Origin of the sequence: Allomuricauda sp. ARW1Y1, assembly GCF_013407935.1 — a bacterium.
GTDB lineage: Bacteria > Bacteroidota > Bacteroidia > Flavobacteriales > Flavobacteriaceae > Flagellimonas.
Window position 1 is genome coordinate 57,672 of sequence record NZ_JACBZU010000007.1, and the last position, 52,746, is coordinate 110,417.

General features: G+C 43.7%; 49 protein-coding genes and 1 tRNA gene (1 of these 50 cut by a window edge). 29 read left to right on the forward strand and 21 right to left on the reverse strand.

Annotated elements, in window-relative coordinates:
- Positions 1-643, reverse strand: partial view of a hypothetical protein gene (locus GGE08_RS14980; protein ID WP_179385695.1) — the 5' portion only. Its footprint begins 86 nt before the window's first position; only the first 643 of its 729 coding nucleotides appear in the window; its start codon is at positions 641-643; its stop codon lies off the left edge, out of view.
- 148 nt (positions 644-791) lie between these two features.
- On the opposite strand from GGE08_RS14980, the gene miaB reads away from it, so the two are divergent.
- From miaB to groL, 7 genes are all read left to right on the forward strand, one after another.
- On the forward strand, positions 792-2,237 hold the full coding sequence (miaB, locus tag GGE08_RS14985; RefSeq protein WP_179385742.1) for a tRNA (N6-isopentenyl adenosine(37)-C2)-methylthiotransferase MiaB: 1,446 nt from the start codon (positions 792-794) through the stop codon (positions 2,235-2,237).
- 110 nt (positions 2,238-2,347) lie between these two features.
- Positions 2,348-3,628, forward strand: a complete 1,281-nt coding sequence (locus GGE08_RS14990) for a sigma-54 interaction domain-containing protein (RefSeq protein WP_179385696.1) — start codon at positions 2,348-2,350, stop codon at positions 3,626-3,628.
- Positions 3,629-3,647: 19 nt separating this feature from the next.
- On the forward strand, positions 3,648-4,175 hold the full coding sequence (locus GGE08_RS14995) for an LptE family protein (protein ID WP_179385697.1): 528 nt from the start codon (positions 3,648-3,650) through the stop codon (positions 4,173-4,175).
- Positions 4,176-4,181: 6 nt separating this feature from the next.
- The gene (locus GGE08_RS15000; RefSeq protein ID WP_179385698.1) at positions 4,182-5,069 is read left to right on the forward strand and encodes a hypothetical protein; all 888 of its coding nucleotides are present in this window, start codon (positions 4,182-4,184) and stop codon (positions 5,067-5,069) included.
- Positions 5,066-5,428, forward strand: a complete 363-nt coding sequence (gene secG, locus GGE08_RS15005) for a preprotein translocase subunit SecG (RefSeq protein ID WP_179385699.1) — start codon at positions 5,066-5,068, stop codon at positions 5,426-5,428. The genes GGE08_RS15000 and secG overlap by 4 nt, the downstream gene beginning before the upstream one ends.
- Before the next feature lie 147 nt (positions 5,429-5,575).
- Positions 5,576-5,854: a co-chaperone GroES gene (gene groES, locus GGE08_RS15010; RefSeq protein ID WP_014032184.1), complete on the forward strand. Its 279-nt coding sequence runs from the start codon at positions 5,576-5,578 to the stop codon at positions 5,852-5,854.
- Between the two features lie 22 nt (positions 5,855-5,876).
- Positions 5,877-7,508: a chaperonin GroEL gene (gene groL, locus GGE08_RS15015; protein ID WP_179385700.1), complete on the forward strand. Its 1,632-nt coding sequence runs from the start codon at positions 5,877-5,879 to the stop codon at positions 7,506-7,508.
- 285 nt (positions 7,509-7,793) lie between these two features.
- On the opposite strand, the gene GGE08_RS15020 is transcribed toward groL, so the two are convergent.
- From GGE08_RS15020 to GGE08_RS15035, 4 genes are all read right to left on the reverse strand, one after another.
- Positions 7,794-8,510, reverse strand: a complete 717-nt coding sequence (locus GGE08_RS15020) for a heavy-metal-associated domain-containing protein (protein WP_179385701.1) — start codon at positions 8,508-8,510, stop codon at positions 7,794-7,796.
- On the reverse strand, positions 8,510-8,881 hold the full coding sequence (locus tag GGE08_RS15025) for a heavy-metal-associated domain-containing protein (RefSeq protein ID WP_179385702.1): 372 nt from the start codon (positions 8,879-8,881) through the stop codon (positions 8,510-8,512). Before GGE08_RS15025 ends, GGE08_RS15020 begins: the two co-directional genes overlap by 1 nt.
- Positions 8,882-8,899: 18 nt before the next feature.
- On the reverse strand, positions 8,900-11,134 hold the full coding sequence (locus tag GGE08_RS15030) for a TonB-dependent receptor (RefSeq protein WP_179385703.1): 2,235 nt from the start codon (positions 11,132-11,134) through the stop codon (positions 8,900-8,902).
- Positions 11,135-11,223: 89 nt separating this feature from the next.
- On the reverse strand, positions 11,224-11,634 hold the full coding sequence (locus GGE08_RS15035) for an HYC_CC_PP family protein (RefSeq protein ID WP_257024047.1): 411 nt from the start codon (positions 11,632-11,634) through the stop codon (positions 11,224-11,226).
- Positions 11,635-11,765: 131 nt separating this feature from the next.
- Between GGE08_RS15035 and GGE08_RS15040 the strand changes: the two genes are divergently transcribed.
- The 7 genes from GGE08_RS15040 (at position 11,766) to rodA (ending at position 19,503) form a co-directional block, all read left to right on the forward strand.
- Positions 11,766-12,218 carry a GAF domain-containing protein gene (locus GGE08_RS15040; protein WP_179385704.1) on the forward strand — a complete coding sequence of 151 codons (453 nt, stop codon included), beginning with the start codon at positions 11,766-11,768 and terminating at the stop codon, positions 12,216-12,218.
- Positions 12,219-12,309: 91 nt separating this feature from the next.
- Positions 12,310-13,842, forward strand: a complete 1,533-nt coding sequence (gene purH, locus GGE08_RS15045) for a bifunctional phosphoribosylaminoimidazolecarboxamide formyltransferase/IMP cyclohydrolase (protein WP_179385705.1) — start codon at positions 12,310-12,312, stop codon at positions 13,840-13,842.
- 55 nt (positions 13,843-13,897) lie between these two features.
- Positions 13,898-14,926 (forward strand): rod shape-determining protein, encoded by a 1,029-nt coding sequence (locus GGE08_RS15050; protein ID WP_127138234.1) that lies wholly within the window; start codon positions 13,898-13,900, stop codon positions 14,924-14,926.
- A 65-nt stretch (positions 14,927-14,991) separates the two neighbouring features.
- Positions 14,992-15,804 carry a rod shape-determining protein MreC gene (mreC, locus tag GGE08_RS15055; RefSeq protein WP_179385706.1) on the forward strand — a complete coding sequence of 271 codons (813 nt, stop codon included), beginning with the start codon at positions 14,992-14,994 and terminating at the stop codon, positions 15,802-15,804.
- Positions 15,801-16,307 (forward strand): rod shape-determining protein MreD, encoded by a 507-nt coding sequence (locus GGE08_RS15060; RefSeq protein ID WP_179385707.1) that lies wholly within the window; start codon positions 15,801-15,803, stop codon positions 16,305-16,307. The genes mreC and GGE08_RS15060 overlap by 4 nt, the downstream gene beginning before the upstream one ends.
- Positions 16,308-16,361: 54 nt before the next feature.
- On the forward strand, positions 16,362-18,230 hold the full coding sequence (locus GGE08_RS15065) for a penicillin-binding protein 2 (RefSeq protein ID WP_179385708.1): 1,869 nt from the start codon (positions 16,362-16,364) through the stop codon (positions 18,228-18,230).
- The gene (rodA, locus tag GGE08_RS15070; RefSeq protein WP_179385709.1) at positions 18,220-19,503 is read left to right on the forward strand and encodes a rod shape-determining protein RodA; all 1,284 of its coding nucleotides are present in this window, start codon (positions 18,220-18,222) and stop codon (positions 19,501-19,503) included. Before GGE08_RS15065 ends, rodA begins: the two co-directional genes overlap by 11 nt.
- Here rodA and GGE08_RS15075 read toward each other — a convergent pair.
- Complete coding sequence (locus GGE08_RS15075; RefSeq protein WP_179385710.1) at positions 19,500-20,297, reverse strand: DNA/RNA non-specific endonuclease; 798 nt, start codon at positions 20,295-20,297, stop codon at positions 19,500-19,502. The genes rodA and GGE08_RS15075 overlap by 4 nt on opposite strands.
- An 89-nt stretch (positions 20,298-20,386) precedes the next feature.
- Positions 20,387-22,561 carry a carboxy terminal-processing peptidase gene (locus GGE08_RS15080; RefSeq protein WP_179385711.1) on the reverse strand — a complete coding sequence of 725 codons (2,175 nt, stop codon included), beginning with the start codon at positions 22,559-22,561 and terminating at the stop codon, positions 20,387-20,389.
- 201 nt (positions 22,562-22,762) lie between these two features.
- On the opposite strand from GGE08_RS15080, the gene surE reads away from it, so the two are divergent.
- Genes surE through GGE08_RS15105 form a run of 5 tightly spaced genes read left to right on the forward strand, consistent with a single transcriptional unit; the run spans position 22,763 to position 27,578 of the window.
- Positions 22,763-23,542, forward strand: coding sequence for a 5'/3'-nucleotidase SurE (gene surE, locus GGE08_RS15085; RefSeq protein ID WP_179385712.1), 780 nt, complete (start codon positions 22,763-22,765; stop codon positions 23,540-23,542).
- Positions 23,532-23,819: a hypothetical protein gene (locus GGE08_RS15090; RefSeq protein WP_179385713.1), complete on the forward strand. Its 288-nt coding sequence runs from the start codon at positions 23,532-23,534 to the stop codon at positions 23,817-23,819. Before surE ends, GGE08_RS15090 begins: the two co-directional genes overlap by 11 nt.
- A 50-nt stretch (positions 23,820-23,869) precedes the next feature.
- Positions 23,870-24,982, forward strand: coding sequence for a lipid-A-disaccharide synthase (lpxB, locus tag GGE08_RS15095; protein WP_179385714.1), 1,113 nt, complete (start codon positions 23,870-23,872; stop codon positions 24,980-24,982).
- Positions 24,983-25,015: 33 nt separating this feature from the next.
- Positions 25,016-25,561 carry a C40 family peptidase gene (locus GGE08_RS15100; protein ID WP_179385715.1) on the forward strand — a complete coding sequence of 182 codons (546 nt, stop codon included), beginning with the start codon at positions 25,016-25,018 and terminating at the stop codon, positions 25,559-25,561.
- A gap of 19 nt (positions 25,562-25,580) precedes the next feature.
- Positions 25,581-27,578, forward strand: coding sequence for a ComEC/Rec2 family competence protein (locus tag GGE08_RS15105; RefSeq protein WP_179385716.1), 1,998 nt, complete (start codon positions 25,581-25,583; stop codon positions 27,576-27,578).
- Between the two features lie 5 nt (positions 27,579-27,583).
- Here GGE08_RS15105 and GGE08_RS15110 read toward each other — a convergent pair whose 3' ends face one another.
- Positions 27,584-29,119, reverse strand: coding sequence for a peptide MFS transporter (locus GGE08_RS15110; RefSeq protein WP_179385717.1), 1,536 nt, complete (start codon positions 29,117-29,119; stop codon positions 27,584-27,586).
- A 24-nt stretch (positions 29,120-29,143) separates the two neighbouring features.
- Positions 29,144-31,303: a S9 family peptidase gene (locus tag GGE08_RS15115; protein WP_179385718.1), complete on the reverse strand. Its 2,160-nt coding sequence runs from the start codon at positions 31,301-31,303 to the stop codon at positions 29,144-29,146.
- A gap of 263 nt (positions 31,304-31,566) precedes the next feature.
- Between GGE08_RS15115 and GGE08_RS15120 the strand changes: the two genes are divergently transcribed.
- From GGE08_RS15120 to GGE08_RS15160, 9 genes are all read left to right on the forward strand, one after another.
- Entirely contained in the window at positions 31,567-32,880 is a 1,314-nt protein-coding gene (locus GGE08_RS15120) for a hydroxymethylglutaryl-CoA reductase, degradative (protein WP_179385719.1), read from the forward strand.
- Between the two features lie 47 nt (positions 32,881-32,927).
- Positions 32,928-33,152, forward strand: coding sequence for a DUF433 domain-containing protein (locus GGE08_RS15125; protein ID WP_179385720.1), 225 nt, complete (start codon positions 32,928-32,930; stop codon positions 33,150-33,152).
- Positions 33,149-33,496, forward strand: coding sequence for a DUF5615 family PIN-like protein (locus GGE08_RS15130; RefSeq protein WP_179385721.1), 348 nt, complete (start codon positions 33,149-33,151; stop codon positions 33,494-33,496). Before GGE08_RS15125 ends, GGE08_RS15130 begins: the two co-directional genes overlap by 4 nt.
- The gene (locus GGE08_RS15135; RefSeq protein WP_179385722.1) at positions 33,493-34,401 is read left to right on the forward strand and encodes a GYDIA family GHMP kinase; all 909 of its coding nucleotides are present in this window, start codon (positions 33,493-33,495) and stop codon (positions 34,399-34,401) included. Before GGE08_RS15130 ends, GGE08_RS15135 begins: the two co-directional genes overlap by 4 nt.
- A 128-nt stretch (positions 34,402-34,529) precedes the next feature.
- Positions 34,530-35,162, forward strand: coding sequence for a helix-turn-helix domain-containing protein (locus GGE08_RS15140; RefSeq protein WP_179385723.1), 633 nt, complete (start codon positions 34,530-34,532; stop codon positions 35,160-35,162).
- 254 nt (positions 35,163-35,416) lie between these two features.
- A complete protein-coding gene (locus GGE08_RS15145) occupies positions 35,417-38,653 on the forward strand; it encodes a SusC/RagA family TonB-linked outer membrane protein (RefSeq protein ID WP_179385724.1) in 3,237 nt (1,078 codons plus the stop codon).
- 26 nt (positions 38,654-38,679) lie between these two features.
- Positions 38,680-40,383: a SusD/RagB family nutrient-binding outer membrane lipoprotein gene (locus GGE08_RS15150; protein WP_179385725.1), complete on the forward strand. Its 1,704-nt coding sequence runs from the start codon at positions 38,680-38,682 to the stop codon at positions 40,381-40,383.
- Between the two features lie 17 nt (positions 40,384-40,400).
- Entirely contained in the window at positions 40,401-41,363 is a 963-nt protein-coding gene (locus GGE08_RS15155) for a hypothetical protein (RefSeq protein WP_179385726.1), read from the forward strand.
- Between the two features lie 298 nt (positions 41,364-41,661).
- Entirely contained in the window at positions 41,662-42,219 is a 558-nt protein-coding gene (locus tag GGE08_RS15160) for a hypothetical protein (RefSeq protein ID WP_179385727.1), read from the forward strand.
- Between the two features lie 47 nt (positions 42,220-42,266).
- Here GGE08_RS15160 and GGE08_RS15165 read toward each other — a convergent pair whose 3' ends face one another.
- The 7 genes from GGE08_RS15165 to GGE08_RS15195 form a co-directional block, all read right to left on the reverse strand.
- A complete protein-coding gene (locus tag GGE08_RS15165; RefSeq protein ID WP_179385728.1) occupies positions 42,267-44,387 on the reverse strand; it encodes a peptidylprolyl isomerase in 2,121 nt (706 codons plus the stop codon).
- Positions 44,388-44,471: 84 nt separating this feature from the next.
- Positions 44,472-45,761, reverse strand: coding sequence for a hemolysin family protein (locus GGE08_RS15170; RefSeq protein ID WP_179385729.1), 1,290 nt, complete (start codon positions 45,759-45,761; stop codon positions 44,472-44,474).
- Between the two features lie 2 nt (positions 45,762-45,763).
- Entirely contained in the window at positions 45,764-45,967 is a 204-nt protein-coding gene (locus tag GGE08_RS15175) for a hypothetical protein (protein ID WP_127139598.1), read from the reverse strand.
- Entirely contained in the window at positions 45,960-46,571 is a 612-nt protein-coding gene (gene lptC / locus GGE08_RS15180) for an LPS export ABC transporter periplasmic protein LptC (protein WP_179385730.1), read from the reverse strand. The genes GGE08_RS15175 and lptC overlap by 8 nt, the downstream gene beginning before the upstream one ends.
- Complete coding sequence (locus GGE08_RS15185) at positions 46,571-47,941, reverse strand: hypothetical protein (RefSeq protein ID WP_179385731.1); 1,371 nt, start codon at positions 47,939-47,941, stop codon at positions 46,571-46,573. The genes lptC and GGE08_RS15185 overlap by 1 nt, the downstream gene beginning before the upstream one ends.
- Positions 47,942-48,044: 103 nt before the next feature.
- Positions 48,045-49,310: a hypothetical protein gene (locus GGE08_RS15190; protein WP_179385732.1), complete on the reverse strand. Its 1,266-nt coding sequence runs from the start codon at positions 49,308-49,310 to the stop codon at positions 48,045-48,047.
- On the reverse strand, positions 49,311-50,039 hold the full coding sequence (locus tag GGE08_RS15195) for a type III pantothenate kinase (protein WP_179385733.1): 729 nt from the start codon (positions 50,037-50,039) through the stop codon (positions 49,311-49,313).
- Between the two features lie 102 nt (positions 50,040-50,141).
- Between GGE08_RS15195 and GGE08_RS15200 the strand changes: the two genes are divergently transcribed.
- A tRNA-Phe gene (locus GGE08_RS15200) sits at positions 50,142-50,214 on the forward strand.
- A 178-nt stretch (positions 50,215-50,392) separates the two neighbouring features.
- Here GGE08_RS15200 and GGE08_RS15205 read toward each other — a convergent pair.
- The 5 genes from GGE08_RS15205 to GGE08_RS15225 all read right to left on the reverse strand — a co-directional run bounded on the left by GGE08_RS15205 (position 50,393) and on the right by GGE08_RS15225 (position 52,378).
- Complete coding sequence (locus GGE08_RS15205; RefSeq protein ID WP_179385734.1) at positions 50,393-50,701, reverse strand: helix-turn-helix domain-containing protein; 309 nt, start codon at positions 50,699-50,701, stop codon at positions 50,393-50,395.
- The gene (locus tag GGE08_RS15210) at positions 50,685-51,029 is read right to left on the reverse strand and encodes a type II toxin-antitoxin system RelE/ParE family toxin (RefSeq protein WP_409553498.1); all 345 of its coding nucleotides are present in this window, start codon (positions 51,027-51,029) and stop codon (positions 50,685-50,687) included. Before GGE08_RS15210 ends, GGE08_RS15205 begins: the two co-directional genes overlap by 17 nt.
- A gap of 192 nt (positions 51,030-51,221) precedes the next feature.
- A complete protein-coding gene (locus GGE08_RS15215) occupies positions 51,222-51,590 on the reverse strand; it encodes a hypothetical protein (protein ID WP_179385735.1) in 369 nt (122 codons plus the stop codon).
- A gap of 151 nt (positions 51,591-51,741) precedes the next feature.
- Positions 51,742-52,032 (reverse strand): helix-turn-helix domain-containing protein, encoded by a 291-nt coding sequence (locus tag GGE08_RS15220; RefSeq protein ID WP_179385736.1) that lies wholly within the window; start codon positions 52,030-52,032, stop codon positions 51,742-51,744.
- A 1-nt stretch (position 52,033) separates the two neighbouring features.
- Positions 52,034-52,378, reverse strand: a complete 345-nt coding sequence (locus tag GGE08_RS15225) for a type II toxin-antitoxin system RelE/ParE family toxin (protein ID WP_179385737.1) — start codon at positions 52,376-52,378, stop codon at positions 52,034-52,036.
- Positions 52,379-52,746: the final 368 nt, after the last annotated feature.

Consider the following 52,746-nt stretch of genomic DNA (forward strand, 5'->3'; position numbering starts at 1 on the left):
CGAAACATAAAATGACTCCAAGCTGGGAAACTAGTCCTGCCACTGTTACCAACAGGAATATCATGAGCCAATTTTTATTGCCAAGGGCAAATGAAGCCTTCACGACCTCCATGGCAGAAAGCTCCCTGTCGAACGCAAAAAAGGCAGGAAACAGGGACATGGGAACCACTAAATAAATAATGCCCAAACCACAGGCAAGGACACCCAGAAAGGATAAACCGAGCATAACCAAGGATACCATAAATGCCTTTTTCAGATACTCCTTTTTGAAATAGAAAAAATAATCGTCCTTTCCAATTTCCCTGAGGTCGTACTTGCGACACATACGCAAAAAAGCCGCATTCAAACACAGTGAAATAGTCATTACGGCCAACATGAAAATGGGCATAAAAACAATCATAAAAAGGGAAAATACTGGAGGCATTTGGTTATGTCGAAGGGTTCCGGGATCGGTAATCCCAAAGGCAATCATTGGGGCATAAATGACCAAATAAAAGGGAAGAATGCTCACAAAGGTCAACACTAAGGTAACGAACCCTTGCAACCAAACTTTCTGGAACAGTGTAACGGAATTATTAAAAACAGCACCAAAATCCACCGGTGGACTTTGCTTGATTCTTTCGGAAAGATTGGTGAAATTCATTGTAGTATTGGTTATGATTTACGCCTGAAGGTAAGACTAACAGCGGATTCTACAATATAATCTTAAAAATTACTGCCAAATTGTCACTAAACTGTAATAACCATTATCTTTGCACCCCATTGCACTATTTATGATTGAGGAAAATAACGTGGAAAAAATAATAGACGAAAGCCAACAAGGAACTGCCCTATCGCTGGATAGCAATCAAAGTAACGGCCGAAAGCTCTACATAGAAAGCTACGGCTGCCAAATGAACTTTTCCGATAGCGAAATCGTAGCGTCCATTTTGGCAAAGGAAGGTTTCAATACCACCCAAAACTTGGACGATGCCGATTTGGTTTTGGTGAATACCTGTTCCATTCGCGAAAAAGCGGAACAAACGGTACGCAAACGCCTGGAGAAGTTCAACGCCGTAAAACGCACCAAACCCCATATGAAAGTTGGGGTATTGGGATGTATGGCCGAGCGTTTGAAGAGCAAGTTTTTGGAAGAGGAAAAAATTGTGGATATGGTCGTGGGGCCCGATGCCTACAAAGACCTGCCCAACCTGATCCAAGAAATCGACGAAGGCAGAAATGCGGTAAACGTCATTCTTTCCAAAGAAGAAACCTATGGAGACGTAGCTCCAGTGCGACTGAACACCAATGGGGTATCCGCCTTTGTATCCATAACCCGTGGATGCGATAATATGTGCACCTTCTGTGTGGTTCCCTTTACCCGCGGCAGGGAGCGTAGCCGGGACCCTCAGTCCATTTTGGAAGAGGTAAACGATCTTTGGGAAAAAGGATTCAAGGAAATTACACTTTTGGGGCAAAATGTGGACAGTTACCTTTGGTATGGGGGCGGATTGAAAAAGGATTTTGACAAAGCTTCCGAAATACAAAAGGCCACTTCGGTGAACTTTGCAGGGCTTTTGGAGCTTGTAGCCCAGGCCCAACCCAAAATGCGTATTCGCTTTTCCACCTCCAATCCTCAAGACATGACCTTGGACGTCATCGAGGCCATGGCGAAATACGAAAATATCTGTAAGTACATCCATCTTCCCGTACAAAGTGGAAGCAATCGCATCCTAAAAGCGATGAACCGTTTGCACACCCGTGAAGAGTATTTTGAATTGATCGATAACATCAAAAGAATTATTCCGGATTGTGCCATCAGTCAGGATATGATCACCGGCTTCCCCACCGAAACGGAGGAGGACCATCAAGACACGTTGAGTTTGATGGAGTACGTGAAATATGATTTTGGATTTATGTTTGCCTATTCCGAGCGTCCGGGAACCCTTGCCGAACGGAAAATGGAGGACGATGTACCTGAAGCCACAAAGAAAAGAAGGTTGACGGAAATCATCGAACTGCAGCAAAAGCACAGCCATTATCGCACCCAGCAGCATGTTGGAAAAATAGAGGAAATCCTGATTGAGGGAACTTCCAAAAAATCGGATGCCCACTGGATGGGACGAAATTCCCAGAACACCGTCGCAGTGTTTCCAAAGGAACATTACAAGGTTGGGGATTTTGTAAACGTCAAAATCAACGATTGCACCTCTGCCACCCTTATCGGGGAAGCGGTGGGATATTCAAAAAACAATTGATAACCATTTGCATTGTGCACGGATGACCAACTCTTGCCCCACGGGCGGGTATGTGGCCGAATCACAATGCTGAACTAAAAAAGATTCCTGCCACGTAGGAACAAAAATATATGGAAAGTGTACAATCCATAAAACAACGGTTCGAGCTCATCGGTAACGATGTGAAGCTCAATCGCGCCATTGAAAAGGCCATACAGGTTGCCCCTACCGACATCTCGGTATTGGTAACCGGTGAAAGTGGTGTGGGAAAGGAATCCATTCCCAAGATCATCCATTCCTTAAGCCACCGCAAACATGCCAAGTATATTGCGGTAAACTGCGGCGCCATTCCCGAGGGAACCATTGACAGTGAACTCTTTGGGCACGAAAAAGGTGCGTTTACCGGGGCCACACAAACCCGTAGCGGTTATTTTGAAGTGGCCGATGGGGGAACCATCTTTTTGGACGAGGTGGGAGAATTGCCACTGACCACCCAAGTGCGATTGTTACGGGTATTGGAAAATGGCGAATTTTTGAAAGTGGGTTCCTCCCAGGTTCAAAAAACCAATGTGCGCATTGTGGCCGCCACCAACATCAATATGTTCGAGGCAATTGAAAAAGAAAAGTTCCGGGAAGATTTGTATTATCGATTGAGCACAGTGGAAATCAATCTACCGCCGCTACGTGATCGTCGTGATGATATCCATTTGCTGTTCCGAAAATTCGCCTCCGATTTTGGTCAAAAGTATAAAATGCCCACCATCCGATTGGAAGATGATGCCGTGGAACTATTACTTAAATATCGCTGGCCCGGTAACATTCGTCAGCTGAGGAACATTGCCGAGCAAATCTCTGTACTAGAAGAAAACCGTAACATTACAGCAGCCACATTGAACAGTTATCTGCCCAATTCCAGCGGTTCCAATTTACCAGCAGTGATTGGCCAGGCCAAAAAAGAAAGTGATTTCAGCAACGAACGCGAGATTTTGTACAAGGTGCTTTTTGATATGAAAAGTGACCTTAACGACCTTAAAAAGCTGACCCTGGAACTTTTGAAGGACAATGATTCCAATAAGGTGCAACGGGAAAACGAAGGTTTGATCAGAAAAATTTACGGCAACCAAGAAGAGGAAGACATTGATCACGAAGAAAGTACGGCTGCCGAACTGCTACACCTTCCCGAGCCTGTTGTGGAGGCGGCACCCACCCACTCCACGCAGCAGCCACCGGAGGACAGATACCATTTTGCCGAAGAAATTGAAGAAGAAGAAACCCTATCTTTACAGGAAAAAGAAATCGAATTGATCAAAAAATCGTTGGAGCGCAACAAAGGAAAACGAAAAGCAGCCGCAGCAGAACTGGGCATCTCGGAAAGAACGCTCTATCGAAAAATAAAACAGTACGACCTTTAATTTGAAGTCAAGATTACAAATGAATACAATCAAGAAAAATATACTAAAATCGGTACTGTTCGGATTTGTTTTCTTCCTGCAGAGCTGTGGGGCTTACAATTTTTCCGGGGCTGATATCGGGACTGCACAAAGCTTTCAGGTCAACTTTTTTCAAAATTATGCCGACCAGACCCCAGGATCCATTATTGTACCCGGACTGGACCGCGACTTTACCCTGGCGCTTCAGGATTTGATCAACGACCTTACCAGTTTGTCACTTACCGGAAGCAATGGCGACCTCCTTTATGAAGGCGAAATCGTGGAATACAAAGTGGTTCCCATGACGGCCACAGCCGACCAGCGGACAGCACAGAACCGCCTCACCATGAGCGTGAATGTTCGGTTTTTTAATACAACCAAGGAAGATGCGGATTTTGAAAAGCGGTTTTCTTTCTTTTATGATTTTGATGCCGCCGCCCCACTACCTTCCGTGCAGGCAGCCGCACACGAAGAAATTTTTGAACGACTTACCCAGGATATTTTCAATGCGTCCTTGGGCAATTGGTAATTAGTTATGAACGTTGCAGATTTTATACATATCCTTCAGAATGCGAACACCATACTCTCGCCAAGTCAGACGAGGGAACTGGAGGATATTATTGAGGAATACCCTTATTTTCAGGCAGCGCGTGCACTGCATTTGAAGGGACTCAAAAATCTGGACAGTTACAAATACAACAACGCCTTAAAGGTTACCGCCGCACACACTGCGGACAGGGATGTACTTTTTGATTACATCACATCCAAGGAATTCATACAGAACAATATTGCCGATACCATTGCTGGTAGAGGCGCCAAACTGGAAGACCAAGAGGCCGTTTCGGAGGAGATTCAGCCCAATCCCAATGCCGCGAGTATGCTTACCGAGGCCGAAGAAGCAGCTTTGCCTCAAAACTTGGGTGATGCCGAACAAATCCTGAATCCTGAGCTGTTCGAATCCAGAAAGCCAGAGGTATCCCCAGAAAAAGCGGATGAAGAAACAAAAGAAACCGACCTGCAGCTGGGCAAGCCTCTGCCCTTCACCAAAAAGGAAAAACACTCCTTTACCGAATGGCTTCAATTGACTTCAAAGGGCGAAGAGCCTGAAAATAGTCAGGAAGACGTGATGGAAGAATTGGAGCGCAAAAAGAAATTTGAGCTCCTGGATAAGTTCATTGCCAACAATCCTAAGATAGTTCCAAAGGAAAACAACCCAAAAGTCAATATTAAGGAGTCCACAAAAATCAACCAAAACGAGTTGATGACAGAGACCTTGGCCAAGGTGTACTTGGAGCAAAAAAAGTATAAAAAAGCCATTCAAGCGTTCAAAATATTGAGTTTGAAATATCCAGAAAAAAGTGGTTTCTTTGCAGATCAAATTCAGGCGGTGAAGAAGCTGCAGCAAGAAAAAGATAAGAAATGAGCACGTTTACAATTTTTTTGGTATTGATCATTATCGTGTGCCTTTTGTTGGTCTTGGTCATTATGGTCCAGAACCCTAAAGGAGGTGGTTTGTCCTCATCTTTTGGAGGAGGCGGCAACCAAGTTGTTGGTGGTGTTAAAAAGACAGGGGACTTTTTGGACAAGAGTACTTGGACTTTGGCCACCTTATTGATTGTTTTGATACTGCTTTCCAATGTATCCCTAAAAGGAAACTACAGCCAAGCAGACTCCAAACTACTTCAAGGCGACGATACCGAAATACCAGAAACGGTTCCAGAGGAAGTTCCTGAACAACTTCCACCGGCCAACACGACTAGTCCAGTGGACACCATTGGATAGTTTCCAGTGACAAAGCATAGAAAAATGCCAGCTTGAAATGACAAGCTGGCATTTTTGTTTTCCAGAATGTCAGTTTTCGGGCATTGGCACAATTTCTGTCATTTTGATTCAAGAAATTTTAAAATAAACATCTAAATCATTTAAAATATGGCTAAAGTAAATATCAAACCATTGGCAGATAGGGTTTTGATCGAGCCTCTACAGGCCGAGACCAAAACTGCCTCCGGTATCATTATCCCGGACAACGCTAAAGAGAAACCTCAAAAAGGAACCGTTGTGGCCGTTGGACCTGGAACCAAGGACGAAAAAGTGACCGTTAAGGTAGGTGATACCGTTCTATATGGAAAATATGCCGGTACCGAACTGAAGTTCGATGGAACCGACTATTTGATGATGCGCGAAAGCGATATTTTGGCAATTGTATAACTAAAAAATCAACTAGATAGAGATGGCAAAAGATATTAAGTTTGACATTGATGCACGTGACGGACTGAAACGAGGCGTTGACAAGTTGGCCGAGGCCGTAAAAGTGACCTTGGGACCAAAAGGTAGAAACGTAATCATCAGCAAGTCCTTTGGAGCACCACAAGTAACCAAAGATGGTGTTTCCGTTGCAAAAGAAATTGAATTGGAAGACGCCCTGGAAGATATGGGTGCACAAATGGTGAAGGAAGTTGCTTCCAAAACCAACGACCAAGCCGGTGACGGTACCACTACCGCTACTGTTTTGGCACAAGCTATCGTAAAAGAAGGGCTTAAAAACGTGGCTGCAGGTGCCAACCCAATGGACCTAAAACGCGGAATTGACAAGGCTGTTGAAGCTTTGGTGGCCGATTTGGAAAAACAAGCCAAAAAAGTTGGTAACGACTCTGATAAAATCAAGCAGGTTGCCTCCATTTCAGCCAACAACGACGATGCCATCGGTGACTTGATCGCCAAAGCATTCGCAAAAGTTGGAAAAGAAGGGGTAATCACTGTGGAAGAAGCCAAAGGTACCGACACTTATGTTGACGTTGTTGAAGGTATGCAATTTGACAGAGGATACCTATCTCCTTACTTTGTAACCGACACCGACAAGATGATTGCAGATTTGGAGAACCCATACATTCTTCTTTTCGACAAGAAAATCTCCAATTTACAGGAAATCCTTCCTATCCTTGAGCCCGTAGCACAATCCGGAAGACCCCTTTTGATCATTGCCGAAGACGTAGAAGGCCAAGCCCTTGCAACTTTGGTGGTAAACAAATTGAGAGGTGGACTTAAGATTGCCGCAGTTAAAGCACCTGGTTTTGGTGACAGAAGAAAGGCCATGTTGGAAGACATCGCCATCTTGACAGGTGGTACCGTAATTTCCGAAGAAAGAGGTTTCTCTTTGGAAAATGCTTCTTTGGATATGTTGGGTACTGCTGAGACCGTGACCATTGACAAGGACAATACTACAATCGTAAACGGTAGCGGGAATGCCTCTGACATCAAAGCTAGGGTAAACCAAATCAAAGCTCAGATTGAGACCACTACCTCTGATTACGACAAGGAAAAACTTCAGGAGCGTTTGGCCAAATTGGCCGGTGGTGTTGCCGTACTTTATGTAGGCGCAGCCTCCGAAGTGGAAATGAAAGAGAAGAAAGACCGTGTGGACGATGCCTTGCACGCTACCCGTGCTGCCGTAGAGGAAGGTATTGTTGCCGGTGGTGGTGTTGCCTTGGTACGAGCCAAAAAGGTACTTGAAAAATTGGCAACCGAATCATTGGATGAGACCACAGGTGTACAAATCGTGGCCAAAGCCATCGAATCTCCATTGCGTACCATCGTAGAGAATGCTGGTGGTGAAGGCTCTGTGGTTATCGCCAAGGTTTTGGAAGGCAAAAAAGACTTCGGTTACGATGCCAAATCCGATCAATATGTGGACATGCTTAAAACAGGAATCATCGATCCCAAGAAAGTAACCCGTATTGCTTTGGAAAATGCAGCATCCGTAGCTGGAATGATCTTGACCACAGAGTGTGCATTGACCGATATTAAGGAAGATGCACCAGCCATGCCTCCAATGGGCGGCGGTGGAATGCCAGGTATGATGTAAAAACATCATTATCCGAATAAAAACAGGAACGCCCCGATTTGCATCGGGGCGTTTTCTTTTTTGTTCTGTTATAAGGTCCTTTGTGAGAACCAAAACCAAGTTACTTCTTTTTTCCAGTAGCTTGGGCGGTCTTCTTCAATACAGGCTTTACAGCTTTGGCAGGAGAAGACTTTCCGTTTGACTTTGCTTGTTTCATCAGTCAATAAATTAAAAACCGATGTAAATGTATTTCAGAATTGAATCCGCACAATGGATTTGGCTAAAAATTAACCAAAACAACCAACACTACCCCATCTGAAACAGCATGATGAGTGCCATCACCAACATGATGACATTCTCAATAAAGGTAGCCTCTGTCATGGGGAGGTTCAAAGCGGTTCCCAAACAGGCGCATCGGATGCTTTTTTTGTCCAACAACGATTTGGTCACCCCATAGGTGGTTATCCCCAAAATGAGCAAGGTCACTATCAATGCCAACTGAATCTGGAAGCGCATCAAAAAAAGTAATCCCAAAACCAGTTCTAAAAATGGGTAAACCTTGTCATAGAACGGCACTGCCCGAGCCAAGGGGTCATACATTCTAAAACTTTCGGGAAAACCCTTAAGGTCCAACAACTTAAAAAAGCTGAAAACGATATAAAAAAGACCCATAAAATCCAGCATGGCATTGGTGGTGCTCCAGTTTTTGTAATTGAGCAAGAATGCAGCAACAAACAAATAACCAAATATCAGGAACAGTGGCTTCAATTGTTCCCATTTGGATTTATCAACAGCTTCACTGTTAGCAGCCAAATGGTCCTCCTTAAAAGAAATCCCATATTTTTGGGACAATGCATCTTTTAATTGTTGCAAAGGCACATGTTGCTCCATGACAATGGTAGCTTCGGCCTTGTCCAAATCCACATCCACCTTCTCCACGCCCAAAACCTTGGAAAGTTGTTCCTTTACGGATGCAGCACAACCACTGCAGGTCATTCCAGTTATGGCATAGGTATGTTGCATTAATGGTTATCCTTTTTGTGGGAACCGCTGTCATCCGTATTGTCTTCCCTATACTTGCAACAAGGGTGTACGGCGTCGTATGCCTCTTGGGTCGCCTTTAACTCCTTGGTATCGTGTCCTACGGCGGCGATAGCGGATTTAATTTGCATGGAGTTTGTTTTTCTCTCATCCATCACCAAGGATAACTGATGTGTTGGGATGTCCCAAGAAGCATACTTCACTCCAGTAACTCCCAAAGCAGCCTTTTCTATGCGCATTTTGCACATTTCACATTTGCCATCGACTTCAAAAGTCATTTTCTTGTTTTTGTCCTGTGCCATTCCCACAACGGAAACCAGCATGATTGCGATAACTGTTATTCTTTTTATCATGATATACATTTTATAAGGTTAAATTTTAAATCTAAAGCCCATATAGAGCATTCTTCCAAAAATCGGTGCGTACACAATGGTCGTATCAAAAAATTCGCCAAAAGGGTCATCTGCACCTAGCACGGCATTATATTGTCTAAAATTAGTCAAATTCTCACCGCCAATATACACTTCGAATTTATCCGAAAATACCTTGGTCACTTGGGCGTTCATCAAACTATATCCGTCAGCAAATTCCCCCAATTGATATTCCACGGGATTGGCAGCAGTGCTGGGCAATCGTTGTTCACCCAACAAATTAAAGGTATAATCGAAACGCCATTGTGCCCCGTTGTCCTTGGGTTGGGTATTATAGCCGATATTGGTAAAAAATCGATGTCGCGCTTGTATCGGTTTTTGCAATAGTCCCGTCTGATAATCGGTTTTAACATCGTAAAATTTATAGGCCGTGCGTACTTCTACATTACGCAAAACAGCATGGTTCAGTTCCACCTGAAGGCTATTGGCATAGCTTTCACCATCTAGATTGGAAAAAGTGACCTCTCTGGGGTTTTCCCAGTCCACTACGATCTGGTTTTCAAAGTCGGTGCGGTAAAAATCGATGCTGAAATCCCCTGGCCTATCGAACAAACGGAATTTTTGAATAAAACTCAATCCGTAATTCACTGCTTTTTCGGGATCAAACCCATACACAGAACCGCCGTTCCCATTTAACTGAATGGTCCTGGATGAAGCGAACATGCGCTGGTTCTCTGCAAAAATATTGGCAGCTCTCCTGCCAAGGCCAAAGGAGCCTCGAAAACTCCCATTTTCCCAAGGCGTATAGCGCAAATGTATTCTAGGGGTGAAAAAGTTGCCCAAGCGATTATGGGTATCAAAACGGGCCCCTGCGGTAAGGCTCAATTTTTCCAGATTGGTATAACTGTACTCAAAAAACGCTCCTGCCGATCTATCCGACCGCGCAAAGGTAGTTCCGTTTACCAATTCATCGTAACCATCGTAGGCAAACGAAATTCCTGTTTTAAACTTATGCTTTGTATTCCCAATGATCGAATTGAACATCAGATTGGAATAGATGCTCTCATGATCAATATCATACGTATTAAAGCCATAGTATGAATTCTGCGCATGATGGCTATAGGATGCCTGAAAGCCAAAACTCTGAAAGGGCAAATTTGGAAACACGTAGCCCAACTTTACGGAACCATCAAAACGCTCGGTGTCTATTTCACTTCCCCAAGCATTCGTGGTAAACCGATCCGTTTCTGGATTGAAACCCGACTCCCCTACCTGCTTTTCATCATTAAGGTAGCGAACGTTCAAAAAACTAACCCAACCCTTTTCCAGGTTTTGGTATTGCCATCGGTTCATAATATTCACCTGATTGGATAAAGGCATATCCAAAAAGTTGTCGTCGTTGTTGTCGACCTCAACATCCCTGCGGTTTCCGTGGATGTACAAACCAGTGCTCCATTTGTCGGACACCTTAGTGTTGAGATGTGTATTCAGTTCCAAACGCCCGTTGAGATTCGCATATCCGTTCACAAAAACGGGAACGTCCGTTAATGGTTTTTGGAGTTCGGTATTGATTTGCCCCGAGATACTTTCGTAGCCATTGATCACGCTTCCAGCGCCTTTGGTAATCTGGATGCTTTCGACCCAGGTCCCCGGGGTAAATGTGAGCCCAAAAGATTGCGATGCACCGCGGACCATTGGAATATTTTCTTGCGTGATCAACAAATAAGGACTGGTCAGTCCCAACATTTCAATTTGTTTGGTTCCTGTAAGCGCATCGTTAAAATTGACGTCGATGGCCGGATTGGTCTCAAAACTTTCGGAAAGGTTGCAACAGGCAGCCTTTAAAAGTTCCGCACTGTTCACCGTAACCACGTTTTGCGCCGAAAAGATGGTTTTTTGAACAGCCTCCTTTTTCTGTTCCACCACGACCTCATCCAAGGCATTTGAAGGCTGTAGCCAATGGTGGACCATTTTAGGTTCGTCAATTGTCAAGGTATCGGTTTTAAACCCCACAAAACTGATGATTAACTTATTGTACTTATCGGAATAGGGAATGGAAAATGTTCCATCGTCCTTGGTCATGGTTCCGATGGGTGAGTCCAACCAGTATACATTGGCTCCTGGCAGACCTATATGTTCGTTGTTTGTATTTCCTTCCATTACCATACCTTGGACGGTATCTTGGGCACTCGCCAAAAATGGAAGACAGCATATGATGATTAAAATTGTTCTCATTAAAATGATAAAATTGAATTAGAATTCTTTTAGCAAAAGATGGTGCCCGAATCAAAAAAGAGACGGGTGTTCGGTTCTAATTCAAATAATCAAATTAAAAAGACCTGGTCCAATACTTGAATGTCCTTGACCAGTTTCGGTGGCGGGTATTGTTCATTGGGAAGCGGACGTTCCTTGAGTGAAACGAAAAGCTCCGTATAGGAATGGGCAAAAGTTACCAAAAATACTTGGTGGTCCCAATCAAGGTCGTTCCAAGAAAGTTTGAGATTCTCCTGTCCAGTTATGGTAAACGATTCATCTTCACAGCAGGGATTTTGAACGTTATCATCCTTCATGGCAGTCATTGCAGATTCCATCCCGCAGTCATCGGCATGCAAAAACAAGGAAATATCCATTACCCGGCCCATACACAAATGCTTGTCCACCGTCCAAGAAACTGTGGAGGCCAAAACCAAAAGGGCCATCAAAGAGGATAGTATTTGATTAAAAACTTGCTTCATTCGTTGCAAAAATACAAATTCTAGGACTGAACTGTTTCCATTAACAAAAGTTTATTGCTTTGGCAGGGTAAGTTTCATTTAATTTGCCGGACAAATCCACGATTCAATACATTTGCAAAAAAGAATAGTTCATGCTAAAATCATTGGAACCCAAAATACTTGATATCGTTAAAGACGAAAGCAAATCTGTGGACACCCGTTTGGGCGACATCTGTGAACTTTTGCGCAACAACGTTGACCATTACGATTGGGTAGGGTTTTATTTTAAAAATGGTGACAAGGAAGAGTTGAAGCTAGGGCCCTACGCTGGAGCCCCTACCGACCATACCATTATCCCCTTTGGAAAAGGTATTTGCGGTCAAGTGGCTGTGAGCAACCAGAACTTCGTGGTACCGGATGTGGCCGCCCAGGACAACTATATCGCTTGCAGCATAACCGTCAAAGCGGAGATTGTAGTCCCGCTATTTGTAAACGGGGAGAATGTGGGCCAAATCGACATCGATTCCAATACACCTGATCCGTTTACGGAGGAGGATGAACGTTTTTTGGAATTCATCAACCGACACGTGGCGGAGATCCTGTAAAACTTCTCCGAATTTGTTGATAACCCGTACTGCTTTTTAGGGCTAAAACAAGTACTTTTGTACGCTTAAGAAATTGATTTTTAAGATAGAAATGAGTACTGCCAAAAAAGCCTCCGCTGCATTGATTTCCGTTTTCCATAAAGACGGACTGGAACCTATTGTAAAAAAGCTGGACGAACTCGGTGTAACCCTTTACTCCACAGGGGGTACCGAAAAATTTATCCGCGACCTCGGTATCGATGTGGTGCCCGTAGAAGACGTGACCAGTTACCCTTCCATTTTGGGTGGGCGTGTAAAAACATTGCACCCCAAGGTTTTTGGAGGCATTTTGAATAGGCAGGACAATGAAAGTGACGTGTCCCAAATGAAGGAATTCGATATTCCGCAATTGGACATTGTCATCGTCGATTTGTACCCTTTTGAAAAAACGGTTGCCAGTGGTGCATCGGAACAGGACATTATCGAAAAAATCGATATCGGCGGTATTTCCCTCATCAGGGCTGCTGCCAAAAACTTCAAGGATGTACTCTGCGTATCGTCCATGGAAGATTATGAAGACTTTTTGAACGTAATTTCGGAAGGAAACGGTAGCACGACCTTGGAAGACCGCAAACGTTTTGCCACCAAGGCGTTCAATATTTCATCCCATTACGACACGGCCATCTTCAATTACTTCAACAAAGAGAAAGAAGAAACCGTGTTGAAAATTAGTGAGACCAAAGGTAAGGTGTTGCGCTACGGAGAAAACCCGCACCAAAAAGGGTTCTTCTTTGGCGATTTTGATGCCATGTTCACCAAACTGCACGGAAAGGAGTTATCCTACAACAACCTGTTGGATGTGGATGCCGCCGTAAATTTGATGGGCGAATTCAAGAACGACGACCCTACTTTTGCCATCCTCAAACACAACAATGCTTGCGGATTGGCCACTCGAAGCACCATAAAACAAGCCTATGTGGATGCTTTGGCCGGTGACCCGGTTTCTGCCTTTGGCGGTATTTTGATTTCCAATGTGGAAATCGACAAAGCAACTGCCGAAGAAATTCATAATCTGTTCTGCGAAGTGGTCATCGCTCCAAGTTATACTGATGAGGCCTTAGAGATCTTGAAAGGCAAGAAGAACAGGATTATTTTGATTCAAAATGATATTGAATTGCCCGAAACATTGGTAAGAACCTGTTTGAACGGTGTATTGGTTCAGGATAAAGATTCCAAAACCGACTCCAAAGAAGATTTGAATCCAGTTACGGACAAAAAACCGACCTCTAGGGAGATAGAAGATTTGATTTTTGCTTCCAAACTATGCAAGCATACCAAAAGCAACACCATTGTTTTGGCAAAAAACAAACAGCTTTGCGCCAGTGGAACCGGACAGACTTCACGTGTGGATGCCTTGAACCAGGCCATTCATAAAGCAAAGTCCTTCGATTTTGATTTGGAAGGGGCCGTAATGGCCAGTGATGCCTTCTTCCCGTTCCCCGATTGTGTGGAAATTGCGGACAAGGCAGGCATCAAAAGTGTAATTCAACCAGGAGGCTCCATCAAGGACCAATTGAGCATTGATTATTGCAATGAAAATGGATTATCCATGGTGATGACTGGTACTAGGCATTTTAAACATTAATTTTAGTACTTTAGCCGATAATTTTTACCGTTAATCCGAAAAACAGACGATTTGTATGGGATTCTTTGATTTCATGACCGAGGAAATAGCCATTGACCTTGGTACTGCAAATACCCTGATCATCCACTTGGACAAGGTGGTGGTTGACAGTCCTTCCATTGTAGCGAGGGACCGTGTATCGGGGAAAATAATCGCGGTAGGCCGCGAAGCTAATATGATGCAGGGGAAGACCCATGAAAACATCAAGACCATACGACCGTTGAAGGATGGGGTCATCGCTGACTTTGATGCCTCGGAAAAGATGATCAGCATGTTCATCAAAAACATTCCGGCACTCAAGAAAAAATGGTTCCCTCCCGCCCTGCGAATGGTCATTTGTATTCCTTCCGGCATTACGGAAGTAGAAATGCGAGCGGTACGTGAGTCTGCCGAACGTGTAAACGGTAAAGAGGTCTATTTGATCCACGAGCCCATGGCAGCGGCCATTGGTATCGGTCTGGACATTATGCAGCCCAAGGGGAACATGATCGTGGACATAGGTGGTGGTACTACCGAAATTGCGGTGATTGCGCTTGGGGGTATCGTTTGTGACAAATCCGTAAAAATTGCGGGTGACGTTTTCACCAACGACATCATATATTACATGCGTACACAGCATAACCTGTATGTGGGCGAAAGTACCGCCGAAGCCATCAAAATAGAAATTGGTTCGGCCACGGAAGATTTAAAATCCCCACCAGAGGACAAGTCCATTCAAGGTCGCGATCTTTTGACCGGAAAACCCAAACAGGTGCAGGTTTCGTATCGGGAAATTGCCAAGGCTTTGGATAAAAGTATTTTGCGCGTGGAAGACGCTGTTATGGAAACGCTTTCCCAAACTCCGCCCGAACTTGCGGCCGATATCTACAATACCGGGATCTATTTGGCAGGTGGTGGTTCTATGCTCCGCGGATTGGACAGAAGGCTTTCACAAAAAACCGACCTACCTGTTTACATTGCCGAAGATCCATTGAGAGCTGTTGTTCGCGGTACAGGGATTGCGCTCAAAAACTTGGAACGCTATAAAAGTATTTTGATAAAATAGTGCCGTATTACCTCCGGTTCTATTACCTTCAAGGAGTTGAAAAACCTTCTTAACGATACGATTGCATGCAACGCATCATCAATTTTGTTTTACGCTACCGAAATACATTCCTATATGTGTTTTTTGCGTTTATCGCCTTGGTGATGACCATCCGATCGCATTCCTACCATCAATCCAAGTTCTTTAATTCTTCACGATGGGTGTCCGGAAGTATTTATGGTGCTGGGGCCGATGTTTCTTCCTATTTCAATTTAAAAAAGGAAAACAAAAGATTGGTTGAGGAAAACCAACGGCTGCGAAAAATGCTGTTCAATGCCCAAGATGACAGCGTAGCCCCCTTGGATTCCACTTTGGCCGTATACCAAGTGCTCAACGCCAAGCTCATCAAGAACAGTTTTACATCCCCTCGTAATTATGTGACCATTGACAAAGGGGAAAAAGACGGCGTTCATCAGGATATGGGGGTAATCACCACAGATGGTATTTTAGGTATCGTGGAAAACGTTTCGACCAACTTTGCCACCGTGCAAAGCGTGCTCAACACCAAATCCAATATCAACGCAAAAATTAAGGGTACAGAATACTTCGGCTCCTTGATTTGGGATGCGAAAAATTACAGGGTGGTCCAGCTTATCGATATTCCCCGATTGGTTCCGGTAGTCGTAGGCGACACCATTGTTACAGGGGGAATGTCCAGCATTTTTCCGGAAAATGTACCTATTGGAACCATCAAAAAATACGACCTGAACGCTTCCCAAAGCTTTTATAATATCGATGTTGAACTGTTTTCAGATATGGCCAACATCAAAAATGTATATCTCATCGAGAACAAGGAAAGGGAAGAAATCGAAGAACTTGAATCAAGGACAATAGAATGAGCAGCACCCTAATCATAAATATCTTACGTTTTGTACTGCTGGTCATCACGCAGGTGCTCATTTTCAACAACCTGAACTTTTTAGGGTTCATCAATCCCTTTGTGTACGTAATCTTCTTTTATTGGTATCCCATCAAAGGAAATAGGGCCGTTTTTATACTGAGCGCCTTTTTGTTGGGGCTGGTCATCGATATTTTTTCGGACACCTTGGCGCTCAATGCACTGGCTTCCGTAACCATTGCCTATGCCCGACCGTCGATCATGCGCTTTTGTTTTGGAGTGAACTATGATTTCCAAAGTTTCAGTTTTAAAAATACGACCAAGGTACAACGGGTCACCTTTTTGGCCCTATTGGTGATACTACATCATTTGATATTCTTTTCGTTTGAAATTTTAAGTATCGCCCATATCCTATTAATTTTGAAAAAAGTTCTTGCTACGGGCATGGTAACTTTAATACTTTGTGTATTATTCAGTTCACTTTTTAGTCCAAAGAGCGAATAAAAACGTAGTTTTTATCGTTGGGTATATATTGACGCCCAAGAATTTAGATTGGTCATGAAAAAATTATTGCTATCCTCCATTATTGTGCTCATAGGATTTACCTTTATCGGTAGGCTTTCCTATTTGCAATTGTTCCGTTTTTCGCCGGACCAAATACTGGACGATCCGGCCATCAAAAAAGTATATGACTATCCCGAACGCGGCTACATTTACGATAGGAACGGCAAACTTTTGGTGGGCAATCAACCGGCTTATGATGTGATGGTCATCCCACGGGAGGTAAAACCATTGGACACAATTGAATTCTGTAGCCTGCTGGGCATTGACAAACCTGAGTTTCTTTCCAAAATGGAAAAAGCCCGAAGGTACTCCCCTCGGCTCCCATCGGTTTTGGTACCCCAACTTTCCAAGGAGGATTATGCCAAGCTTCAGGAAAAAATGCGCCATTTTACCGGTTTTTATATCCAAAAAAGGTCGTTGCGCTATTACAACACCAAAAGTGCCGCCAATGTTTTGGGGTATATCAGTGAGGTTAACGAGTGGGACCTTAAGAACAACCCTTACTATGTTGCAGGAGAGTTAAAGGGGCGAACTGGTATTGAACAGCAGTATGAGGAAATCCTTAGGGGACAAAAAGGTGTGAAACACATCCAAAAAGACCGCTTTAATCGGGATATTGGACCTTATAAAGATGGGAAATTGGATACACTGCCGCAACAAGGCAAGGAAATCCATATCACCTTGGACAAGACCTTGCAGGAATATGGGGAAAAATTGATGCACGGTAAACGCGGTGGTATTGTGGCCATTGAGCCCAAATCCGGGGAAATATTGGCGATGATATCGGGACCCACCTACGACCCCGCCCTATTGGTAGGTCGCGAACGTTCCAAAAACTACAGCAAGTTACATTACGATACCATAGCCAAACCCACTTGGGACCGTTCCATTTTGGCACAACCTTCACCAGGTTCGCCTTTTAAGACCCTAAATGCGCTGATCGGTCTTCAAGAAGGTGTGATTGATGAAGATACCAATTTTAGATGCTATCATGGGTTTTACGTTGGCAACACCTTGAGGGGCTGTCATTGCGGAGGTGGTGTCCGCGACTTGAATTCTGGCATCTACCAATCCTGTAATGCCTATTTTGCCGGGGTTTTTAGGAAGATTTTTGACAAATATAATACCACGGACGAAGGAATGTCCGTTTGGGAAAAGCATATGAAAAGCTTTGGCTTGGGCGATTTCTTGGGCACCGACCTTCCCACCGGAGCCCCTGGTAGAATTCCTGATGTGGCCTATTATGATAAATGGTATGGGAATGGCCGATGGGCTGCTTCCACCATTATTTCCAATTCCATTGGCCAAGGCGAAATCGCTGCCACACCCTTACAACTGGCCAATATGACGGCTGCTATTGCCAACCGTGGTTATTTTTACACACCGCACGTTATCAAAAGTATAGGTAATAAAGGTGACATTAACCCCGAATATACCGAGCCCCGCTACACAACCATCGACCGAAAACATTTTGACCCTGTAATCGAGGGCATGGCCAACGTTTACAATTACGGTACTGCCAGATGGCTCAAAATTCCAGGGATCGATATTGCCGGAAAGACGGGTACGGTTGAGAATTACATACGCGTGGATGGTGAACGTATGCAGCTAACGGACCACTCCGTTTTTGTAGCCTTTGCCCCGGTGGAGAACCCACAGATCGCCTTAGCGGTTTACATTGAAAATGGATATTATGGTGCCCGTTATGCTGGACATATCGCTTCCCTATTGATTGAAAAGTATATCAAAGGAGAAATCACCAGAAAAGATTTGGAAAAACGAATGCTGGAAAAAACGTTGGAGCACGAGTATGCCAAGCCGTACAGCGGTGAACCCTTTGAAATCAACGAATATGTCTGGTAGAGGACCTTTCGGAAGGTTGGATTGGGTTTCCGTCATCCTCTACGCCCTCTTGGTATTTATCGGGTGGCTCAATATCTACTCTACTTCCGTAGGGGAAGCAGACATCTCCCTTTTCAATTTTTCCACGCTCTATGGAAAACAGCTCTTTTTTATCGGACTGGCAGCCTTGGGTATTTTATTTGTCCTTTTTGTGGAGTCACAATTCTTTGAACGATTTGCATCCATCTTTTACATTGTGTCCATCGTGTTGTTGCTGGGACTCTTCGTCTTTGGTAAAACCATTGCAGGGGCAACTTCTTGGTATGATTTAGGTTTTTTTAACCTCCAACCCTCCGAGTTGGCCAAAGTTGGAACGTCGCTGGCACTGGCCAAATTTTTGAGCGATATCCAAACTGACATCCGCACCGGAAGACACCAGATATATGCTTTGGTCATTATTCTGTTGCCAGCTGTGCTGATACTTCCCCAGCCCGACCCGGGGAGTTCCCTCATCTATTTTTCCCTGTTTTTTGTCCTTTTTAGGGAAGGATTCCCCATATATTATTTGGGTATCCTCATTTTCGCTGTAGTCCTATTTGCAACCACCCTAATGTTTGGCACTGTTTGGGTCGCCATTGGACTGGTTATTTTGACACTGCTTGTCTACACCTTCAAAAAGGCTTCCGTAAAGATTCCCATATTGCCAGTCTTGGGAGTCATTGTAGTTGCTATCCTCTTTTCGCTATCTGTAAATTTCGTGTTCGAAAATGTGTTTGAACAGCGTCACCGCGACCGCTTTGCCCTTTGGTTGAGTTTGGAAAAGGATGAGGAAAAACTGGATGAAATCCGAAAAACAATCGGCTACAATACCTATCAATCCGAAAAAGCCATTGAATCTGGCGGCTTTACCGGAAAGGGATTTTTGGAAGGTACCCGAACCAAGGGCGATTTTGTACCCGAGCAGCACACCGACTATATTTTCAGCTCGGTAGGAGAAGAATGGGGCTTTCTGGGCACCTCAACCGTTATCCTATTGTTCTCGTTGTTCTTTTTACGATTGATTTATATTGCGGAGCGGCAAAAAAGTGATTTTAGCCGCATGTATGGCTATGGAGTGATTTCCATTTTGGTGTTCCACTATTTTATCAACATTGGAATGGTCATTGGATTATTGCCCACCATTGGCGTGCCCTTGCCATTTTTTAGCTATGGTGGTTCTGGACTCATTTTCTTTACGATGTTGTTGTTCATCTTCCTAAAACTGGACTCAAACCGATTGAAGGACGGTATCTAGAACTTCCAATCCCTACCCTTCACTTCGGACTCGATGTTGGACTGCCAGTCCTGCGCCTGCGTTTCAAAAAAATCGATGCCCGTTCTTTTTTCGATCTCATCGATAGGTACCAAAAACTGCTCCAAGGGTTGCTGACTTTCCTTGGCCGGTATCAAAAAACCCAAAGCTCTGGCATCTTTGGCTTTACCGCGCATCACAATTTTGTAATAGGATTTGGGCACATCCACATCTTCATCGCCTATCTCCAGAAGGTCATTTTCCAACACTCCCCCCGTAATCACCATCAAATCACCATATTTCTTGCACCAATAGCGGACCTTCTGTTCCAATCGGTTCCAAACACCTGCATTAAAATCCCTGTCCTGCGGGCTTATGTTACTGGTATAAAAAGTTTCATTGTAGGCCTGTTCCGAAAAGCGGCGATCACCTGCCGGGCACAAATGTCCACGATCATATCCAGACCCTCGATAATTGCGCCAGTCGGCCGACCTTGTACTTACTTTGGGGTCTTCTATAAAATAAGGACGTTCCCTATCGTCGTAGGTCAAATGTTCTTGTTTGAGGGTATAAGCCACCCATTCGGCTTGTTCGTGCGGTTCACTATAGGACAAGGTATAATACGAATGCTCTACGATTTCACCCGTTGTGGAACTCGGTAAAAACCCGGAAGCAGCCATATTCGCCTTGGATTTGCTTGGATCCGAATAAGTAGCCGGCGTATAAAAGTTTTCGAATAGCCAAAAACCCACAATACAAACCAACATGAGCAGGGTATAAATCGTTCTTTTTCTCATTTGATGCCTAAGTCGCTTGAATTGGGGCGAAAATAAATAAAAAAGCCAACTCATTTTGAGTTGGCTTGCATTCGTATGATGTGGTCAGTTTATCCTTTATTGACACTGGCCAGTTCGCTCTCCTTCTTTTTGATATTGTTTTGATGAAGATCTCTAAGCACATTCACGGCCTCTTCCACATAAATATCCCTAGCCAAATCTTGGTGCCATCTGTTCCTTTTCTCACGAAGCACGGAATCTTGTGTGAACAATTCCTTTTCGTACTGCAAGGAACTGAACGATAACTTGGAATCGTAATCCCTCAGGCTCTTAAACTTTTCTGCGCGTTTTTTCGCTTCTTGCTCCTTTGAGATGTAATCGTCATATCTCAAGGAAATCAGGTTTTCATCCTGTTGCTCCTTCACCCATCTGGCATTTTCTTCGATAAGCTTAATTTGTTCGTTGGTGGCCATACGGTCCTTGCTCTTTTTTACAGCATCGTCAAAATCAATGTAACCGTCCCAAACCTCATAGTCGGCTGGTGTGATTTTATCCCAACCCAATGGATTCTGCTGATCGCGCTCACCCAAATCGATATAGCTATATCTGTCTGGAACTACAATATCACTTTTTACACCTTCCAACTGTGTGGAGCCTCCATTGATTCGGTAAAACTTCTGGGTCGTTAGTTTGATGGCTCCCAAATCACCGTGTTCGTTTCCTCGAACAATGCCATCCAAAGGAATCACGTTTTGAACGGTTCCCTTACCAAAGGTTTGTTTGCTCCCTATGATGACCGCTCGTTTATAATCTTGCATGGCAGCTGCCAATATCTCGGAGGCAGAGGCAGACAATTCATTCACCAAGATGACCAAGGGACCATCCCACTGGATACGCTCATCCTTGTCTTCATGGACTTCTTTTCGCTGACCCGAAGAACGTACTTGAACGATAGGACCATCCTTAATGAACAATCCTGCCATTTCCACCACAGTCTTCAGAGATCCTCCTCCATTGTCACGGAGATCGAGAATGATTCCTTCGGCACCGGCCTCTTTGAGTCGTTCCAATTCCTTGGCAACATCGGTCGCTGCATTTCTTTCGGAATAATCCTCAAAATCAACATAGAATTTTGGGAGATTGATCAATCCAAATTTTTCGTTCCCAGCGTCAATGGTCGCAGATTTTGCATAAGATTCCTCCAATTCCACTACATCGCGGGTAATGGAAACGGTTTCAATCGTGCCGTCCACTTTCCTAACGGTAAGATCAACCACGGTACCTTCTGGGCCCTTGATCAATTTAATGGCATCTTCCAAACGCATTCCCACAATATTGATAGGCTCTTCGCCATCTTGTCCCACTTTTAGGATTTGATCTCCAACCTCCAAGGATTGGTCTCTCCAAACGGGACCCCCAGAAATAATTTCAACTATTTTGGCCCCTTCAGGTTTCTTTTGCAATCGTGCACCGATTCCTTCAAACTTTCCGGACATTCCAATATCGAAACGCTCCTTTTCCTCGGGAGCAAAATAAAAGGTATGCGGGTCAAATTCCTCTACAATGGTATTCAAATACTGTACGAACCAATCTTTGCGTTCCAAATCGTCCACAAAGTCGAAAAATTCATCCAAGGTATTTTTGGTGACCTCCCTAGCCTCCTCCTCAATTGCAGCCTTATCTATGGAACTGGGAATCTCGTTAAAAGCCATCACTGTGTCGGCGTTCAGACTGCCATCGGCGTTGGCATCGGCAATTCGGTTATCGATTTTATCATCAAATACGTTGAGGGTATTGTATTTCAATTGTTTCCTCCAACGTTCTTTGAGTTCTTTTTTGCTGGTTGCAAACTCTTGCTTATCGTAATCGATCTCGATGGTTTCATCGATACTGTAATCAAATGGTTGGGCGAGGACTTCTTTGTAGATTTCCTTGGCCTCATCCATACGGACCATCAACCTTTGATATACGGCATTGAAAAACTCGATATCCGTATTTCTGATCTCGTCATCGATCATGAAGCGGTATTTTTCAAACTCCCTGATGTCGCTTTCCAAGAAATAGCGCTTGGTGGGGTCGATGACCTCTATAAAGTCATCAAAAACATTGGAACTAAAGGTGTCGTTCACCTCTTTGGGCTCATAATGGCCCCTTTCCAATACGTAGGAAATCAATTCCAATAAAAATTTATCCTTGTCATCGTTATCAAAAGACTTGTTGGTAAAGCTGCAGGAGGCGACTGCGACAAGAATAACCAAAAGTGCCAAAATAAAGTTCTTTTTCATAATCTGATTTTTCCGGAACGAAACAATCTGACCTCATACTGTCAAATCTTCATTGTATCTTCCTTCGTTTCTACTTGTATGAATTCCCTAAGATACAGAAAAAACCGTGCCAGTCCTTTCAGGCGGATTTAATTTTTTGTTAAACGCCCAGGCCTTCATATCCTTATGAAAAACGTATTTTTATAGCTTAAATTATCCGAGATGGAAAAACCGCTTATTTTGGTCACCAATGATGATGGAATTACAGCTCCCGGCCTAAGGGCGCTCATACGCACCATGAAAGAGATCGGTGAAGTGGTGGTGGTGGCTCCGGACAGTCCACAAAGCGGCATGGGACACGCCATTACGGTGGACAGCACCCTCTTTTCCAAAAAGGTGGTCGTGGACCATAAAGAAGGTGCCCCAAGCGAATATAGTTGTAGCGGAACCCCGGCCGATTGTGTAAAATTGGCACTTCGCGTGATTTTGGACCGAAAGCCGGATATCTGCGTAAGCGGCATTAACCATGGTTCCAATTCATCCATTAACGTAATTTATTCGGGTACCATGAGTGCGGCCATCGAAGCTGGTATCGAAGGGATTCCCGCCATCGGCTTCTCCCTCTGCGATTATTCTTGGGACGCCAATTTTGAGCCTGCACTCGGCGCTATCAAAAAAATTGTGTTGGAGGCACTGACCCACGGTATTCCCAAAGGGACCGTATTGAACGTAAACATTCCAAAGACAGAAAACGAACCAAAGGGAATTCGTATCTGCAGACAGGCTAGAGGCAATTGGAAGGAGGAGTTCGACAAACGGACCAGTCCGTCCGGAAAGGATTACTACTGGCTCACGGGTGAATTTGAGCTTTTGGACAAGGGGGAGGACACCGACGAATGGGCCTTGGCCAACGGTTTTATTTCCGTAGTACCCACCCAATTCGACCTAACCGCGCATCACGCCATACCACAAATAAACAACTGGAACTTAAATGAACAATAGAAAAGAAATCATCATAGGATTTATTGTAGGAATCATAGCCAATACCTTTGGTACTTTGCTGTACATACTCCTTTTTTCCGATTTGGGGGTAACCACCACCTTTAATGCTGCCGTGGAGCAAGGTCATATTGGCAGTTTATTGGCGTTGGGCGCCATTTTGAATTTGGTAGCCTTCTTTGGTTTTTTGCGCATCAAACGGGACCAACGCGCCAAAGGCGTTATGCTGGCCACCCTGGTTACGGCACTGGTTATTTTGGCCTACAAAGTAATGGCTTAAACCTTTGGTTTTGAAATTGATGGTTGAATTTTGAACTTGGACACTTACCCATGAAATATTACATCATCGCTGGCGAAGCATCGGGCGACCTGCACGGGTCCAATTTGATCAAGGCACTCAAAAAAGAGGACAGTGCTGCAGAAATCCGTTGTTGGGGCGGTGATTTGATGCAACAGGCCGGGGGCCAATTGGCCAAGCATTACAAGGATATGGCCTTTATGGGATTCTTGGAGGTCATCCTTAACATCCCAACAATTTTTAAGAACATTGCCTATTGTAAGGAGGATATCCAAAAGTTCCATCCAGATGTAGTTATTTTTATCGACTTCTCGGGGTTCAACCTTAGGATTGCCAAATGGGCAAAAGCCAACGGGTTTAAGACCAATTACTACATCTCACCCCAAATTTGGGCGTCCCGAGAAGGACGGATTTCCAAAATCAAACGGGATATCGACCAGATGTACGTTATCCTTCCCTTTGAAAAGGATTTTTATGAAAAAAAACACGGCTACCCTGTTCAGTTTGTAGGCCATCCCCTTATTGATGCCATCGAGAACACTCCCTTGCAAGACAACGAAACCTTCAGAAAGGAGAACGGTTTAGACCCTAAAAAGCCCATTATTGCCCTATTGCCAGGAAGTAGAAAACAGGAGGTGCAAAAAATGTTAGAGATCATGCTATCCATAAAAAAGGACTTTCCGGAGTACCAGTTTGTGATTGCGGGCGCGCCAAGTCTCCCAGATGATTTTTACACGCCTTTTTTGAAAGGTGACAAAGTGGAATACGTTTCCAACAAAACCTACACCCTGCTCAAACACTCCCACGCCGCCATGGTCACAAGTGGAACGGCAACCTTGGAAACCGCCCTTTTTGGAGTGCCACAAGTGGTCTGCTACAAGGGCAACTGGATTTCGTACCAGATTGCGAAGCGCATTATTACCTTGGATTATATTTCGCTGGTCAACCTGATCATGAAACGAGAAGTGGTGAAGGAACTCATTCAAAATGATTTGACCACCAAACAGCTCAAAGCAGAGCTTACCAAGATTGTGGATGGTCCAGAGCGCGAGCGAATACTATCCGACTACGTCGAACTCAAGGAAAAACTGGGCGGAAAAGGGGCCAGTGAACTAGCTGCTCGATTAATTGTGAAAAATGTGTAGTTTTATCATCCAAGAAAGTAAATCTATTCTTGGATGTTACGTAAAACCATAATCTTACTATTGTTTTTTGCCCTTATGGCCTGTGGCCCCGGCAAAAAACGACGCACCTACAGCAAGACCCGAACCGTAACGGTAGAGGGGTCCACACGAGACACTTCCCCTGAACGCACACGCAAAAAAGAGGGGCGAAAAAATGCAAAGGCAGAAGCCATTATTTCTACGGCGATGTCCTATTCTGGAACCCGGTACAAGTATGGGGGAACCACCAAACGAGGCATGGATTGCTCTGGTTTGGTCTATGTTTCCTTAAAGGAAAACGACATTATGTTCCCACGCACCTCCTACCAGATGGCCCTGGAGGGACAAAAAATCGGGGTCGGCAATGTTGAAAAGGGCGATTTGCTCTTTTTCAAGACGAGCAAAACCGGAAAACGCATCAACCATGTTGGATTGGTGGTTGATGTTGATGGAAGGGACATTAAATTTATTCACGCCACAACCTCACGAGGCGTGCTGGTATCCTCATTACGGGAAGGATACTGGAACAGCGCTTTTGTAAAGGCCATGCGCATCTTGTAAAGTGCGTCAGCTTAATTTTGTGTCCATCAAGCTCACCGTGTGGGTTATTTTGGGGATCAGTATCGGCTTTTATGCGGAAGTGACTCCACTTTTGGCTTTGATTGCAACGGTTGTATTGCTGCCTCTGCTATACTGGACCAGCAAAAAACAATCCAGCTCAGGCTTCCCGTATGTTGAGTCACTTGTCGCCATCATTGCAGTTGCGTTGGGCACTTTTGTTGTGGGTATGTCCACCAACAAGGGTATGCCCAATTATTATGGCCAGTTAGATGTGGAACACCCAAAGGTTTGGCACTTTAAAGTGGAAGAAGCTTTAAAACCCAATGCCTATTCCCATCGCTATGTAGCCAAAGTTATTTCTGCAGACAAGAAAAGGGCCTCTGGAAAATTACTATTGAGTCTAACACCAGATTCCCTTTTGCATCCGCTAGAAATTGATGATGAATTGCTGGTTCATGCATCGCTTGAAAACATTCGACCACCGTTGAACCCTTACCAGTTTGATTACCGAAGTTATCTACAAAAGCAGGGCATCCAGCATCAAATCAGGACCAACTATCCGTCCATCCTTAAAACGGAAAAAAACTCGAATACCTTGTTTGGACACGCCTCCCGTTTTAGGGAACACATCATCTCCAAGCTCAAAAAGAAAGCCTTTGGGACGGATGAAATGGCAGTCATTCAAGCCTTATTATTGGGCAAACGCGATGATATTTCTGAGGATACCTACAATAATTATAAGAATGCAGGCGCGGTACATATATTGGCCGTGAGCGGACTTCATGTGGGGATTATCCTTTTCATTTTGGAATTTTTATTGGTTCCATTGGAGCGTTTACCTAAAGGTAAAACCTTGAAGTTGGTATTGGTGGTGCTATTGCTTTGGGCGTATGCTTTTGTGGCAGGACTTTCTCCTTCCATCTTCCGGGCCGTAACCATGTTTTCGTTCGTAGCTTATGCCCTCTATCTCAACCGTCCTACGAGTTCCTTCAATATTATTGCGCTCTCCATGCTCTTCATTTTGTTGATAAAGCCCTTGTTCTTGTTTCAAGTGGGGTTTCAGATGAGTTATGCTGCGGTATTTGCCATCGTTTGGATCTATCCGAAACTGCAACGCTTCTGGTTTCCCGAAAACCTTATTGTCCGGAAAACGTGGCAATTGCTATCGGTGAGCATTGCGGCCCAATTGGGCGTTCTACCCATTAGTTTGTTCTACTTTCATCAATTTCCGGCCTTATTTTTTATTTCCAACCTGCTCATTATTCCTTTTTTGGGGTTGATTTTGGGCTTTGGCATTCTAGTTATTGCTTTGGCACTCTTGAACGCATTGCCCCAATTTTTGGTCAATGCTTTTAACTGGGTAATCCACATCATGAACGCCATTGTAGGATGGGTAGCGCAGCAAGAAGGTTTTATTATTAAGGACATTCCTTTTGATTCGGTGCAGCTGCTTTTGGGATATGTCATCATAATTTCGGCAGTGGTATTTCTGTCCAAACCCATCAGAAAAACAGCTTTAATTCTGTTTGGTGGAGTTGTCCTGTTTCAAAGTTGGGGTATCTGGAACAACCTTCAAACACTGCGAAAGGAGGCGGTCATACTCGCCCATCGCTCGCGAAATTCGGTGGTGTTGCATCAGTTGGGAGATTCGCTTTCCATCCTCACTTCAAACCCTACAAACATGGGAAACATTGCCAACGATTATGCTGTGGCGGAACGCATCCGAACCTCGGACACTTCCAAACTCAAAAACAGCTACATTTTGGGTGAAAAAAGATTGGTAATTGTGGATAGCACAGCGTTGTTTCCTTTGGAAAAGCATCCCGATTACCTCTTGTTGACGCTATCACCAAAACTCCATTTGGAGCGATTGCTGGATTCCCTACAACCCAAAACTGTGCTAGCGGATGGCAGCAACTACCCTAGTTTGATCGCAAAGTGGAAATCCACTTGTGCCCAAAAAGAAATCCCCTTTCACTACACGGGTGAAAAGGGATTTTATGTGTTTAAATTTTAAAGAGTTTAATGGACGTTGCCCATCAACTTTTTGATCAATGGCGAAGCCAAAATGACCAAAAGTCCTGCTCCTAGAGAATATTCAGCGATGAGCATAAATCCATCGGTGTAAATGTTTAGGGTACTAAACCCACTGATATCGGCATCCGTACTTTCTATGGCCAATTGCTTTCCAATAAAGCCCACCACCTGAAAGGCAAATGCGGAGGACAGGAACCAAACTCCCATCATAAAGGCAACGATACGTTTGGGAGACAAATCGGTGATTTTCGACAATCCTACGGGAGACATGAACAATTCCCCAACGGATAACAAGAAGTACATCAACAGTAGATACGTGAACGGAACGAAACCATTTTCGTTCGCACTGGCGCCACTTATCGCCAAAGCATAGAAACTGATACCAGCAAACAAAAGTCCCATTCCAAACTTATAGGGAGTTCGTGGGTTGAGTTTCTTTTTGGACAACCATTGCCACATCAGGGAAATGGGGATAGCCAAAATGATGATCCACATGGAGTTCAACGAATTGGTCTGGGAGGCCGACATGATGCCTTCCAAATCCACATTTCGCGCTGCAAAGAGAGTAATCACGCTACCGGATAGTTCATGAAAACCCCAGAAAATGGTCATAAAAAAGGTAATCAAAACCGCTACAAAGAGTTTTTTACGTTCTTCCAAAGTAGCCTTGTACATGATGTAACCCAAGTACACCAAAATAGAAAATCCAATCAATTTAAAGATAACATTGACGATGTTTTGGTCGTCAAAAAAAGTTCCTTCAGCGCCCAGAGCTTTATAAGCGGACAATAAATAGGCAATTACCGGCACAGATGCAAAGGCCAATACAGGAACAAGTACGCCTTGTTTGAGTCCAAACACCTTTTTATCGATGTTTCCGTTCTCCGGAGGGAGACCTTTATCGCCGAACACATTGTTTTTGATTCCGCTCCAAAAGACAATCAGACCTGTAAGCATTCCAATTCCTGCCAGGCCAAATCCGTAATGCCAACCATATTTGGCAGCCAAATATCCGCAAAGCAAAGGTGCCACCCATCCCCCGATATTGATTCCCATATAAAAAATGGTAAAACCGGAGTCTTTTTTGGGGTCACCATCTTTGTAGAGAGAACCTACGAAAGTCGATATATTGGGTTTGAAGAATCCATTCCCGGCAATGATCAGGGAAAGGGCAAGGAAAAAGGTGATGTTATTTTCAATGGCCAAGACAAAGTGCCCCAAGGACATCAATATTCCTCCTAAAAATATGGAACGGCGCATGCCCAATATGCTATCGGAAATGCGTCCGCCGATTACCGTGGAAGCATACACCAAGGAGCCGTAGGAAGAGTACACCGCCGCGGTGGCATAATCGCGTTCCATCAAGGCCGCAAATATGACCTCTACCATATAAAGCGTAAGCAACGCCCGCATTCCATAAAAACTGAAACGTTCCCATAGCTCGGCAAAAAAGAGGTAGAACAACCCTTTGGGATGTCCAAACATTTGTTGTTCTTCTGCTGGTTTGGATACTTCTGACATATTGAATTGGTATTGGTTAGATTTTTAAAGTTTTTCCTTAACGAAGTTGGTCATTTTGGTGTAGAGGTGCAGTCGCGTGTTGCCCCCATAAATACCGTGGTTTTTATCGGGATAAATAGCCCAATCGAATTGTTTGTTGGCCTGAACCAACGCCTCGATCATGCGCATGGTGTTCTGCACATGGACATTATCGTCCCCAGAACCGTGAACCAATAAATAATCCCCTTTCAACAACTCTGGATAATTGAATGGCGAGTTATCGTCATAACCTGTTGGGTTTTCTTGGGGCGTTTGCATGTAGCGCTCCGTGTAAATGGTATCGTAAAAACGCCATGAGGTAACCGGTGCCACGGCAATGGCCATTTCAAAGATATCGTTGCCCTTGAGCAAGCAGTTGGTGGACATAAATCCGCCATAGCTCCATCCCCAAATTCCAGTTCTGTCCTCATCAATATAAGATAGGCCACTTAATTGTTGGGCTGCCGCAATCTGGTCTTCCACCTCATATTTGCCCAACTCCTTTTGGGTCACTTTTTTAAAGTCGCGTCCTTTTAACCCGGTCCCACGACCATCCACACAGGCCACGATATAGCCTTCGGAAGCCAAGAGCTGGTGCCAGTAATCGTTGCTGCCCATCCACGAATTGGATACTTGCTGTGAACCTGGACCACTGTATTGGAACATGAAAAGTGGATATTTTTTATTCGGATCAAAGTTAGCCGGTTTGATCATATACATATTCAGGTCGTACCCATTCACATTGATGGTGGAAAACTCCTTGGGTGAAATCTCGTATCCTTCCAGTTTTGTCTGCAAAGCTGAATTGTCCTTGATTTCCTTGACCAGTTTCCCGTCGGATGCATCGTGCAAGGTAAATCGGTAAGGAGTCATGGCACTGGAATAGGTGTTGATGTAATAGGTAAAATCACTGCTGAAGGCTGCGGAATTCGTCCCAGCTTCGGTGGATAATGCTTTCTTGCGCTTTCCTTTGGTGGAAATGCTATAAACGCCACGGTTGATGGAACCATTTTCCACGGATTGATAGAAGATACGGTCGTTCTTTTCATCATATCCGTAATACCTCGTGACTTCCCACGGTCCGTCGGTAATTTGGTTCTTCAATTTGCCGTCCTTTCCATAAAGGTAAAGGTGATTGTATCCATCTGCCTCACTGGTCCAAATAAAACTATCGTCATCCAAAAAGGTAAGGTCGTCGTCAATATCCACGTAGGCGTTATCACTTTCCTCCAGTAATATTGTCACGGAATTGTCTTTGGCATCCACTGCATGTAATTGCAGTACATTTTGATGCCTGTTCAACGTTTGGACGCTCAAATGATTGGGATTGTGCATCCATTTGATTCTAGGAATGTAGTAAGGGTCATTCAAATCTACATTAGAAATAGATGCAGATGCTACATCGTACATGTGCAAGGTAACGATGGAATTCTTCTCTCCGGCCTTGGGATATTTAAACTCATATTGATACGGATACAAATCGGTTCCGTAAAAATCCATGGAAAAATGGGGAACCTCGGTTTCATCAAACCGAAGGAAAGCGATTTTGGTTCCGTTGCTGTTCCATTCAAAGGCACGCACAAAACCAAACTCTTCCTCGTACACCCAATCCGTCACCCCATTAATAATGGTTCCTTTATTGCCATCCGTGGTCACCTGCTTGGTGGTACGGTTGGCCAAATCCATCACATAGAGATTATTGTCCAACACATAGGCCACTTTGCTCCCGTCCGGAGAAAGTGTGGGCTCTTGGATTTTGGTCTCGGAGATTTTTATCAAATCCTTGGAAGCAATATCATAAACATAATAGATACCTAAGCGGGAACGTCTAAAAATGGGCTCTACCTCCGTTGCCAACAGTACTTTGGATTCATCATCACTAAAAGTGTAAGAAGAAAAATAGGGTACCGCTTCGGATGAAGCTACAATGGTCTCTACTTTTTCCAAGGTTTCGTAGTCGTATTTGTCCAAACTACTGGATCTTGGGGAACGTTCCGTATTCAATATGGTATACTGGGTACCGTTGTTCATGGAGCGGAGGACATCCATATATTCCGTTCTAAATTCTCCTCCCCAAATCTCTTCGAGGGTTATTTTTTTCTTTTGTGCGGTGGAAAAGGTCAAACATCCTAAAAGAAAAAGGAATAGAAAAGACGGTTTGTTCATGAAGTGATAAATTGATTAAACATGTGTTTTACAACCAAAAACGTTTTAGTCAACTGGTTTGCAGTCAAAAGGTCAAACAAAAATGTCTCGATGGTGTTCTACCTCACATTCTTGATTTAACAACTTCCAAGTTTACTAATATTTATCCGAAAAATAAATTTTGATGTTGCGTTTGCAACAAATTTTAACCTTTGGATTTAAAAACAATGCTTTCTACTGTAAATGGTCAATATCCGTATATTTGAAAGCGTTAAGCCAACTTTATGAACACTCCAGTTGAAGGATTTTCCAAATTGTCCAAAACCCAAAAAATTGATTGGATAGCGACAAATTGCACCAAAGACCCCAAACAGACCAAATCGCTGTTGCAGCAGTATTGGAACTCGGACCCAAGAGTGCAGCAATTGCATGATGAGTTTATTGAAAACACCATTTCCAATTACTATCTGCCCTTTGCGGTTGCACCCAATTTCTTGATTAATGATAGGCTCTACGCCATTCCTATGGCCATTGAAGAAAGTTCCGTAGTAGCTGCTGCAAGTAAAGCGGCCAAATTCTGGTTGGAACGGGGCGGATTCAAAACAGAGGTCTTGGGAACGGAGAAAGTGGGGCAGGTACATTTTATGTATCGGGGTGACCAAAACAAGCTCACCGATTTTTTCAATAGTGTAAGGCCTAAGCTGATTACCAGTGTGGCTTCCATCACGCAAAGTATGGAAAAACGGGGCGGTGGCATCAACGATATTGTGCTTCGAAATCTCACGGATAAGATTGAAGGGTACCATCAGCTCCATTGTACTTTTGAGACCTTGGACGCCATGGGCGCCAACTTTATCAACTCTTGTCTGGAACAATTTGCCAAAACCCTGAAAGAAGAGGCCCAAAATCATAATGACTTTACCGAAGAGGAAAAAAATATAGAGGTGGTGATGAGCATCCTTTCCAACTACGTGCCGGATTGCTTGGTTCGGGCGGAGGTCAGTTGTCCCGTTTCCGAGTTGGGGAGTGACGATATGCCAGCGGATGAATTTGCACAAAAATTTGTGCAGGCCGTTAACATTGCCAAGGCAGAGCCCTACCGAGCCGTTACCCACAACAAGGGCATTATGAACGGGATTGATGCCGTGGTGCTCGCTACAGGAAATGATTTTAGGGCTGTGGAAGCAGGAGTGCATGCCTTCGCTGCCAGGGAAGGTCAATATTCAAGTTTGACGCACGCCATAGTCGAGGATGGTATTTTCAGGTTTTGGATAGAGGTTCCCTTGGCTTTGGGTACCGTGGGCGGACTTACCTCTTTGCACCCGTTGGTGAAGTTGGCCTTGGAAATTTTACAGAACCCTACCGCCAAGGAGTTGATGCAGATCATGGCCGTGGCCGGACTGGCACAGAACTTTGCAGCTGTGCGTAGCTTGGTCACCACAGGAATCCAAAAAGGGCATATGAAAATGCATTTGCTCAATATGCTCAACCAATTGGGCGCCACTGAAAGTGAAAAACAGGAATTGGTCACGTATTTTAAGGACAAAACTGTTACCAATGCATCGGTAAAGGAGGCATTGGAGAACATCAAAAAATAACCGTCTTGTTTTTGTATCTTTAACAGAGTCCAAAAAAATAAACTAAGGTGGAACATTTGGAAAAATATATCGAAATCAATCCAGACAAAAGGTTTGGAAGACCCATCTTAAAGGGAACCCGAATTTCCATTTATGATGTGCTTAATTGGATGGCGAATGGTATGGAAAAGTCTGCCATAATCGAAGACTTTCCCGAATTGACCGAGCAACACATCAATGCTTGCCTTGCTTTTGCTGCAGATCGTGAAAAGAAATTGAACATCGCTTCGTGAAATTACTTTTTGATCAAAACATATCTTTTCGACTGCTGAAAACCATAGCCGACATTTTTCCTCAGTCGTATTCGGTAAAAGATTTGAACCTAACAAACGCATCGGATCTTGAAATTTGGAGATATGCCAAGGACAATGACTTCACCATAGTTACCTTCGATGCGGATTTCTTTGACTTAAATACCTTATATGGTGGACCTCCAAAGATTATTTGGCTTAAAACGGGAAATATGACCACTGCACTTTTGGCGCAGCTGTTCAAGGAACAAGAAAGTACCATCAGGGAATTTATAAAGGATAACAACAGTGATTTCCTTTTGCTTTCACTCAAAAACCAAGAATGAAGAAAGAATTCTACAGCAACGGTAAACTTTTGCTCTCAGGCGAATATGCTATTTTGGACGGTGCCCTTGGCCTGGCCATCCCTACCAGTTATGGGCAATCGCTACAGGTAACCCCTACTTCGTCCGGTGTATTGGAGTGGACCAGTTTGGACGAAAATAACCATAGCTGGTTCTCCGCAACGTTTGATCTTGCCAACTTAAAAGTAGTTGCCACTTCGGATGAAGCCATGTCCAAAACGTTGGCGAACCTTCTTTTGGAGGCTAACGCACAAAACCCATTATTGCTGACGGATAGCGACGGATTCGAGGTAACAACCCGTCTGACCTTTCCACGATCTTGGGGATTGGGCACCTCATCCACTTTAATCAACAATTTGGCACAATGGGCCCGAGTGGATGCCTATCAATTGTTATGGAATGCTTTTGGCGGAAGCGGTTACGATATCGCCTGTGCTCAACACAATTCTCCCATCACCTACCAACGTTTGGATGGTGAACCAAAGGTCGAAACCATTGATTTTGACCCCATTTTTAAGGACTCCTTGTATTTTGTGCACCTTAACCAAAAACAAAGCAGCAAAGAAGCCATCGCCAATTACAAAAACCGGCAGTTTGATAGGAACAAACTCATCCAAGAAATTTCATCCATAACCCATAGAATGATTGAAGTCCCAACCCTAGCGGGCTTTGAATCCTTGATGGAAAAACATGAAAACCTTCTTTCCGATGTGTTACAGGAACAACCTGTAAAGCAACGACTTTTTCCAGACTATTTTGGTATGATCAAAAGTTTAGGCGCTTGGGGCGGTGATTTTGTTTTGGCTACGGGAGATGAAAAAACCATGGCCTATTTTAAGGGCAAAGAATACTCCACCGTTATCCCCTATTCTCGGATGATTTTTTGATACCCCCAAAATGCATCCGTTGACTGGGAAGGGCCATCCGTCAGATCAAAAGGGGCATCCGTCAATTGGTACCCCGATAAAACTTTACTTTTTTGCAATTTGAATCCCGAAGACAAAAATGATTGCTTATGTCACTCTGGGATTACACACATTTCTTTCAGAAAAACAAGGTGGAGCTTTTTACCAAAAGTTTCATTTCGTTGTTTCTATTTTTATTTGGGTACACGCTCTTTTTAATTTTTTACAGTTGGTCAAACTTTGAGGATTCCTTTCTCCTATTTGCGGTGCCACTTCCGTTTTATTTGATTGCCACTTGCCTATTGTTGAAATATCGTCACCTATTGAAAACGAAAAGTCAGCGTTCAGTTGCCCACACCAAACAGGACAAATATGAAAAAACGGGATTGTCCGAAGCCTTTTCACAAGAACTAAAGGAAAAACTGGAGGATTTGATGGACACCCAAAAACTTTATTTGAACCACGAACTACGCCTCGACGATATCGCCAATATGCTCAATATTTCCAGACACCATGCCTCCCAAGTAATCAACGAAAACTTTAACATGAGCTTTTACGACTACATCAACACCTACCGGATTGAAGAGGCCAAAAACAAGCTTTGTAACAATTTCAAAAAGTCCTCTGAATCCATTTCCGATATCGCCTACCAATGTGGATTTAACAATCGAGTATCGTTTTATAAGGCATTTAAAAAAAGGACCAAGATTACACCCAAGGAGTTTATGCAAAACGCAGCCTAGCACAGTTTCTCGCCGAATTTGTAAACGTAAATCCTATTCGGGAAATAAGTAAAGGTTAATAAGCGCTAACAATCTTCCCTCCAACTTTCCATTCTTTTACCCCGCAATCCACAGGGTGGAGGCTCTAAATCTTATCTCTTTCCGATTTTTTTAGTTTTCATTGTTTCGGAAGATTTTTTGAATTAGCCTACAAAAAAGATTCATCCTCCCCCTGCTCGATTGCAAAAACTAACTCTAAATTAATTTTTATGATAATGAGAAATTATTGGATGATGTTGGTGTTTTTATGCTGTTCCATTACAGCGGCACTGGCTCAAGAAAAGAATGTTAGCGGTACAGTTACCGACCAAAATGGACTGCCCCTGCCGGGTGTCAACATTGTTGTTGAAGGGAGTTCCACAGGTACGCAGACGGATTTCGATGGAAACTATGCCATCTCCGCAAAGGTGGGACAAACGCTTCTATTCACCTACATAGGGCAAAAACCAACTAGGCGCACCATTGGAGCATCAAACTTAATTAACGTACAAATGGAAGAAGATGCCCAAGCTCTTGAGGAGGTGGTTGTAACCGCTCAAGGCATCAAGCGGGAGAAAAAAGCACTTGGTTATGCTGTGACTTCCGTTGGAGCTGATCAAATAGAAAACCGATCCGAAGGTGATGTTGCTAGGGTACTTAATGGTAAAGCGGCCGGTGTGCAAATCACATCAGCAGGCGGTACCTCTGGGTCAGGTACGAACATTACCGTAAGAGGTTTTAGCTCTTTTAGTGGGAGCAACCAGGCCTTGTTTATTGTTGACGGGGTACCCTTTAGCAATGATACCAACGCACCTGGTAACTTCTTGGACGGCAACCCTGCTCCTTCACGTTTCTTGGATTTAGACCCTAATAATATTGCCAGCGTAGAGGTATTAAAAGGACTTGCCGCTACCACCCTTTACGGAACATTGGGACGTAATGGGGTAATTTTGGTAACCACCAAAGCAGGGGCCGCTCAAAAAGGGCCGAAGAAGACGGAGATAACAGTAAGTCAGTCTTACTTTGCGAACGAGTTTGCCTCCTTACCTGATTACCAACAACAATTTGGTAACGGCTTTGACCAATCCTTTGGCTGGTTCTTCAGTAACTGGGGACCTAGTTTTGACCGTGCAGGCGTTTCTGGATGGGGCAACCAAGCTGCCATAGACGACCAAGGTACCTTATTGCATCCTTACGCATCTTCAGCTTTTCTTAACCCAGGAGGCCCCAATACAGGTCAAAGTGCCTTAGCACAGCAATTTGCTAATCAAAGATATGAGTGGAGACCTTATAATTCGGTAGAAGAGTTTATGCGTCCCGGACGCACTATGAACACCTCTGTGAACATTGCCGGCGGCTCAGAGGATGGGAATACCACCTTTAATGCCAATATTGGGTATTTGGATGAAGAAGGCTTTACACCAGGGAACTCTTTGAATCGTTTCAACTTCTCTGTAGGTGGCAAATCAAAACTATCAAACAAATTTACCATACAGGCCACGGCCAATTATGCCCGTAGTGATGTGAAAAGCCCTCCCATTGCAGCCAGTAGGGGTAATGGTTCCTTGGGACTTTCTGTGTTTGGCAACGTTCTGTTCACGCCTTTGAGTGTAGATTTAATGGGACTTCCATTTGAACAGCCAGAGGACGGTTCCAGTATCTACTATCGTAATGGAAATGATATTATCAACCCAAGGTGGACAGCAAAGAATGTTACCTACAACAACTTGACCAACAGGTTTAACTTCAATACTTCATTAAACTATGAAATCAACGAAAATCTAGGACTGACCTGGAGAACAGGTCTCGATTTTTACAACGAACGCAATATCAATGGGGCCAACAGAGGTGGTGTTGAATTTACCGATGCCATTTTTGGTTTCTTGGATACATTCGACAACAATAATACCATTTGGGACCACTACGTTGCCCTCAATGGCAACTACGATCTTTCTGAAAAAATTGGAATGACCTTCATTGCTGGTGCAAATGCTCGTTCGGACATCTTTGATCGACAAGGGGTGGCAAGTACGGGTCAAATTGTTTATGGCATCAAGAGGCATTTCAACTATGAAAACCAACTGCCCATCCAGTTTTCACAACAGCGTAACATTATTGGTTTGTTAGGTCAAGTATCCTTCGACTACGATAATATGCTGTTCTTGAATTTGAATACAAGAACCGATTGGGTATCGAACTTGATCAGGGAAAACAGGGCACTTACTTATCCAGGAGTAAGTCTTTCCTTCCTACCTACAACCGCCTTCAAAGGACTACAAAGTGAAAATGGCCTGAATTATCTGAAGCTAAGGGCAGGGTATGCCACCTCTGCCAACTTCCCAACAGGTTATCCAACTGTTGGTGTGGTAGAACAAAATACACAGATTTTTGGTGATGGTGGAGAAATTACGACCAACCAAGTCGGTAACGTCAAAGAGAATCCCAACCTAAAACCTGAACTTTTAAAAGAATTCGAGGTGGGACTGGAATCGCGTTTTTGGCAAAATAGGGTTTCACTGGACTTCACCTATTATGACAGAAGAACAGATGACCTGATTGTAAATCAACCGCTCCCCCCTTCCACCGGATTCACCCTGACTCAATCCAATATTGGTCAAATCAGCAATAAAGGTATCGAAGCCGACTTAGGTATCGACATTTTTAGAGGTGGAAAGGATGGCTTCAACTGGAACTCAAGGGTAAACTTCTTTGCTAACGAGGAAGTCGTTGAGGAGCAAGAGGAGGATATCATTTTCTACGCAGGTAGTACTGCCCTGTTTGTTGGAGCCAACGCTGCCATAAAAGGAGAGTCTTTGGGAACTATCGTGGGTACCGCAGTAGGTCGTGACGAAAATGGAAACTTCTTGGTAAATGATGCGGGTAACTACGTTATTGTGGAACAGGACAGTGAGGGTAATGTCCCTATTATTGGAGACGCTGTTCCAGATTATACCATGAACTTCTTTAATACCTTTTCCTATAAAAATTGGAACCTTGGTTTCCAAATCCAGCATGTTAAGGGAGGGGATATCATGTCCAGCACTATAGCCACCCTTTTGGGGCGTGGTTTGATTACTGAAACCGTGGACAGGGAAAACACTTACATCATTCCAGGAGTTAATCAAAATACGGGAGAAGTAAATACCAAACAAATCAACAATTCTTCCTATTATTTTGACAACCTATTGTTTGGACCGGCAGAAATGAAGATTTATGATGCCTCAGTCATCCGATTACAGGAGGTTTCTCTGTCGTACTCCTTCCCCAAAAAGTATTTGGACAACACCCCATTTGGGTCTTTGACCTTAACCGCGCAAGGCTTCAACCTTTGGTATGATGCCTATAATACTCCTGATGGTGCCAATTTTGATCCTAACGTAGCAGGTGTCGGTATCGGAAACGGTAGAGGATTTGACTTTATGAACGGCCCATCCCAGAGACGATATGGTCTAACCGTAAGAGCATCGTTCTAATAACAACAGTTAATGATATACGTATTATGAAAAATTTTCTAAAATATATTACCATAGTCTTAATCACAGGGGTGACGCTCATCAGCTGTGAAACGACTGAATTGGACTTAAGAGTTAGTCCCAATGACCTTGCTGCCGATCAGGCAGACCCAAATTTGTTGCTGAACTCGATACAATTGGCATACGCTTCCAATATGGCTGAGATTAGTGACATTGGTGCCGAACTGACCCGAATCGATTATATGTTTGGTAGGAATTATTTTAACAACTACCCTGGAGATACTTTTGATGACATTTGGGCAAGAACTTATAGTAGTGATTTTAATGATGTGGGAAACGGGGATATTCGAGTTGGAATGTTTACCAACATTGCCAACTTAGAAACGATAGATGAAATCAGTGACCTTGATTACTCCTTTCATGTTGGCGTTTCCAAAACACTTCAAGCGCATATGCTGATGCTTTTGGTTGACTACCTTAGTGAGGCTGCCTTGGGAGAAGCTGGAAAACCAGAAGATTTTCCATCCCCAAAATTAGACGAAGGAGTCGCCATATATGCCGCTGCGATGTCTATTTTGGATGAAGCCGAAGAATTACTTGCCACTAATCCCCAAACCTTGGGAGCTACCGATTTATTCTATGGAGGAGACACGTCAAAATGGTTGAAATTAATTAATACCCTTAGGTTAAAGTCGTATATGATGACAGGTGATGTTGGGAGTTTTAAACAGGTAATTGCCACTGGTAACTTTATTTCTTCACCTGCGGATGACTTTCAGTTCCAGTACGGCACTAGCGAATTGCAACCGGATACCCGTCACCCTGACTATGCCGACGATTACACCCCATCAGGGGCCAACATTTACCAGTCCAATTGGCTAATGGAATTGATGCTAAACAATAATGACCCACGCATTCGCTATTATTTCTATAGACAGGTAGGAAAAACTCCTGGAGCAGATGATGAACCTGATGAAGAAAAACTAGCCTGTTCTTTAACTACACCACCCCAACATTATATTGATGGTGGCTTTACGTATTGTAGTGTGCCTAATGGCTATTGGGGTCGCTCCCACGGTAACGACCAAGGTACTCCTCCTGATAACTTTGAGCGTACTGCCGTAGGTGTGTATCCTGCAGCAGGGAAATTTGACGATAACGATTTTGCCGTAGATCCAGAAGATCCTGCTTTTGATGGAAAGGTTGGATTGGGTAAAGGTGGTGGCGGTGCTGGCATAGAGCCTATCATTCTATCGTCTTACGTAGATTTTTGGAGAGCCACCATGGCCGACAATGATTCAGAACGTGCAACCTTTTTAAGCGATGCCCTGGAAAAATCAATTGATAAAGTCATGTCTTTTGGTGCTTTAGACCCCTCCGCAGATTTATCCTTTGCTCCGGATAAAGCTTCCATAGAAAGTTACATCGCTAATGTAGTAGCCAATTTTAACGACGCTACTGGTGAAGAAAAAGAGAACATCTTTGCTGAGCAGTACTTTATCACCCTTTATGGAGGTGCGACAGAAGCTTACAACTATTACAGAATGACGGGGTATCCGACCACCGTGTTACCTAACTGGGAACCCAACCCTGGACCTTTCCCAAGGAGTTTTCTTTACCCTCAAGGTGAGGTTGTAACCAACCCATCTTTGACACAAAAACAAACTATGACACAGCAGGTGTTTTGGGATACCAACCCAGCTAGCCCCACTTTCCCTCCTGCTAACTAAAATTTAAAACGTACAATATGAAAAATTGGTTTAAACAAATAACAATACTCCTCTTTTCAGGAGCTGCTCTTTGCGTTTCTTCTTGTGATGAGGGTGACACCGTGGTAGACCAGGTCACAGCTGGTACTGAAAGGGGTGCAATACTACGAACCATAACTGTAATCTCGAATGAACTTCCAGTTGGTGACGATAGTGGAAATTTCGCTGTAGAGCTCGAAGTTCAAGATTCCGAAGATGGTGAACTTGTGAATCAAGTCGAAGTTTATGTGGGTTTTCGTGATAATACAGAAGAGATAGGGCCGGGTACCAACGTTGAAGAAACCCTATTTGCCACGATTTCGTCAACCACATTTACCAATGGTCCATTCGGTCTTCCAAGATTTACCTATACGGCAACATTACCAGATATGTTGGCCCATGTGAACAGAACAAATGATGATATAACTGGTGGAGATCAATTTACCATCAGGTTTGAGTTAGTGCTTACTGATGGCAGAAGATTCTCATTCGCCGATAATACCGGTACATTGACAGGCTCGTTCTTACGTTCACCTTTTTTATATACACCGTTGGTCATCTGCCCTGTTCCTGAGGACTATTTTGTAGGAGAATACTCAATTACACAAAATAGTGGCTCCGCTCCTTTTGGAATCGATGATGCATTCTCACAACCTAGCGTATTTGTTGAGGCCAATGGAGTATCTAGAACAATTGAATTCATTTACGACCCAGGAGGATTTGGAGCTTCATTTGCATTCACATTTGACTTGGTTTGTGGAGAAATACAGAACTTTTCAGGAAGTATTACTGAGGGCGGTCTTGGCTGTGCTGGAGGAGGAGACATTGGACAAACAGCAATGTCCAACTTTGAATATGATTTGACTGATGATTCTGAGTTTACTATCGTATTCGAAGATTTCAACCCTGATGGTGGATGTGGAGGAACATATGAAGCTTCAATTACCCTTACGAAATTATAATCAGACACCAATAGTTTGCTAGACCCCAGTTCTTAAAAGACTGGGGTTTTTTTGTTAAAACCCGAATAGTGATAGCGTCTTCGACAGTTGAAATATCAATACCATTTGCTTTGTCCAACGCTTCAAATTAAAGAAAATTTTTTAGAGCTTAAACCCTTCAAATCAACCCAAACCCCTCATCCGTCAGATCAAAACGGGCATCCGTCAATTGGCACCCTAAAAATCCATCCGTAGCCCTTATGTTTGGGATATATTCATCAAAGTATAGTGTACTATGATCCCAATCTTTAAAACACCTATGACCTACCTTTTGGCAAGCGCCTTACTTTTGGGCAGTTCAAACGCTTTTAGCCAAGATGACCCACAAACAACGCAACGATTGAACAACTTTATCAAACAAAGTTGCACCACCAATTACAAGAAGATTACTTCGGAGTCGGTGCAAAACATCCTCAAACACGATGTGTACTACATTACCCAAGAAATCAAAAACCTATATGGTGACAAGGAGAGCGAAATCCATGAGTTTATTGTGGTAGACAATGGCCGAGAGGTGCAGCCTTTCGAAAAAATCCAAATGAACACCCCATTACCCAAATTGACCAGCTATATCCGTGAGGATTTTATTTTAAACCAGGAATCTGCACCCCATTTTCAGGTACTCTTGGACTACATCTACCCTATTGCGGAATGGAAACCGGACAAACGGGAATTCTTTTTTACAAATGGCAAGTGGTACTTTCTTCGGGATGCCTACTTCCGAACCAAACAGGGGTTTGAAATCACCGTTGACCCTAAAGGCAAAATCACCCATATCTGCTATAAAATGAAGTGGAACGAAACGGAAAGCAAATAAAAAGCCTCCCAGTCGGGAGGCTTTTTTTATCCTTTAAAGAGCAATTCTTAGTAGAATGTAGCTCTTTTATCTTCAATTTCAGCTTTGTCCTTTAAGGCGTTATAAACTGCTCCGTTGACCCTAGCCGCTGTGCTGGACTGCAGGCTTTGGGCATAAGTGCTGTAGTTTTCCACATCGGGAGCTGCCGTTTTGTTGGTCACGGTCAATTTGTAAACACCTGTCTCTCCCTCGATAAGTTCGGAAGTCTGGTCTTTGTCCAAAGCAAATGCCGTACCCACAACCATAGGCTCTCTTCCTGCACCGGGCAAGGTAGGTGCCTTTAGCGTCAAAGCAGAAGCTGTACTAATGCTCACATTGTTATCCGACGCCATGGCATCCAAGCTTTTTCCTTGGTTGGCGGCAATAATTTGCTGTGCCTTGCGCTCTTTTCTGATGGCTGGCAGTGCAGTTGCCGAAGCATCCTCTGGTGCCATAAGTCCTTTTCTATATTTTTTGGTAAGCTGTACCACGGCATATCCGTTGTTCACATCAAAACGTCTCACGTCACCTACCTTGGTGTCCTCGTTAAACGCCCATTGCACCACACTGCGCTGTGAACCCAAACCTGGTAAGTTTTCTTCCATCTCCTTTATCTTGTTCACGGGACGAACAGTGTAGCTACTTTCCCTAGCAATGTCCCCAAAGTTTTCAGGTTCATCATCGATAACCGCCATTTCAAACTTGGTCGCATCGGTGAACAAGGTGTTGATGGTCTCCTCGGAAGGCTCCACTTCACGGGCCAAGGTAGCCACCTGGATAACGTCCTGCTTGTCATCCACTTTAATAACATGGTATCCAAACTGGGTTTCTACCAATCCAATGGTTCCTACCGGGTTGCCAAAACAAAAATCGTTGAACTCATCCGCCATTAGACCTTCTTGGAAATAACCAAGATCTCCTCCACGTGGTGCGGAAGGTCCATCGGAATTTTCCCTGGCCAAAGTGGTGAACATCACATCCTCTTTTTTGGCTTCGGCCAATAATCTTTTGGCCTCTGCCTCTGCTTCTTCTTTGGTCCTTGTGACCGCAGGATTGGCTCTTTCGGCACCTTCCCAAGAAATAAGAATATGGCTGGCCTTTACTGTACCATTTTCCTTTCGATCCATAACTTTTGAGACTTTATAGAAGTCCCCATCCTTATAAGGACCATACACCTCTCCTACTTCCATGGCCATCAAGGTATCGGCCATAACGGAAGGAAGGTCTTTTTTGGCCTTGTAAATCGTGTCAAATTTTTCATCTGAATGTCTGTCCAAAAAGGCAGCCATATCGGTCGTATTCCTAAATCCGGCAATGGTATCGTTGGCATCTTTAGCCTCCGAATACTCTACTGAATCATCCAATAGTGCCGTAATGGCCTCCTTTACACTGGCATCATCTTCCGCTGACGGCTTTTCCTCGAAATACACAAATCGGATATCCCTAGCGTTTTCTTGCTGAAACTTGGCCTTGTGGTCCTTGATGTATGCTTCGATTTCACTTTTGGAAACTGTGATGGTGCTGTCTGGAATGGTGGTGTAAGGAATACGGACATATTTGATATCCACCTTGTCGTTGGCCATGGTGTAGTCCAGTTTTCCTTCGGCAAGGGTAGCAGTCACCCCTCCTTTGACCAAGTTGAAATACATACGCTCTTTGGCAGCCTGGATAATGGACTTTTCATCTTGCAACCAAGCATCGTAACGCAAAGGGTCGTTGGCCTTCCAATCGGCAATGGTACTTTTGAATACCTGCTCGTTGAAAATACCGTTCTCATCTTGAAAATCTGGAATCTGGGCATAACCCGAAGTCCTTACAAAGTCAACGATCTGGTCGCTCTCCACTTCAATCCCCAAATCCTCGAACTGCTGGTTCAGGATGGTCCTGCGCACCTCTTGGTCGTAAACCATGTTCACCAACTGGGTTCCTGTAACGCTAGGTCCATATCTTCTGGAGGCATTCTCCACTTGGGCCCTAAATTCATTGATGGGAATATTTTCTCCATTGACTTCTGCGACCGTGGAGCCAACCTTTCCACCAGCAAAATTATCGCTGCTGAACACTCCCGATATTACGAATGCGAACAACGCCAAACCAATGATAAGAATCAGAACTGTTGTCCGTTTTCTAATATTCTCTAATATTGCCATTTTACTGCTTGTTTTCTTTAAATTCAGTGGGCGAAAATACCACTTTCTTTTCAAATAGGAAAGCTAAAAAAGGTGCGGAAATTATTAATCTTCAGTGTGAACGGTGACCTTTACCAAATCGATTTTGGTATTCGATACCTCCAATATCTTGAAGCTAAATCGACCTAATATGACTTCCGTGTCCTGTTCGGGTATTTCTCCGGTCTGATGCACGATCAATCCGCCCAAGGTCTCATATTCTTCGCCTTCGGGCAGTTCCAGTTTGTAGTTTTCGTTGATGTAGTCCACCTCCAAGCGGGCGGAGAACTTGTATTCATTTTCGCTGATCTGCTCCTCGTGCAGGTCCGTGGAATCGTGCTCATCCTCTATTTCGCCAAAAAGCTCCTCAATGATGTCCTCAACGGTCAAAATTCCCGAAGTACCCCCATATTCGTCCAAAACCACGGCCATACTCTTTCGTTTTTTGGTCAATACGTTCAGAATGTCCTGGATGAGCATGGTCTCCGGAACAAATTCTACCGGAAGCAGGATACTTTTTATGGTTTTGGGCTTTTTGAACAACTCATACGAATGCACATACCCAATAATCTCATCGATACTGTCCTTGTACACCAATATTTTTGAATATCCGGTTTCCGAAAAAAGTTTGGTCAGGTTTTTTGGCGTTTCACCAATTTCCACTGCCGTAATCTCGGTACGCGGCACCATCACCTCCCTTGCCTTCACGGTTGAAAATTCCAACGCGTTCTGGAATATCTGGATCTCGGAATCCACATCGTCCTCCTCTTCCACGGTTTCCATTTGCTCGTTGATGTAATCGCCCAGCTCCAATTTGGTAAAAGTAAGTTGCACCTCGTCCCCTTCGGTCTTGAAAAGGGTTCTCAGAACAAAATCGGATACCTTGATGACAAAGGTCGAGATCACCGAGAACAAAAGGTAAAACATGTAGGCTGGCACAGCGAACACCTTGATCAGTACATTGGCATAGATTTGAAAGAATACCTTGGGCAAAAACTCCGCCGTCAACAGAATAAGTATGGTTGAAATCACGGTCTGCGAAAGCAGACTAAAATCCGTCAATAGCACATTGACAAACTCATATTTGGCGGGTAACAAGCTTTGGAACCATTCCATGAGCACATCCCCCATAAAAAGACCATAGATCACCAAGGCAATATTGTTGCCTATAAGCATGGTGGCTATAAATTTGGATGGTTTGTCGGTGAGCAGGGTTAGCACCTTGGCCAAAAAGCCTTCTTGCTTTTTCTCTATTTCAATATGGATCTTGTTGGCGGAAACGAAGGCGATTTCCATGCCGGAGAAAAATGCCGATAACAGCAGGGAACCAATGATAATGATTAGGGAGGAGTCCAAGGTTATTGTTGATTATCCTTTTTTCGCTGTTCAAAACGTTTCCGATATCTTCTTCTAAAGACAAACATAGCAACCGATATTACGGCGAAAAAGATAAAGATGTAGGTCTCCTTTGGGTCCACGCTCCAAAGTGTCGCAATCTTATAAATGGATATGGCGGCTACGGCCAAGTATAGGTATTCGGTGTATCGTAAAATCTTAATCATCCTGTTCTTCTTCTTTAATTGTCATCATCCCATAGGTTTTATGGGCCTTGAAAAATGTAAAATCCTTATTAAAATCCATCCCTTCACCGTCCATTACGGTTCTGTCTTCCGGATTGGTATATGTAAATGAGGCTTCTGTAAAGATCCAGTTGTTTTTTCTGTCAAAATACAACTGGTCGGTTTCCAGCTTTTTACCATCGTGACTTTCCAGCACCACATTGCCCCGCAAATCTATTAAATTGGTTTGGGAATATACGATGCCATAATCGGCTATGATGACGCTTTTCTGATTCTTTTCATTGAAAAAATCCACTCGTAGCCCTTCTGGGAAGGTACGGAATTTAAACCGTTGATTATCGAAATCTTCGGATAACGGACTGGTGAGCACGGCGATGACCCGCGAATTTGCGGAATCCTGTGTGCTCATGGCCTCTACGGTTTCGGTATAGGTCAAGGTGAAATTTTGGGCAACACCTTGGGGAAAGAGGGGTTTTACGGCCTCCTCGCCCACTCGTTCGTAGTCGTCACCACAGGACATAAAAAGGATTGCCACGGTGAAAACCGTGGCAAAGCTTATTAATATATGTTGTGATGTTCGTTTCACTACAAATTCGGTACCGTAACACTACCGCCTACCCAACAGCTGAAGGAGATGGTCTTACCGGCCATACCGGAGCTAAAAATCATCTCTTTGGATGGGGCCTTGGCCTCATAACTTGCGGCTGCTTGGCTTGCGCGTCCGCTCAATGCAGGATCCACAGTGGCCGCTTTTCTGGCCATGCTTGCAGCTTTCCAGTAGATAGCTCTTTTCTCGAACGGAGTGCTTCCACAATCGTTGGCACTGTTTCCATAGAGGTTGGCAATCAACAAATAGGCTTTACCGTTTGCTGGATTGGCATCAATGGATTTTAAAGCATAGCTTCTGGCTTGTGAAGAACTGCTTCTTCTTACCGTAGTTGCAATCTTGTATAGGATTTCCGATTTTTTGTATGAATCGGTCTCCAACTCTACCGCCTTGTTAAAGTCGGCAAGGGCTCCGTTCATATCACCGGATTTCTGCTTCAATACACCACCATACATGTAGGCATCTGCAGAAGGATCCAAAGCCAACTGGGCCTCGAACAATTTTCTAAACATAGGGTCGTCCGTACATTCTTTGGAGAACATTCTTCCTACCGCACGCTTAACCCACTTTACATCGCCTTTCTTTTCATCAAAGCTTTTTTCGTAAAGAGGAATTAGGTTATCACAATCTGCAAGTGCACCCAATTTGGAGTCTACACTGCTGGCCACTTTACCGTAAGATTCTGAGTTCACGGTAGCTGCACGCAGCATTCTCTTTTCTTTGGAGGTCAAAGTTCCCAAAGAATCCTTAGGAAGAAGCTTGGTCACCACATCGGTCAACTGCTTATTTTCTTCCTCTATTTTTCCTGTTACATCATCATAGGTGTTGAATACATCTTGAAGATCTTTTTTACCTGCATCGTGCAAGTCTACCAAACTGGAGAAGTACAGGTACAATGCCCTTGGGTTCTTAAAGTTGGCCTGATCCTCTTGGAATGCCTTGTCCAACATATTGAACAATTCCTCATCGGAAGCCATTTTGTTCTCGTACATCAACAATACCTTATCAATAGCAACTCCCGCCTTGGTGTAGTTGGTAGGGAAGTACTTAAGACTGTTGTCGTACAATGCCAAAAGGTCTTTGATGTAAGCATCCTTTTCGGCTCCGGTAGAGCTTTCGATCTTGGCTTTTAGGATTCTTTCCCCGTAGGAAAAGTTTGCCTTGTTGATATCTGGACAGCTTTCATACACCATTTTCCATGGTTCGTAAGCTGCATCATAATTTTTAACCTTTACGTGTTCTGCATAAATCGACAGATTGGTCATACACTCAGGGTTCTGTGCTTGGGCCATACTTAATCCCGTCAACATGGTGACCATTATCATTGTTAAGTAGTGTCTCTTTTTCATCTTTCTAATTTTAAAGCTGTTAAAGTACAAATTTTCATTAAAAAATCCTTTTTTGGGACCTTTTATGGGTGGTTATTTATTAATTTTTCAAAAAAACGGCCTATCAATTAATTTTTACTTTCCTAAACCATCTATCATTTAAGGATAAGCCCAGATTGATTTTGAAATAACTTTCTTCCACCAGGTTCTGATCCGTGGTGCCTCGTCTTCCCAACTCAAACCCAAGGTTCAAATTGGAGAAATTGGCACCCAACGGTAAACCAAGTCCAAAAGTTATGCCAAAATTGTTTATCTCTTTGTTGTTCACGGTCATCCCGGTCACATCGTACCGAAGTCCGGCACGGTAGGTCACCCGATTAAAGTAACCGTTGAGCGCCCTGTATTCGGGCACCCAGTAACCTCCCAGGGCGTAGCTGCTCGCATCATTATAGGTTACGTTGTCCAAGCCCAAGAAAGCATTCTCGAACTTGCTCATTTGCTGAAAGCTGTACTCTGCCCCCACAAACCATTTTTTATCTTCGCCATACCCCAATCCCAAAGTGGTCCGTGTAGGTATCTTGATTTCGGTGTTTCTGAGGTTGGATGCATCCAAGTTGACATCCACAACCTCTACATTGTTTCCGTTGGCAATGGAAAACGAGCCAAGGGTCTCCGTGTTCTTTGACACCAAGTTTCCTTGGGTATTGACCAGAACCGAAGTATATAAGGTGTATTTATCCTTTATGGTAGGGGTATAATTAAGAGCGTATTTAAAGTCGTAGCCGTTTATTCTGGATTCCCGATCGTCCAAGGTGCCAAACTGCACGCCTTCCACACTTTGGATCCTTTGGTATTCCAGCGTTCCGAAATTGTAGTTGATGGTAGCGCCCAAGCTTACATTTTTGATCGGCTCAAAACCAATGGAGGCATACAAACGGTTCAATCCGCCCGAGCCCTCATAAAAATTGGTGACTTCTGCCCCGCTGCTGTTCTGGGCTATGGAGTTTAAGGTATATCCCACAGAGGAATATGGCATAATTCCAAAACCGAAGCCTGCATTCCGCGCTATGGGAAATCCTATGGATAGGTAATCCAAATTGGTCACCGAGGTGTTCTGTTCTTCCGTGAAGGTCTTTAGGCGGTATTCTTTATGGGAAAGTCCCGCGGTGTAGGCGGTCAATCGCAATTTGGAATAGGCTGCTGGATTGCCCAGATTGATATGGATACTGTCCCCGTACATGCTCAATCCACCCATCATTTGGGTATCTACTGCCCCGTTGTCGCGTTGGTCGCCAATACCGAAGTACGAATAGGGCGAAATGGTTCCATTTTGTGCGAACAGACCATGGGCAGCCACGCAGAAAAAAGCGATCAGAATTTTTTTAATCATTCAGTTTGTATTGTATTCCAGTAGGCAGTTGAGCCCCTCCAAGAGAAATTTGGAGTTGGCAAATATGGTGTTTTTTAGCCTTTTGGCAAAAAAATGGTAGTCTCCCCCTGTTAAAATAACTGTTAAATCTTGAAAACGAGACCGATATTGCCCGATCACCCCATCCACTTCCTGCGCCACACCATTGATCACACCGCTGTGCATACAAGATTCGGTGGAATTGCCCACAAAGTCCAACAGCTCATCGGGCTGAAGCAGCGGAAGGCCGGCAGTTTGGTTGTGCATGGCATTGTAGCGCATACGGATTCCCGGCGAAATGGCCCCTCCCACATATTCTCCCGCATTGTTTACCATATCGTAGGTGATGCAGGTACCGGCATCAATCACCAAGGTGTTGCCGCGCGGATTTTGATGATAGGCAGCCGCAGCCAAGGCCAATCGGTCCACGCCTAGGGTCTGCGGGGTAGCGTAGCTATTTTTAAAAGGGACCTTGGAGGCACTGGTAAGCACGTGCACTTTGCAAAAAAGGGCCACCACATCGCGCTCCTTGCGGTCCAGTTTGCCTACGGACGAAAGTATGGCATTGTTGATCTGTGGATATTGCTCAAACAATTCCTTGATCTTGGAAAGGAACAGCCCCGACTCGGAAGACTGATCGTGCACGATGCTATCGTTTTTAAAAACAGCATATTTGATAAGGGTGTTGCCTATGTCGATCACCAAATTCATATCGCAAAGATCGGGAATTGGAAAAAATGAACACCTTTTTTTCCGGTTTTTGTTTGTATATCCTAATTTTGAAATTATATTTGCACCCGCTTAATACAGCATGGTACCTTAGCTCAGTTGGTAGAGCAACGGACTGAAAATCCGTGTGTCCCTGGTTCGATTCCTGGAGGTACCACAAAGTGGAAGCTACAAAAAGCCCGTCCTATTTGGATGGGCTTTTGTTTTGGAACAAAACGGAATCGAAGTTTATACTGAGCAAAAAACAACGGTTTTTGCCCGAAATGCTGCTCTGTTGGGAGTTGAGGGTTAAACCCGACTTGTTTATTAAACCGGTTGTTTTTTGGCAAAGTGATTTATTCAAACCGGATTGAAATGTCCAAATGCCCTCCCAATCCATCGTTGATTATTCGTTGTAATGTCGAAAATCGGATGTCCTTTAAATTTCTTTCCAATTTTGATATGTAGGATTTGTTTGTTCCTGCCAATTCAGCCAATTGTTCTTGGGTAAGTCCCTTGTCCTCTCTTGCTTGTTGAATTAGAACTCCCAGTTTGAAAGCGTCATATTCCGATTCAAATTCCTCACGTTTCTCGGTTCCTCTCTTGCCGATTTTTTCATCGACAAATTGGTCAAGACTTTTAAGGTTCTTATTCTTTGCTTTCATAGTACTCTTTTTTTATTTGTTCGGCTTTCTCGATTTGTTGTTTAGGAGTCTTTTGGGTCTTCTTTTGGAATCCGTTACCGATCACCACCAGATTGTCCATATCGAAAAAGCAAAAAATCCTAAAAATGTTATTCCCTACTTGAACTCTTATTTCGTAAAGTCCAGTCGTATTTTTTAGGTGTTTTAAATAAACTTCGGGAATGCGGTCCAGTTCCTCAATGACCTTTAGCGTCCAAATTATTTTCTTTTTTACTTTGTCGGATTGGCTCTCATAAAATTCCTCAAAATAATCCTTGAAGAAATACAGTTCCCGTTTTTTGTTCATCATACAAATGTAAAAAAAGTTGTCCAATTGGACAACTTTTGCGTTTTTTAAGAATGAAATATAGCGGCTCTGGCATTGATTAGGTCACGTGAATGTTATTTTGGTTGAGTGGAGCTGAAGCCAAGGCTGCCCAATTGGAAGTTATGACCTAAACCGACTTGTTTTTTAACTCGGTTCCTTACCATGCAGGTTTTCTTAATACACTGGCCCCGTAAACTGCATTAAAACCGTATCCTTCTTTATTTCACAAATTACCTTTCTGTCTAAAGAACCACCGTTGGTATAATATCCGCCGCCTGTCTGTTCCTTTTTGCCATTTTCCCGCTCAAAAATTAATCCATAAGCACCATCACCTTTCTGGTTGTTCGTCATATCAAGAAATTCTACGACGGATTCGTTGGGTTTGATTTTTTCGATTTCCAGTTTCGTTTTATGGTCAGAAGAGAAAGTTACGTTATGGATGGTTTCGTTGGAGGTGTTTTTGATTTCAACAAGTATTCCGTTTTTACCCAAATGGCAGGAACTTATCATTAGCAATACCAGTATGGAAATCAGCTTTTTCATAGTGTGTACAAAGATCTAGAAAATAATTTCGTCGCCTAATTTTTCTTCTCGTTCAGCCTAGTTAAAGTCAAGTCAATCTGGGCTTGGGTTTGCACCTGCCTACCAGCAGGCAGGTATCATTGGTTGTGGAGCGTATTACAAAACTGCTCTTTTAGATTTCAATTGATATTTTCACCTTTCCCCCTAGTCCTTTCTCCACTATATCGTAGAGTGTTTTTAGCGTAAGATTGCTTCCGTTGTTTTCCACACGCGAAATGTAAGTCCGTTTTTTGTCCACAAGTTCGCCCAATTGCTCTTGGGTAAGGTTTTTTTCCTCACGTGCCTTACGCAACAAAAGTCCGATTTTAAAGGACTCAAAGTCCCTTTCCAGTTCATCCCTACGTTCAGTTCCCCTTTCTCCGTACACGGTATCCTTTATATCCTTCCAACTTTTTGTATCCATTTTATTTTCTTTTGTCTTCATAGTATGAGTGCATTAGTCCTACTGCTTTGTCGATTTCCTTTTGCGGGGTTTTCTGCGACTTTTTGGCAAATCCGTTTAAGTGGATTACCAATTTTCCTTTGTCAAAAAAGCAGAATACTCTCCAAATATTCGAGCCGAGTTTAATTCGGGCTTCGTACAGTCCTTTAGTGCCCGCTATGGCTTTTAGGTAATTGGAGGGAACCCTTTCATAGGTTTCAATTATTTCGATGACCTTGAATATTTTGTCCTGCACCTTGGTTGGCTGCTGTAAAAGGAACTCCTCGAAATAATTTTTGTACTGGATTACCTCCCGGACCTTTTCCATAAAACAAATGTAACTTAAAAGTTACATATTGTAAAATTTTCTTCGGATTTGGAGGTTGCAAGGGTCTGGGTTAAAAAGACCAAGAAAATAATTTCGTTACCTCATTTTCTTCTTTGTTCAGCGTAGCCGATTCCAGTGCTGACCCATGGGGAGTTATGGGGTAAACCGACTTGCTTTTTAAGTCGGTTCTCTGTTGTGCTTTAGTTTTTTTTATAAGTCAAATCTGAACTTTTTCACATAAATAGAGTTTTCTTTAAACTCTTCATTCATAGCTTTGTAGCCTTCCCTAAAAATAGGACAGTTTAAAATTCAGATTTTCTAACTTTAAATTTTAACTGTCACATGAAAAAAAGCAAGTTTACCGAGAG

Excerpts from the sequence above, each read along its gene's own strand:
- GGE08_RS14990 (WP_179385696.1), top strand. The coding sequence starts at position 2,348 with ATGGAAAGTGTACAATCCATAAAACAACGGTTCGAGCTCATCGGTAAC.
- GGE08_RS14995 (WP_179385697.1), top strand. The coding sequence starts at position 3,648 with ATGAATACAATCAAGAAAAATATACTAAAATCGGTACTGTTCGGATTT.
- GGE08_RS15000 (WP_179385698.1), top strand. The coding sequence starts at position 4,182 with ATGAACGTTGCAGATTTTATACATATCCTTCAGAATGCGAACACCATA.
- secG (WP_179385699.1), top strand. The coding sequence starts at position 5,066 with ATGAGCACGTTTACAATTTTTTTGGTATTGATCATTATCGTGTGCCTT.
- groES (WP_014032184.1), top strand. The coding sequence starts at position 5,576 with ATGGCTAAAGTAAATATCAAACCATTGGCAGATAGGGTTTTGATCGAG.
- groL (WP_179385700.1), top strand. The coding sequence starts at position 5,877 with ATGGCAAAAGATATTAAGTTTGACATTGATGCACGTGACGGACTGAAA.
- GGE08_RS15020 (WP_179385701.1), bottom strand. The coding sequence starts at position 8,510 with ATGCAACATACCTATGCCATAACTGGAATGACCTGCAGTGGTTGTGCT.
- GGE08_RS15025 (WP_179385702.1), bottom strand. The coding sequence starts at position 8,881 with ATGATAAAAAGAATAACAGTTATCGCAATCATGCTGGTTTCCGTTGTG.
- GGE08_RS15030 (WP_179385703.1), bottom strand. The coding sequence starts at position 11,134 with ATGAGAACAATTTTAATCATCATATGCTGTCTTCCATTTTTGGCGAGT.
- GGE08_RS15035 (WP_257024047.1), bottom strand. The coding sequence starts at position 11,634 with ATGAAGCAAGTTTTTAATCAAATACTATCCTCTTTGATGGCCCTTTTG.
- GGE08_RS15040 (WP_179385704.1), top strand. The coding sequence starts at position 11,766 with ATGCTAAAATCATTGGAACCCAAAATACTTGATATCGTTAAAGACGAA.
- purH (WP_179385705.1), top strand. The coding sequence starts at position 12,310 with ATGAGTACTGCCAAAAAAGCCTCCGCTGCATTGATTTCCGTTTTCCAT.
- GGE08_RS15050 (WP_127138234.1), top strand. The coding sequence starts at position 13,898 with ATGGGATTCTTTGATTTCATGACCGAGGAAATAGCCATTGACCTTGGT.
- mreC (WP_179385706.1), top strand. The coding sequence starts at position 14,992 with ATGCAACGCATCATCAATTTTGTTTTACGCTACCGAAATACATTCCTA.
- GGE08_RS15060 (WP_179385707.1), top strand. The coding sequence starts at position 15,801 with ATGAGCAGCACCCTAATCATAAATATCTTACGTTTTGTACTGCTGGTC.
- GGE08_RS15065 (WP_179385708.1), top strand. The coding sequence starts at position 16,362 with ATGAAAAAATTATTGCTATCCTCCATTATTGTGCTCATAGGATTTACC.
- rodA (WP_179385709.1), top strand. The coding sequence starts at position 18,220 with ATGTCTGGTAGAGGACCTTTCGGAAGGTTGGATTGGGTTTCCGTCATC.
- GGE08_RS15075 (WP_179385710.1), bottom strand. The coding sequence starts at position 20,297 with ATGAGAAAAAGAACGATTTATACCCTGCTCATGTTGGTTTGTATTGTG.
- GGE08_RS15080 (WP_179385711.1), bottom strand. The coding sequence starts at position 22,561 with ATGAAAAAGAACTTTATTTTGGCACTTTTGGTTATTCTTGTCGCAGTC.
- surE (WP_179385712.1), top strand. The coding sequence starts at position 22,763 with ATGGAAAAACCGCTTATTTTGGTCACCAATGATGATGGAATTACAGCT.
- GGE08_RS15090 (WP_179385713.1), top strand. The coding sequence starts at position 23,532 with ATGAACAATAGAAAAGAAATCATCATAGGATTTATTGTAGGAATCATA.
- lpxB (WP_179385714.1), top strand. The coding sequence starts at position 23,870 with ATGAAATATTACATCATCGCTGGCGAAGCATCGGGCGACCTGCACGGG.
- GGE08_RS15100 (WP_179385715.1), top strand. The coding sequence starts at position 25,016 with ATGTTACGTAAAACCATAATCTTACTATTGTTTTTTGCCCTTATGGCC.
- GGE08_RS15110 (WP_179385717.1), bottom strand. The coding sequence starts at position 29,119 with ATGTCAGAAGTATCCAAACCAGCAGAAGAACAACAAATGTTTGGACAT.
- GGE08_RS15115 (WP_179385718.1), bottom strand. The coding sequence starts at position 31,303 with ATGAACAAACCGTCTTTTCTATTCCTTTTTCTTTTAGGATGTTTGACC.
- GGE08_RS15120 (WP_179385719.1), top strand. The coding sequence starts at position 31,567 with ATGAACACTCCAGTTGAAGGATTTTCCAAATTGTCCAAAACCCAAAAA.
- GGE08_RS15135 (WP_179385722.1), top strand. The coding sequence starts at position 33,493 with ATGAAGAAAGAATTCTACAGCAACGGTAAACTTTTGCTCTCAGGCGAA.
- GGE08_RS15140 (WP_179385723.1), top strand. The coding sequence starts at position 34,530 with ATGTCACTCTGGGATTACACACATTTCTTTCAGAAAAACAAGGTGGAG.
- GGE08_RS15145 (WP_179385724.1), top strand. The coding sequence starts at position 35,417 with ATGAGAAATTATTGGATGATGTTGGTGTTTTTATGCTGTTCCATTACA.
- GGE08_RS15150 (WP_179385725.1), top strand. The coding sequence starts at position 38,680 with ATGAAAAATTTTCTAAAATATATTACCATAGTCTTAATCACAGGGGTG.
- GGE08_RS15155 (WP_179385726.1), top strand. The coding sequence starts at position 40,401 with ATGAAAAATTGGTTTAAACAAATAACAATACTCCTCTTTTCAGGAGCT.
- GGE08_RS15160 (WP_179385727.1), top strand. The coding sequence starts at position 41,662 with ATGACCTACCTTTTGGCAAGCGCCTTACTTTTGGGCAGTTCAAACGCT.
- GGE08_RS15165 (WP_179385728.1), bottom strand. The coding sequence starts at position 44,387 with ATGGCAATATTAGAGAATATTAGAAAACGGACAACAGTTCTGATTCTT.
- GGE08_RS15175 (WP_127139598.1), bottom strand. The coding sequence starts at position 45,967 with ATGATTAAGATTTTACGATACACCGAATACCTATACTTGGCCGTAGCC.
- GGE08_RS15185 (WP_179385731.1), bottom strand. The coding sequence starts at position 47,941 with ATGAAAAAGAGACACTACTTAACAATGATAATGGTCACCATGTTGACG.
- GGE08_RS15190 (WP_179385732.1), bottom strand. The coding sequence starts at position 49,310 with ATGATTAAAAAAATTCTGATCGCTTTTTTCTGCGTGGCTGCCCATGGT.
- GGE08_RS15195 (WP_179385733.1), bottom strand. The coding sequence starts at position 50,039 with ATGAATTTGGTGATCGACATAGGCAACACCCTTATCAAATATGCTGTT.
- GGE08_RS15205 (WP_179385734.1), bottom strand. The coding sequence starts at position 50,701 with ATGAAAGCAAAGAATAAGAACCTTAAAAGTCTTGACCAATTTGTCGAT.
- GGE08_RS15210 (WP_409553498.1), bottom strand. The coding sequence starts at position 51,029 with ATGATGAACAAAAAACGGGAACTGTATTTCTTCAAGGATTATTTTGAG.
- GGE08_RS15215 (WP_179385735.1), bottom strand. The coding sequence starts at position 51,590 with ATGAAAAAGCTGATTTCCATACTGGTATTGCTAATGATAAGTTCCTGC.
- GGE08_RS15220 (WP_179385736.1), bottom strand. The coding sequence starts at position 52,032 with ATGGATACAAAAAGTTGGAAGGATATAAAGGATACCGTGTACGGAGAA.
- GGE08_RS15225 (WP_179385737.1), bottom strand. The coding sequence starts at position 52,378 with ATGGAAAAGGTCCGGGAGGTAATCCAGTACAAAAATTATTTCGAGGAG.